The organism is Sphingomonas molluscorum (assembly GCF_039522995.1).
In the GTDB taxonomy this organism is placed as follows: domain Bacteria; phylum Pseudomonadota; class Alphaproteobacteria; order Sphingomonadales; family Sphingomonadaceae; genus Sphingomonas; species Sphingomonas molluscorum.
The window spans coordinates 1-55,810 of record NZ_BAAAEL010000010.1 but is presented as its reverse complement, the minus strand read 5'-3'; the positions used below and the strand labels follow the sequence as shown (position 1 = coordinate 55,810).

The window sequence follows — 55,810 nt, the reverse complement described above, 5'->3', positions numbered from 1 at the left end:
ATCACCGCCGGGAAGAAGGTGACGTAGGGAAAGCCGCTGGGCAGGAACGGGTCGGCGAACCAGCGCAGGACAAAGGCGCCCGCGACCAGGATCAGCGTGATCGATACGCCCAGCACCGGCCGATCGCTGGCGAGCGGCAAGCGTTCCAGGAAATGGCTTCCCGCCTTCGGCATTACGCGTGCTGCTCCCCCGCCGCACCCAGGGCGGCTGCGCTCCATGGCACGGCCGCAGGGCACAAGCAATTGGAAGGGCTGCAAGAAAAAGGGGCTCGCGTTGCCGCGAGCCCCTCTTCTTCGATCGGTTTTTAGCGACCGATCAATTGTCGGTGATGAACGACGGCAGGCCGATGTCGCCGCCGTCCTCGCCGCCCTTGTTCTCGCCTTCGCTGCGCTCCCGGCGCGGGCCGCGCTCGCGACGGCGCTCGCCGCCACGCTCGCCGCCCTCGCGGCGGGGACCGCGATCGCCACGGTCACCACGGTCACCACGGTCGCCGCGCGGGCCACGGTCGCTGCGCTCGCCGCGCGGCTCGCGTGCCGGACGGGTGTCCTCCAGCTCGGCGCCGGTCTCCTGGTCGACGACGCGCATCGACAGGCGGACCTTGCCGCGCTGGTCGACCTCGAGCACCTTGACCTTCACTTCCTGGCCCTCGGTGACGACGTCGCCCGGCTTTTCGACGCGCTCGTTCTTCATCTCGGACACGTGGACGAGGCCGTCCTTGCCGCCCATGAAGTTCACGAACGCACCGAAGTCGACGATGTTGACGACCTTGCCGGTGTAGATCTTGCCGACCTCGGCCTCTTCGACGATGCCCTTGATCCAGTTGATCGCGGCTTCGATCTGCGCGGTGTCGGACGAGCTGACCTTGATCACGCCCTCATCGTCGATGTCGACCTTGGCGCCGGTGGTGGCGACGATCTCGCGGATCACCTTGCCGCCGGTGCCGATGACGTCACGGATCTTCGACTTGTCGATCGTGAAGGTCTCGATGCGGGGGGCATGAGCGGAGAGCTCGGTGCGGGTCTCGCCCAGCGCCTTGTTCATCTCGCCCAGGATGTGCGCACGGCCTTCCTTGGCCTGTGCCAGCGCGACCTTCATGATCTCCTCGGTGATGCCGGCGATCTTGATGTCCATCTGAAGGCTGGTGATGCCCTCGGACGTGCCGGCTACCTTGAAGTCCATGTCGCCCAGGTGATCTTCGTCACCCAGGATGTCGGAGATGACGGCGAAGTCCTTGCCCTCCAGGATCAGGCCCATCGCGATGCCCGACACCGGACGCTTGAGCGGCACGCCCGCGTCCATCATCGACAGCGAACCGCCGCACACCGTCGCCATCGACGAGGAGCCGTTGCTCTCGGTGATGTCCGACAGGACGCGGATCGTGTAGGGGAACTCTTCCTTCGACGGCAGCACCGGGTGCAGCGCGCGCCAGGCGAGCTTGCCGTGGCCGACTTCGCGACGACCCGGCGCACCGAAGCGGCCCACTTCACCGACCGAATAGGGCGGGAAGTTATAGTGCAGCATGAAGTGCTCGTAGTGGAGCCCGTTCAGGCCGTCGATCATCTGCTCGGCGTCCTTGGTGCCAAGCGTGGTCGAGCAGATCGCCTGCGTCTCGCCGCGGGTGAACAGCGCCGAGCCGTGGGTGCGCGGCAGGAAGTGTACCATCGCCTCGATCGGGCGCACCGTCTTGGTATCGCGGCCGTCGATGCGGCGGCCTTCCTTCAGGATCGCGGTGCGCACCACGTCCGCCTCGAGCTTCTTCACGAGCTTGAGGACGCCCAGATACTGCGCGGGATCGCTTTCCTTCAGGTCCGCGAACGCCTCGCGCGCCTTGGTACGAGCGTCGTTGATCGCGTTCTGGCGGTCCTGCTTGCCCGTCAGCTTGTAGGCGGCGGCCAGATCGGCGCCGATCAGGTCCTTCAGCTTCTTCTTCTGCTTGGACTGGTCGGCGACGGGGGTCAGCTCCCAGGGGTCCTTGGCAGCCTGCTCGGCCAGGTCGATGATCGCCTCGACGATCTTCTTCGATTCCTGGTGCGCGAACACGACGGCGCCCAGCATGACCTCTTCCGAAAGCTCCTTGGCTTCGGATTCGACCATCATCACCGCGTCGTGGGTGGCGGCGACGACCAGGTCGAGCTCGCCCGCCTTGGTCTGCTCCAGCGTCGGGTTGAGGATATACTCGCCGTCCTGGTAGCCGACGCGCGCCGCGCCGATCGGGCCCATGAACGGCACGCCCGAGATGGTGAGCGCAGCGGACGCCGCGATCATCGCGACGATGTCCGGCTCGTTCTCGCCGTCATAGCTCAGCACCTGAGCGATGACGTTGATCTCGTTGTAAAAGCCTTCCGGGAATAGCGGGCGGATCGGGCGATCGATCAGGCGGCTGGTCAGCGTTTCCTTCTCGGTCGCACCGCGCTCACGCTTGAAGAAGCCGCCGGGGATGCGACCCGCGGCCGAATACTTCTCCTGATAGTGGACGGTCAGCGGGAAGAAGTCCTGGCCTTCCTTCACCGAGCGCGCGGCGGTCACCGCGCACAGCACCACCGTCTCGCCGAGGGTCGCGATCACCGCGCCGTCGGCCTGGCGGGCGACGCGGCCCGTCTCGAGCGTCAGGGTCTTGCCGCCCCACTCGATGCTGGTCTTCTTGATATCGAACATGTCGTTTCCTTCACTCCGGCGGCCCGATGCCGTCCGGGGCAGCTTGCGGGCACCGCCCGCAGGGATGAGCCGTTTGGGGCTCGGGGCCAAGTCGCCGGATTGCGCTCGGCCCTGCTTGCTCCTTCGTGTTCCGCTTCAGCAGAGAGACGTCGGAGGAATTTCGTGGGTGCCGCCGAAGGCGACGGCGCCCTTGTGCCATATCCCCGGCAATGTGGGGATAAGAAAACGGCGCCCCGCGGGGCGCCGTTCCTTACTTGCGAAGACCCAGCTTCGCGATCAGCGCGGTGTAGCGCTCGGCATCCTTCTTGCGAAGGTAGTCGAGCAGCGAACGGCGCTTGTTGACCAGCATCAGCAGACCGCGGCGCGAATGGTTGTCCTTCGCGTGGGTCTTGAAGTGCTCGGTCAGGTTGGAAATCCGCTCGGTCAGGATCGCGACCTGGACCTCGGGGCTGCCGGTGTCACCGCTCTCGCGGGCGTGTTCGTTGATCAGCGCTTCCTTGCGCTCCGGGGTGATCGACATCGTCGTCCTTTCTATTCGAGGTTGAAGCCGCGAACGACACGGGCGACCCCGTGCTGGACCTCGACCAGGGCGACCGGAACCTCGTCCAGCGTCGCAAAGGTCTGACCATCGTCAGCGGCGATCCCGACCAACTGCTGCCCCTGGCGGAGCCGCCCTGCCTGGTCGGGGGTGAGGGAAAAAGCCGGGATGTCGTCCAGCCCTGCCCTCAACGGCAGAAGCGCTTGTGCAAGCGCGTGGCCCTTACCGAGTTCCACCAATTTGTCCAGCGAAATGGCCGCGTCCAGCCCGAACGGCCCCGCCTTCACCCGCCGCAGCATCGTCACATGGCCGACGCTGCCGAGCGCCAGCGCGATGTCGCGCGCCAGGCTGCGGATATAGGTGCCCTTCGACACATGGGCGGTGAGGGTTGCCTCCTCCAGCGCGCCATCGCCCGCCGCGGCGATCGTCAGCGCGTGGATGGTGACGTCGCGGCTCTTGAGCACGACCTCCTCCCCCGCCCGCGCAAGATCATAGGCACGCTGGCCATCGACCTTGAGCGCCGAGTACGCGGGCGGCACCTGTGCAATCGGGCCGGTGAACTGCGCCAGCACCGCCTCCAGGGCGGCGCGGGTGGGGCGCACGTCGGACTCCGCGATCACCGCCCCTTCGCGATCGAGCGTGTCGGTCTGCGCCCCGAACTGCACGGAGAAGTCGTAGACCTTGTCGCTGTCGAGCATCCGCCCGGCGAGCTTGGTCGCCTCCCCCAGCGCGATCGGCAGCACGCCGGTCGCCAGCGGATCGAGCGTGCCGCCGTGGCCGACCTTGAACCGGCCGTAGCCGCCGTCGCGCAGCGCGCGCTTGACCGCGCTCACCCCTTGCGTGGAGCCGAGCCCCAGCGGCTTGTCGAGCAATATCCAGCCGTGCATCTCAGCCCCCCAGCCCGACGAGCCGCAGCAGCGCGTCGGCCAGGCCGAACACGATCGGCGACACCACGCGCTCGACCACGTTCAGCTGCGGCGACAGCATCGGCAGCACCAGCAGCAGGAGCAGCAGCACCGGCATGCCGAAGCGCCCGAGCTGCGCGTAGCGATAGGCGAGCGGGCGCGGCAGCAGCCCCTCCACCACGTGCCCGCCGTCGAACGGCGGCACCGGCATCAGGTTGAACACCGCCAGGAAGAGGTTGATCAGCAAGAAGTTGAGGAGATTGCTGACGACGAACCGGCTGACGATCCCCGCCTCCTCGCCGGTGACCGTCGCCACAACGGCGATCAGCAGCGCGGCGGTGAGCGCCAGCAGCAGGTTGATGCCCGGCCCGGCAAGCGCCACCAGCACCATGTGCCAGCGCGGGTTGCGCAGGCGCCCCGCATCCACCGGCACCGGCTTTGCCCAACCGAACACCGGCGCGCCCGAGACGGCGAGCACCAGCGGCAGCGCGACCGTGCCGATCGGGTCGGCGTGGCGAATCGGGTTGAACGTCAGCCGCCGCTGCTCGGCCGCGGTCGGATCCCCCAGCCAATTGGCGACCACGCCATGCGCGACCTCGTGGAAGACGATGGCGATCACCAGCGGCACGAGCCACACGGCGATGGTCCAGGCGGTTTGTGCAATGTCCATGATGGGTGTGTCAGTGGCGATGCGCGGGGGCTGCCGCAAGTCCGAGCCTTATTCCTTTCCCGTTCGTCTCGAGCAGCCGTCGAGCTTGTCGAGACGGCCTGTCGAGAGACCGGGCGCCGCCCTCTCGATACGGGCTCTCGACAAGCTCGATCCCTACTCAAGGCAAACGGGGAGGCGTGCCGATCGCGCCTACCCGCGCATCGCCTCGCAGAAATGCTTGCGGCACAGTGCGAGATAGCGGTCATTGCCGCCGATCTCCGTCTGCGCCCCCTCGCGCACCGCACGGCCCGCCGCGTCGACGCGCAGGTTCATGGTCGCCTTGCGCCCACACACGCACACCGACTTGATCTCCACCAGCGCATCCGCGATCGCGAGCAGCCGTGCCGAGCCTGGGAACAGCACGCCCTGGAAATCGGTGCGCAGGCCATAGGCGAGCACCGGCACGTTCAGCTCGTCGGCAACCCGCGCGAGCTGGTCCACCTGCTCCGCCGAGAGGAACTGCGCCTCGTCCACCAGCACGCAGCCGACCGGCGCCGGCTCGGCGGCGACGGCGGCGTAGAGATCGGTTGCGGCATCGAACATCGCGGCCGGCGCCGACAGGCCGATGCGGGACCCGATCGTCCCCGCGCCCGCCCGGTCGTCTAGCGCCGCGGTGAACAGCAGCGTGGTGAGCCCCCGCTCCCGATAGTTGAAGTCGGCCTGCAGCAGCGTGGTCGACTTCCCGGCATTCATGGACGCGTAGTAGAAATAGAGCTTGGCCATCAGGCGAGGGTCTCGATGGGAAGAGGGGGCGTGTCGATCCGGGCGATCCCCCGGTCGAAGGTAACAAAGCGGTCGGCGACGCCGCGCGCCGCCACCAGATGCACCGCATCCGCCCAGTCGGCACCGGCGCGATAGCGTTCGATCGCCCAGGCCAGGCCCTCCCGGTCGGCCACGTGGACCGTCTCCAGCATCAGCAGCGTCGCCATCGCATCGGCGACGGTGGCATGGTCCAGCCGCAGGCGCTTGCCGAGCACCCAACCCAGTTCGATCCACACCGTGTGCGAGACCCACACCGGCTCGCGGACGATCGCCTCCGCAAGCCGCGCCTGGTGGGGCTCGTCCTGCAGGATCAATCGGGCGAGAATGTTGGTGTCGACCGCCCTCACGCGGGGTCGTCATCCGCGTCGGGAGACCAGTTCAGGGCCTCCACCGGAACTGGCGGTCCCTCGTGGCGGTACAGCGTACGCAGACGAGCGATGCCCTGTTCGACGGTTAGCTGGCCGCCCGGGCGGCGGGGACGCAGGATGATAGCATCGGTCGACTCGACGATGTCGAGCTCGGTGCCGGGTGCCCAGCCGAGCCGATCGCGCGTGGCCTTCGGCACCACGACCTGCCCTTTTTCCGAAATCCGCGTGTGCGCACCCATGTTGGTAAGATGCGTCTTACCGGCCGGAACGTCAATCGTCGCCGCCGGGCTCCTCGCGCAAATCCTGCGCGACCTTGGGCGCACGCAGCAGCGCGTCGATGTGGCTCGCTTCCTCGAAGCTGTCGTCGGCCAGGAACTTGAGCTTGGCGGCGTACTTCATCTTCACGCGGTGGGCGACCTCGCGCTGCAGGTACGCGGTGTTGGTGCGCAGCGCCTTCAGCACCGCCTCCTCGTCCTTGCCGAGCAGCGGCTTCACGAACACGGTCGCGTGGCGCAGGTCCGGGGACATGCGCACCTCGGTCACGGACACCATGTGCTTGGCCAGCGTCTCGTCATGAACGTCGCCGCGCTGCAGGATCTCGGACAGCACGTGGCGCACCTGCTCGCCCACGCGGAGCGTGCGGACGGAGCGTTCCTGCGGTTCGTTCTTCATGGTGCAATCTTAGAAAAAAGGGTGTCACCCCGGCTCGCCGCCGGGGTGACACGGATACTCAGAGCGTGCGCTCGCGCAGCTCGACCTCAAAGGTTTCAAGGAAGTCGCCGGCCTTGATGTCGGTGAAGTTCTGCGTGAACGTCACACCGCATTCCAGGCCTGCACGAACTTCGGCGACATCGTCCTTGAACCGGCGGAGCGAGGCGATCTCGCCCTGGTAGATGATGACGTCGTTGCGCGTGATGCGCGCCTTGAGCGCCTTGCGAATGACCCCTTCGACCACCAGCAGACCGGCGGCCTTGCCCGTCTTGCCCGCGGAGAAGACTTCGCGGATCTCGGCGCGGCCCACGACCGTCTCGAACGCCTCGGGACCGAGCTCGCCCGCCATGCCGGCGCGGATCTCGTCCACCAGGTCGTAGATGACGTCGTGATACTTCAGCGCCACCTTGTTCCGCTCGGCGATCTCGCGCGCCTTGCTGTTCGGGCGGACGTTGAAGCCGATGATCGGCGCGCCCGAGGCACCCGCCAGCGTCACATCGCTCTCGGTGATGCCGCCGACGCCCGAGTGCAGGATGCGCACCCGGATCTCGTCGGTCGAAATCTTGTTGAGCGAACCCACGATCGCCTCGACCGTACCCTGGGTATCGGCCTTGACCACCAGCGGATACTCGATCGCCTGCTTGTCCTTGAGCGCGGAGAACATGCTCTCCAAGCTCGCGGGCGCATTGGTGGTGCGCTTCTGCTGGATCACGCCAGCGCGATATTCCGCGACTTCGCGGGCACGCGCCTCGTTCTCCACCACCTGCAGCAGGTCGCCGGCCATCGGCACGCCAGACAGGCCCAGCACCTCGACCGGCATCGCCGGACCCGCCTGCTTCACCTGACGGCCCTTGTCGTCGATCAGCGCGCGGACCTTGCCGCTCTCGGCACCGACGACGAACACGTCGCCGACCTTGAGCGTGCCGCGGTTGACCAGGATCGTCGCGACCGGGCCGCGGCCCTTGTCGAGCTTCGCCTCGATCACCGCACCCTCGGCCTGGCGGTCGGGGTTGGCGCGCAGCTCGAGCAGTTCGGCCTGCAGCTGGATCTTCTCGATCAGCGTGTCGAGACCGATCTTCTTGAGCGCGGAGACTTCGACGTCCTGCGTCTCGCCGCCCATTTCCTCGACCTGGACGTTGTGCTCGAGCAGACGCTCGCGCACCCGCTGCGGGTTCGCCTCGTGCTTGTCGATCTTGTTGATCGCCACGATCATCGGCTTGCCCGATGCCTTGGTGTGGTTGATCGCCTCGATCGTCTGCGGCATCAGCCCGTCGTCGGCCGCCACCACCAAGACGACGATATCGGTGACGTCGGCACCGCGCGCGCGCATCTCGGTGAAGGCCTCGTGGCCCGGCGTGTCGAGGAAGGTGATCTTCGACTTGTCCTTCAGCGTCACCTGATACGCACCGATGTGCTGGGTGATGCCACCGGCCTCGCCGCGCACCACGTCGGTGCCGCGCAGCGCGTCGAGCAGCGAGGTCTTGCCGTGGTCGACATGGCCCATGATCGTCACCACCGGCGGACGCGGCTTCAGCGCCTCGGGTGCGTCCTCGGTCGTGTCGAGCGCCAGGTCGATGTCGGCGTCGGACACGCGGACGATGTTGTGGCCGAACTCGGTCACCAGCAGCTCGGCCGTATCCTGGTCGATGGTCTGCGTCATGGTGACGGGCATGCCCATCTTGAACAGCGCCTTCACCAGGTCGGCGCCCTTCTCGGCCATGCGGTTGGCGAGTTCCTGGACGGTGATCGCCTCCGGCACCTGCACGTCGCGGACCTGCTTGGCCTGCGGCTCGCGCGGGCCGCCGTAATGGCGCTTTTCCTTTTCGCGGGCGCGCTTCAGCGCCGCGAGCGAGCGCGCACGCGCGCCGTCGCCATCACCAAGCGCACGCGTGACGGTGAGCTTGCCCGACTGGCGGCGATCGTCACCCTTGCGGTCGCGCGACGGTGCAGGCCGGCTCGGCGCATCGTTGCGACGCGGCGGGAGGGCGGCGCCCGTACGGTTCGCAGGCGAGGCGTTGTTCGAAGCGGGCGAGGCGCTCGGCGTCGGCGTGGGAGCCGGTGCGGGCTTGGGCTCGGGCTTCGGGATCTCGGGACGCTGCACGGGCGTGAAGCGACGCGGCGCGGGCAGCGACGAGTCGAACTGCACCGTCACGGGCTGCGTCGGCTGCGGCGGACGCTGCGGTGCCGCCGGGCGACGCGGTGCCTGGGCGGCAGGGGCCGCCGGCTTCGGCGCGGCAGCGGCGGGCGCAGCCGGCTTCGGCGCTTCGGCCGCGGGGGCTGGTGCGGGCGTCGGCGCAGGGGTGGGAGTCGGAGCGGCAGGTGCCACGGCGACCGGCTCGGAAACCTCGGGCGCTGCCGGAGCCGGTGCGGGCGCGGCTTCGACCTTGGGCTCGGGCGTCGGCTCCACGGCCGGGGCGGCCGGCTCGGCAGGCGCCGCTGCCGGCGCTTCTGCCGCGCGACGGCTTTCCTCGGCGCGACGCTGCTCCTGCTCCTGCGCTTCCTGGCGCAGGCGCTCGTCACGACGGCGGCCCTCTTCGAGCGCGGTCATGCGGGCCTCTTCGGCCTCACGCAGCAGCTTCGCCTGGATCTCGTGGCGAGACAGGCCGGCGTTCGTCGCAACCGGGTTCGGCGCGGGCGCACGCGGCGCTGCCGGGGCGGGTGCCGGCGCAGCCGCGGGTGCGGCCTCCGGTGCCGCGACAGGAGCACCCTGCTGCTGCTCTTCGCCCGGGCGGCCGAGCACGCGGCGGCGCTTGACCTCCACGACCACGGTGTTGGAGCGGCCATGGCTGAAGCTCTGCTTCACCTTGCCCGTCTCCACCGTGCGCTTCAGCCCCAGCGGTGCCCGCGCGCCCAGCTTCGGCTTGTCGTTGTCCGTCTCGCTCATGCGTTACCTGAATTCCTGCTTCGTCGTCGTCTGTGCGGCGGCCGAGGTTCCGGCAGCCGATGCGCCCTGCGATTCGGTTTCGCAAGACACGGAGGAGGGTACGGGTCCGATAAAGTGCAGCCATCGGGCGATCGCTTCGCCGACCCGACTGGCCGCTGGTCTGTCGGTCACGCCGACATGTACCACATTTTCGCGCCCCAGCGCCAAGGACAATATGGTACGCCCGACGGGCAATTCCAATCCCCTGACGCCACTGCCTTCGCGATCGGACCCGACGCGCCATGCCTGGGCGAGCTTGCCCGCCCCGTCGGCACCCGCGTCGGAGGCGTGGTAGAGTGCGTGAAGCTGGCCGCTGCGCGCCGCCTTCACGATCCGCTCGCCACCCGTAACCAGCTTGCCCGAACGCGCCTCCAGCCCGAGCCGTTCGAGCGCGGCGCGTTGCAGCGCCTGTTCGATGCGGTCGGAGAGGTCGTCGGGAATCGTGATCGCCTGCGTCTTGAAGGCGCGCGACAGCGCACCCTTCAGCCGGCCCTTGGCGATCGCCGCGTCGAGCGTGGCGCGATCGACGCCGATCCAGGCGCCGCGACCGGGTGCCTTGGCATGGACGTCGGGCAGCACCTCGCCGTCCGGAGACAGCGCGAGGCGCACGAGCGCGCCCCGCTCACCCGTCTCGCGGGTGAGGATGCAGCTGCGCTCCGGCCCCTCGCGCGGTTCGCGCGGAGGCCGGGGCGTGGCGGGATTACGCTGTCCGCGGTGCCCGGAGGCGCGCGGGGTTACCGAAGCGGCATCATTGCGAGGGTTCCGCATGCGCGTCCTCCCTCGCTTGGGGCGTGCCGGCATCGCGGTCCGCGATCAGCTGGCCGCCCGCACCATAATTCTCAGTCGAGAGCTCGGTGATGTTGATCTGGACGGCGGCCGGGTTCTTGCCCAGCCGCTCGACCAGCGAACGCGTGACGTCGGCGACAATCGCCGCCTTCTGCTCGCGCGAGGCGGCGCCGGCCAGGCGAATGTCGACGAACGGCATCAGGCCTCGGCCTCCTCGCCGGTGGACGCTTCGGCCGGAGCCTCGCCCGCTTCCTCGTCATCGAACCAGTGCGCACGCGCGGCCATGATGATCTCGTTGCCCTGCTCGTCCGACAGCCCGTACTCGGCCAGGATGCCGCCCTTGGGCTCGCTGCGCTTGGCCGCATCGTCGTTGCGACGGCGCGGCTCGGCGCGCTTCTTCTCGACCAGCTCGTCGGTGGCGAGATCGGCCAGGTCGTCGAGCGTCTTGATGCCCGCCTTGCCGAGCGTGACCAGCATCGCCTCGGTCAGGTACGGCATCTCGGCCAGCGCGTCGTCGACGCCCAGGGCACGGCGTGCCTCGCGGTTCGCTTCCTCGCGACGCTCCAGCGCTTCCTGCGCGCGGTTCTGGAGCTCGGCGGCGAGGTCCTCGTCGAAGCCCTCGATCGCGGCAAGCTCGTCCACCTCGACATAGGCGACTTCTTCCAGCTCGCCGAAGCCCTCGGCGACCAGCAGCTGCGCCAGCGTCTCGTCGACGTCGAGCTCGCGCTCGAACATCGCGGACCGCTCGACGAATTCCTTCTGGCGCTTCTCCGAAGCATCCGCCTCGGTCAGGATGTCGATCGCCTTGGCGGTCAGCTGGCTGGCCAGGCGCACATTCTGGCCGCGGCGGCCAATCGCGAGGCTCAGCTGATCGTCAGGGACGACCACCTCGATGCGATCCTCTTCCTCGTCGATCACGACGCGGCTGACGTTTGCCGGCTGCAGCGCGTTGACGACAAAGGTCGCGGTGTCTTCCGACCAGGGGATGATGTCGATCTTCTCGCCCTGCATTTCCTGGACGACGGCCTGGACGCGGCTGCCCTTCATGCCGACGCACGCGCCGACCGGGTCGATCGAGCTGTCGCGGCTGATGACGCCGATCTTGGCGCGCGAGCCCGGGTCGCGGGCGGCCGCCTTGATCTCGATGATGCCGTCGTAGATCTCGGGCACTTCCTGCGCGAACAGCTTCTTCATGAAGTCCGGGTGCGCACGGCTCAGGAAAATCTGCGGTCCGCGGTTTTCGCGGCGGACGTTCAGGATCAGCGAGCGGGTGCGGTCGCCGACGCGCACCGCTTCGCGCGGGATCTGCTGGTCGCGGCGGATCACGCCCTCGGCGCGACCCAGGTCGACCACGACGTGGCCGAACTCGACGCGCTTGACGACGCCGGTGATGATCTCACCCACGCGGTCCTTGAACTCTTCGTACTGGCGCTCGCGCTCTGCGTCGCGGACCTTCTGGAAGATCACCTGCTTGGCGGCCTGCGCCGCGATGCGGCCGAATTCGATCGGGGGCAGCGGATCGACGATATAGTCGCCGACGACCGCGCCCTTCTGCAGCTTCTGCGCCTGGGCGACGTCGACCTGCTTGAAATAGTCGTCGACGGCCTCGACCACCTCGACCACGCGCCACAGGCGCAGGTCGCCGGTGTTGGGGTCGAGCTTGGCGCGGATGTCGTTCTCGGCGCCATAGCGCGCACGGGCGGCGCGCTGGATCGCGTCCTCCATCGCCTCGATGACGATGCCCTTGTCGATCAGCTTCTCGCGCGCGACCGAATCGGCGATCGCGATCAGTTCGGCGCGGTTGGCGGTAACGGCAGTGGCCATGGGCTTACCCTTCTACTTCGATGATGTCGTCCGCCCCGCTCGCGTCGAGCGGCTGGGTGGCGGCGAGGAGCTTGTCGGTGATGGTGAGCTTGGCGTCGGCGACGGCGGCGAACGGCACCGTCATCGCGCGGAACTTGCGCACGTCGATCGTGATCTGGTCGCCCTCGACGCCGACGAGGTCGCCGGTGAGCTGCTTGCGCCCCTCGATCGGCTCAGCCAGCGTGATGCGCGCTTCCTGCCCTGCCCAGTCGGCAAAGTCCTGAAGCCGCGTCAACGGACGGTCGATGCCGGGCGACGACACTTCCAGCCGGTACGCGCCCTCGATCGGGTCGCGGCCCTCCGCCTCCAGCGCGTCGAACACGTCGGACAGGCGACGCGACAGCGTGGCGCAGTCGTCGATGGTCAGCTGGCGGGTGTCGGGGCGCTCGGCCATGACCTGCAGCGTCGGATCCGACTTGCCGCCGAACATCTTCACGCGCACCAGCGCCAGCCCCAGGGCCTTGGCCTCGGGCTCGATCAGCCGGTTGAGTTCGGCGATGTCCGCCAATCCACGCTCCAGTTCGTTGCGGCCGGCCAAGCGCCGGTCCTTAGAGTCGGTTCGAACCAAGGTACGCCCCGCCGCCGCCGGACCCGTGGGGTCCGACCTCGCCAAGGTTTCCAATGTCGAGAACAGCCGCGATATAGGGCGTTCGCCGGATCAGGACAAGCGCGAAACGCGCGCAGGGTCTGCGCAACGCCGCACCGCTGCCTGCGTTGAGGCAGCAACAGGGAGACGTTCATGCATCGCACCATCGCCTGCGCCACCGCCGCCATCCTACTCGCCGCCTGCGGCGCGCCCAACGATCCTGCCATCGCCAACGGCAGCGCGCCCCAGGCGAGCAGCGCCCCCGCTGCTACGGACGGTCGCCCCTTCGCAGTGACGCCGGTCACCACCCTCGACTCCCCCTGGGCGATGACCTTCCTGCCCGACGGGCGGATGTTGGTGACGGAGAAGGCAGGCCGGATGCTGCTGGTGCAGCAGTCAACAGGCGGCAACCCCATCATTTGGCCGATTGCAGGCATTCCTGCCGTCGACAGCGAAGGCCAGGGCGCCCTGATGGACGTGGTTGCGGCGCCGGATTTCGCGCGCAGCAAGCTCGTCTATTTCTCGGGCTCCGTCACCGGTCCCGGCGGCAAGGGCGTGAAGCTGTGGCGTGGTCGACTTGTGCATGATGCCGAGCAGGGCGCGCGGCTGGAGGGTGTCACGGAACTGTTCGCCGCCACCCCCTTCGTTTCCGGCAACGGCCATTACTCGGGCCGTATCGCCTTCGCACCGGACGGCCAGCACCTGTTCTTCACCAACGGCGAGCGCCAGAAGTTCGATCCCGCACAGGATCCCAAGGCGACGCTCGGCAAGGTGCTGCGCCTGACGCTCGACGGCAAGCCGGCGGGCGACCCCGGCCTCACCGGACGCGGCTTCCACCCCGCGGTCTGGTCCTACGGCCACCGCAACCTGCTCGGCCTCGCCTTCGATGCCCAGGGCAATCTGTGGGAGCAGGAGATGGGGCCGAAGGGCGGCGACGAGGTCAACCTGATCCTGCCCGGCCGCAACTATGGCTGGCCGAAGGTCTCGAACGGCAGCCACTATGACGGCCGCGACATTCCCGACCACAAGCCCGGCGACGGTTTCGAGCCGCCCAAGGTGTCGTGGAACCCGGTGATCTCGCCGGGCGGGCTCCTGGTCTATACGGGGGCGATGTTCCCCGAGTGGCAGGGCGACCTGTTCATCGGCGGCCTGTCGAGCGAGGCGCTGGTCCGCGTCGGCGTGAACGGCACCAATGCCAGCAAGGGCGACCAGTGGCCGATGGGCAAGCGCATCCGCGACGTGGAGCAGGGCCCGGACGGCGCGATCTGGCTGATCGAGGACGGCGAAGGCGGCCGCCTGCTGAAGCTGACCAAGGGGTGAGGCGGGAGTGAGACGGGAGGAGGAGTTTCCTCGCGCCTCCTCCTCACCCCGTTCGTGCCGAGTAGAGACCGAGTAGCTGCGTCAGCAGCGTATCGAGGGCTCGTATCGAGGTGCCGCCCCGGGCGACCGCCTTTCGATACGCGGCTAACGCCGCTACTCAGGGCAAACGGGTTCAGGGGATGCCGGTGACGGAGGGGATCACCCCAGCGCGACCGGCCCCGCGTCGCCCAGCCGGTGCGTGCACAACTGCGCCTCGGGCGTGTCGTCCGCGGTCAGCGCCGCCACCGTCACCCAGCCCTCTGCCCTGAGCGCAGCGCCGGTCTCCGCCGGCGTGCCGAACGGCAGGAACAGCCGCCGCCGCGCATCCGCGCCCACGCCCGCGTCGAGCAGCACGTCGGCATAGAGCGAAAAGCCGACCGCCGGCTCCGCACTGCCGTCCTCGCCCACCACGGCATAGCTGCCGCCGCGGCCGATCTCCGCGCTGAGGCCGCGCGCGAACAGCGAGAAGCCGACCCAGCTCTGGTATTCAAAGCCATGCCGCTCGGTCGGGTCGAGCGTCAGCGCCGCGCGGCCGCGGATCGCCTCGGCGATCGCCTCCAGACCGTCGAGCCGGCTGCTCAGACTCCCCGCAACATCGCTTGCGCGCAGCCGCGCCAGCGCCTGGTCGAACGGCCCCGCCGCCTCGATCAGCGGCAGATAGGCGGGATCGATCGCCGCAACCGCGCCGGCATCCTTGCCATCCAGCGCCTCGCGCAACGCAAGCAGTTGCTCGGGCGCAAGCGTATCGCCCGCGAGCGCGTCGAGCAGGTCCGGCAGGGTGAAATCCACCGACACGTCGGTGAGCCCCGCGGCGGCCAGTGCCTCCACGGCCACGCTCACCACCTCACGCACCGCCGCCACGCTGTCGAGGCCGATCAGCTCCGCCCCGATCTGGCGCAGCGCGCGGCGCTGGGCGAGGTCGGAGGCGCGCAGCCGCAGCACCGGCCCGGCATAGCACAGCCGCACCGGGCGCGGGTGGTGGCCCATGCGGGTGGCGGCGATGCGCCCGACCTGCGCGGTCATGTCGGGGCGGATCGCCAGCGTCTTCTGCGACACCGGATCGACGAAGCGCACCGCATCCTGCGCGCGTGCCGCCTTCAGCCGGCGGCCGAGCGCATCCTCGAACTCGGCGAGCGGCGGATCGACCTGCTCATAGCCATAGCTGCGCGCGGCCGACAGCACGCGCCCTTCGAACCGCGCCACCGCATCGGCGGCGGGCGGCAGGCGGTCGTGGAACCCTTCGGGCAAGAGGCCGGTCATCGGAGAACATCCTGTTGGGCGGCCGGGATCGACGCGCCGTCTCATGGCCGGCAGCTAGGGGATGTGCCCGCGCGCGACAAGCTGGCTGGCAGCGGTAGCGCTCCACAACCTGTACCCCGGCGAAGGCCGGGGCCCAGTTGCGGAGCGCTCGGGGCTTTGGCGCGGACCTTAGCCGCCATTCCAACTGGGCCCCGGCCTCCGCCGGGGCACTTGCTGGTGCGCTTCCTTAGAACGCCAGCGACATCGCCGTGCGCACGCCCGGCAGCGCGCGAACCTGGGCGGCGAGTTCCGGCGTCACCGGCTCGTCGACCGACAGCAGCAGGATCGCCTCGCCCCCGGCATTGCGGCGGCCGAGGTGGAAGGTGCCGATGTTGACCCCTGCCTCGCCCAGCGTGGTGCCGAGGCGGCCGATGAAGCCCGGCGCGTCCTCGTTGACGATGTAGAGCATGTGCCCGGCCAGATCGGCCTCGACCTTGATGCCGAACAGCTCGACCAGGCGCGGCGCCTGATTGCCGAACAGCGTGCCCGCCACCGAGCGATCGCCCGCTTCGGTGCGCACCGTCACGCGCACCAGCGTGTGATAGTCGCCCTCGCGCTCGTTGCGCACTTCGCGCACTTCCAGCCCGCGCTCCTTGGCCAGGAACGGCGCGTTGACCATGTTCACCGTGTCCGAATGGACGCGCATCAGCCCGGCGAGCACCGCGCCGGTGATCGGCTTCTGGTTGAGCTCGGCGGCCGCACCCTCGACCTCGATCGAAATCGAGCTGAGCGCGCCGTGCGCCAGCTGGCCGACCAGGCTGCCCAGCTTCTCCGCAAGCGCCATGTACGGCTTGAGCTTGGGCGCTTCCTCGGCCGACAGCGACGGCATGTTGAGCGCGTTGGTGACGCCGCCCGACACCAGGAAATCGGCCATCTGCTCGGCGACCTGGATCGCGACGTTGACCTGCGCCTCGGTGGTGGATGCGCCCAGGTGCGGAGTGGAGACGAAGTTCGGCGTCCCGAACAGCGGCGAGTCCTTTGCCGGCTCGGTCACGAACACGTCGAGGGCCGCACCGCCGATATGCCCCGAGTCGAGCCCCGCCTTCAGTGCCGCCTCGTCGATCAGGCCGCCGCGCGCGCAGTTGATGATGCGCACGCCCTTCTTGGTCTTGGCGAGATTCTCCGCCGACAGGATGTTGCGGGTCTGGTCGGTCAGCGGCGTGTGCAGCGTGATGAAGTCGGCCCGCGCGAGCAGCGTGTCGAGATCGACCTTCTCCACGCCCATCTCGATCGCGCGCTCCGGGGTGAGGAACGGGTCGAACGCAACGACCTTCATCTTCAGGCCGCGCGCACGGTCCGCGACGATCGAGCCGATGTTGCCCGCACCGATCAGGCCCAGCGTCTTGGCGGTGAGCTCGACGCCCATGAAGCGGTTCTTTTCCCACTTGCCGGCCTGGGTCGAGGCGTCGGCCTCGGGCAGCTGGCGGGCGAGCGCGAACATCAGCGCAATCGCGTGCTCGGCGGTCGTGATCGAGTTGCCGAACGGGGTGTTCATCACGACCACGCCACGGGCCGAGGCGGCGGGGATGTCGACGTTGTCGACGCCGATGCCGGCGCGCCCGACCACCTTCAGGTTGGTCGCGGCGTCCAGGATTTCCTTGGTTACCTTGGTCGAGGAGCGGATGGCGAGCCCGTCATACTGGCCGATGATGGCCTTCAGCTCTTCGGGCGTCTTGCCGGTGATCTCGTCCACCTCGACTCCGCGCTCGCGGAAGATCTGGGCGGCCTTGGGATCCATTTTGTCGGAGATGAGGACTTTGGGCATGGAGGTTTCCTGTCGCATGCAGTGCTCCTGCGAAGGCAGGAGCCTAGTTTTTGAAACGAGACGCGTGTGGCCCTGGGCTCCTCCTTTCGCAGGAGCACGTCAGAGCGCGCAGGATCAGGCGGGCTTGACCTGTTCCCAGGCCCAGTCGAGCCAGGGGCCGAGCGCCTCGATGTCGGCGGTGTCGACGGTCGCGCCGCACCAGATGCGCAGGCCCGCCGGGGCATCGCGATAGCCGGCGATGTCGAACGCCGCGCCCTCCGCTTCCAGCAGCGACGCCATCTTCTTGACCATCGCCGCCTGGGCGTCGGCATCCGCATCGGTGACGAGCTTCAGGCAGACGCTGGTGTTCGATCGGATCGCCGGGTCCGCCGGCAGATGGTCGAGCCAGTCGCGCGCCTCGACGATGCGGCCGAGCGCCGTCGCATTGGCCGTGGAGCGCGCGATCAGGCCGTTTAGCCCGCCGGCGTGCTGCGCCCATTCCATCGCAAAGATCGCGTCTTCGACCGCCAGCATCGACGGCGTGTTGATCGTCTCGCCCTTGAAGATGCCTTCGATCAGCTTGCCGCCCTTGGTCATGCGGAAGATCTTGGGCAGCGGCCAGGCCGGCGTGTAGCTCTCCAGCCGCTCGACCGCGCGCGGGCCCAGGATCAGCACGCCATGCGCGCCTTCCCCGCCCAGCACCTTCTGCCATGAGAAGGTGACCACATCGAGCTTGTCCCACGGCAGGTCCATCGCGAACACGGCCGAGGTCGCGTCGGCGATCGTCAGGCCGCCGCGGTCGTCGGCGATCCAGTCGCCGTTCGGCACGCGCACGCCCGAGGTGGTGCCGTTCCAGGTGAAGATCACATCATGCTCGGGGCTGACCTGGGTCAGGTCGACGATCTCGCCATAGGGCGCCTTGAGCACGGTCGGCTCGATCTTGAGCTGCTTGACCGCGTCGGTCACCCAGCCCTCGCCAAAGCTTTCCCAGGCGAGCAGCGTCACCGGCCGCGCGCCGAGCAGCGACCACATCGCCATCTCGACCGCGCCGGTGTCGGAGCCCGGAACGATACCGATGCGGTGGGTGTCGGGGACCTGGAGGAGTTCGCGGGTCAGGTCGATCGCGCGCTGCAACCGCGCCTTGCCGAGCTTCGAGCGGTGCGAGCGGCCGAGAACCTCGGTGGCGAGCTTCTCAGGCGACCAGCCCGGCGGCTTGGCGCAGGGACCAGAGGAAAAATGGGGGCGCGCCGGCTTGGTGGCGGGCTTCGCGGGTGCGGCAGGCGCACCGGTGGCGGGAACCGAAATCGTATCCGTCAAAATAGTCTCTCCTCACAGAGAGCACGCGCTGCGTTGGGACAGCGTGGCCCGCCGACGGCCCTAACGGCGTGGCGGAGCATGTCAACGCGTTACGCGAATTGGGTAGCTCGGAAAGGCGGCAGGACGAGGCGTCTGCGCCTTCGACCGGGTGGCGCTGGAGTCGCCACCTCCGCTACACCCGTGCCCATGCACTTGGTTTCGCGTCGGCTCACGGCCCTGCTGCTGCCCTTTCTACTGACGGCCTGCATTTTCGGCGGGGGGCGGGAGGAGCGGCGTCCGGCGCCGCGGCCACGCGGCAGCGGTCCGGTGACGCTGACCGGCCAGACTCCGCCCGGCACCCAGCAATGCTTCGCCGACCTGTCGCGCGCCGGCGTCCGGTTCAGCCCCCTGCCCGACCGCGACTATGGCGGGGGTTGCCTGGTGCTGGGCGCGGTGCAGCTCATCGACTTCGGCACGCCCACCGCGGGCCTGAAGGCGATCCGCTGTCCCACCGCGCGCGCCTTTGTCGGCTGGGTGCAGTACGGCGTCGGCCCCGCCGCCCGCCAGATCCTGGGCAGCGACGTGGTGCGGATCGAAAGCTATGGCAGCTACGTCTGCCGCGGCATCGTCGGACAGGGCGCTGCCGGATCGGCCAAGCTGTCGCAGCACGGCCTCGCCAACGCGATCGATATCGGCGGCTTCGTGCTCGCCGACGGCCGCCGCATCAGCATCGAACAGGGCTGGCGCTCCGGCGACCCGGCGGTGCAGCAGTTCCTGCAGGTGGTGCACCGCTCCGCCTGCCGCCGCTTCAAGACGGTGCTCGGGCCGGACTATAACGCCGCCCACTACAACCACCTTCATTTCGACATGGGCGGACGCGGAGATTTCTGCCGCTAGCTTGCGTGCGCGCCCAGCCGCTCTAGATTGGTCCGCTTTCGCCAAGCACGCGGCCCGCCCGCCTTGGCTGTTGCAGGAAGTGTCATGACCGATACCCGAGTTCCGTCGCGCGTATTTCGCGACGCCAAGCACGAGGCCGAAAGCGCCCGCACCCAGATCTCGACGCCGCAGACGGAGCACCCGTCCTACCGCCTCGCCTTCCAGGACATGGACTTCCTGCTCCGCGAGGATCTGCGCCCGGTCCGCTTCCAGCTGGAGCTGCTGAAGCCCGAGCTGGTGTTCGACGCGGCGAACATCGCCTCCACCTTCGTGATCTACGGCTCCGCCCGCATTCCCGAGCCGAGCAAGGCCGGCGCGCTCCTGGAACTCGCGCAGGACGATCGCGCCAAGCGCATCGCCGAGCGGCTGATCGCCAAGTCCAAATATTATGACGTCGCCCGCGAGCTCGCCGGCCTCGCCAGCAACTTCCCGCAGTCGGAAGACGGCAAGCGTCACTTCGTGGTGTGCTCGGGCGGTGGCCCCTCGATCATGGAAGCCGCCAACCGCGGTGCGAGCGAGGCGGGCGCCGAGTCGGTCGGCCTCAACATCGTGCTGCCGCACGAACAGGCGCCCAACCCCTATGTCACGCCGTCGCTGTCGATGCAGTTCCACTATTTCGCGCTGCGCAAGATGCACTTCCTGCTGCGCGCGCGGGCGGTGGCAGTGTTCCCGGGCGGCTTTGGCACCTTTGACGAGAGCTTCGAGCTGCTGACGCTGATCCAGACGGGCAAGGTCGAGCCGATCCCCGTGCTCTTCTACGGCCGCGAGTTCTGGGAGCGCGTCGTCAACCTGGAGGCGCTGTGCGACGAGGGCGTGATCTCGCCGCGCGACCTGGACCTCATCACCTTCTGCGAAACCGCCGAGGAAGGCTGGAAGGCGGTCGAGGAATTCTATCGCGCCCGCGGCGACGAACTGCCGAAGTAAGCGCGCTCCACCTTCCCTGCTCCTACGAAAGCAGGAGCAGGGATAGGATGGCTGTGGCGCCCCTGATAGGATGACTCCGACCCCGACCGTTCGTGCTGAGTAGGGGCTGAGCTTGTCGAAGCCCCGTATCGAAGCAGGCCTGGCATCCTTCGATACGCCATTTCGACTGCGCTCAATGGCTACTCAGGACAAACGGGTTGGTACGACGACGCGGAGCCCTAGAAATCCACCGCCACGCCCTTCAGCTCCCAGTCGCCGTAGCGCACCGGGTTGTTGCCCAGCGGATCGGCGGCCGGCGGCGCGATCGGTTCCGGCGTCGGCACCGGCGGACTCTTGGAAAGATGCTCGGGTGGCTTCACGTGGGGCGGTCGCTGGCCCATGGGACTCTCCGATAATGATGCAGCCCCCACATCGGCGGCGAAAGGCTTGGGATCAAGTGAAGCACAGCAACCACGGCATGCGGCAGCGGCCGCACGGACGGCATCGCTGATGGCGCGCCCCCAGCTCGCCCCCGAACCGCCCGGCGTCCCCGCCCGGCGCGCCGCGCTTCGCCTGCTCGACGCCGTGCTGCGTCGCGGCCTCGCCCTGGAAGCGGCACTCGACCGCGCCACCACCGGGCTCGACCGACGCGAGGATCGCGGCTTGGTCCACGCGATCGTCAGCGAGGCGCTGCGCCGGCTGCCCGACCTGGACGCGCTGATCGACTCTGCTACGGCCCGCCCGCTGCCCGAAGATGCGAAAGCGCGCTTTGCGCTCCGCATCGCGCTGGTCCAGGCGCTCGCGCTCGGCACGCCGCCGCACGCCGCGATCGCAACCGTGCTGCCGCTGGTCGACGGCGGCCCGCGCAAGCTGGTCCACGGCGTATTCGGCACGCTGATGCGCCGGAACGCGACCCTGCCTGAGCTCCCGGAACTGCCCGCCGCCGCCTGGCTGCGCTGGCAGGCGGCCTGGGGCGAGGACGTGGCGGAAGCCGCGCGCGTCGCCATCGCCTCCCCGCCGCCGGTCGATCTCAGCCTGCGCGGCGACACCACGGCGGCCGAGGGCATGGCGCTGCTGCCGCGCCACCTGCGCGTGCCCGCGTTCGCGACCGTCCCCGAACTTCCCGGCTTTGCCGAAGGGGAATGGTGGGTGCAGGATCTCGCCGCCTCGCTGCCCGCGCGGTTGATCGGCGCCGGCCCCGGCACCGCGCTCGATCTGTGCGCCGCCCCGGGCGGCAAGACGCTGCAGCTCGCCGCCGCCGGCTGGGACGTGACCGCGCTCGACGTGTCGGAGAAGCGGCTCGCCCGCCTGTCCGAGAACCTCGAGCGCACCGGCCTCTCGGCAAAGGTGATCGCCGCCGACGCCCTCAAATGGAAACCGAGGGAGGCGGTCGACGCGCTGCTGCTGGACGCGCCGTGCAGTGCCACCGGCATCTTCCGCCGGCACCCCGACGTGCTCCATCGCGTGCGGCCGGCGGTGATCGCCGAGGCCGCCGAACTGCAGGCCCGCCTGCTCGCCCGTGCCGCCGACTGGGTGAAGCCGGGCGGCCGCCTGGTCTACGCCACCTGCTCGCTGGAGCGCGAGGAGGGCGAGGCGCAGGTCGAGCGCTTCCTGGCCGAGCGTGCCGACTATCGCCTGGTGCCGGCCGCGCCCGAATTGCTGCCGGAGGGCATCGCGCCCTCGCCGCAAGGCTGGGTGCGGACGCTACCGGGGATGCTCGCCGAACAGGGCGGCCTCGACGGCTTCTTCATCGCGCGGCTCGATCGGGTGGGTTGAAACCCTTCCCGTTTGTTTCGAGGAGCCGTCGAGCTTGTCGAGACGGCGTCTCGAGAAATCGACTGCGGCTCTCTCGACACGGGCTCTCGACAAGCTCGATCCCTGCTCGAGACAAACGGGTCGGGGAGCGACAGCCCGCCCTCGGAAATCGCCGACCGCTCCCGACACCCGGTTGCGGCAGGGGTGTGCCATGCTAGAGGTCGGCCGATCATGAGCAGACCCGTCCGCATTGCCCCCTCGATCCTGTCCGCCGACTTCGCCCGCCTGGGCGAGGAGGTGCGTGCGATCGACGCGGCCGGTGCCGACTGGATCCATGTCGACGTGATGGACGGGCATTTCGTGCCCAACCTCACCATCGGCCCGATGGTGGTGAAGGCGCTGCGCCAGCACAGCGCCAAGCCGTTCGACGTGCACCTGATGATCGCGCCTGCCGATCCGCTGCTCCAACCCTTTGCCGAGGCCGGCGCCGACATCATCTCCGTCCACCCGGAGGCGGGTCCCCACCTCCACCGCTCGCTCCAGGCGATCAAGGCGCTCGGCAAGCGTGCGGGCGTGGTGCTGAACCCGGCGACGCCGGTGGAGTCGGTCGACCATGTGCTCGACCTCGTCGACCTCATCATGGTGATGAGCGTGAACCCGGGCTTCGGCGGACAGAAGTTCATCACGAGTCAGCTCGCCAAGATCGCCGCGCTGCGCCAGCGCATCGACGCCAGCGGCCGCGACATCGACCTGGAGGTCGACGGCGGCATCGACCGCACCACCGCGCCGCTTGCGGTGGAAGCAGGCGCCAACGTGCTGGTCGCCGGCACCGCCACCTTCGCCGGCGGCCCTGCCGCCTATGCCGACAACATCCGGGCTCTGAGAGGCGCGTGACGGATCCGCTTCCCGAAACCACCGGGCCCGACGGGATCGAAGCGGGCAAGCGGCTCATCCGCCAGAGCGGCGGCAAGGGGCTGTCGCTGGCCGAACGACTATCGGAACGGCTCGAGCGGCTAACCTGGCGCACCCCGTTCCACGCGCTGCGCCTGCGCGGCAAGCATCCGCTCAAGCTGATTGCGGTTGCCGACGATCCCTTCTTCGGCGATCTGGAGCGTGGCTATGCCCTGCTCGACGGCATGGTGCTGTTCCGGGGCGAAGCCGTCCCGATCAACGCGCTGTCGCTGGCGCGCCCGACCTTCTCCGCGCCCTTTGCCGATTATCTCCATAGCTTCGCCTGGCTGCGCGACCTGTCGAGCGTTGCGACCCGTGCCACCGCCGCCCCGATCGCCGAGGCGATCATGCGCCACTGGCTCGCCGCGCACGAGACCAAGGTATCCAATCCCGCCTGGCGCGCCGACCTCTGGGGCCGGCGCCTGCTGTTCTGGACCGCGCACGCGCCGCTGATCCTGTCGAGCACCGACCTCGTCTATCGGTCCAAGGTACTGCACGCGCTCGCGCGCGGCGCCCGCCACCTCGACAACACCGCTGCCAAGGTCGCAGCCGGCGTGCCGCGCGTCGCCGCCTGGTGCGGCGTGGTCGCCGCCGGCCTGATGATCCCGGGCGGCGATCCGCGCCGCGTGTTCGGAGAGGCCGGGCTTGCCCGCGCGCTCGCGGCCGCAGTGTTCGAGGACGGCGGGTCGCTCGGTCGCTCGCCCGCGGACCAGCTCGACCTGATCCAGCTGCTCACCATGCTGCGAGAGACCTATGCCGCGCGGCGGATGGAGGCACCCGACGTGCTGGGGGACACCCTCACCCGGCTGGTCGCGGCGCTGCTTGGCGTCTGCCACTCCGATGGCGGACTCGGCAGCTGGCAGGGATCGGCCCCCATCTCGGGCGAGCGCATCGAGCAGATCGTCGAGGCGACCGGCGTGCGCACGCGCCCGCTGCGCCAGGCTCGCGAGTGGGGCTACCAGCGTCTGTCGGCCGGCAAGACCGTGGTGGTGCTCGACGCCGCCCCGCCGCCTGCGAACCGCCAGGCGACCGGCGGCTGTGCCTCCACCCTCGCCTTCGAGCTTTCGGACGCAGGTCATCGCATCGTCGTCAACTGCGGCGGCGCCAACGGCGCGCTGCTGACGCTGCCGCCCACGCTTGCGCCGGCGCTGCGCACCACCGCCGCGCACTCGACCCTGGTGCTCGGCGACTCCAACTCCACCGCCATCCACGCGGACGGCGCCCTCGGGCGCGGCGTGGGCGAGGTCGAGCTCAGCCGCCAGGAAACCGACGAACTCAGCCGCGTCGAGGCGAGCCACGACGGCTATGTCCGTCGCCTGGGCCTGATCCATCGCCGCCTCATCACCCTGTCCACCGACGGCCGCGACCTGGTGGGGGAGGATACGCTGCTCCCCGCCTCCACGCGCGGCGGCAGCAGCGGCAAGCACGGCGACGTCGGCTTCACCATCCGCTTCCACCTGGGCCTGGGCGTCGAGGTCGCGACCACCGCCGACGGTCTTGCCGCCTTTCTCCGCCTGCCGGACGGGCGCTCGGTGTGGCAGTTCCGCTGCCGCGGCGCCGCGCTCGCTGTCGAGGACAGCCTGTGGATCGATGGCGAGGGCATTCCGCATGGCACGCAGCAGCTGGTGCTGACGGGCATCGCGCCGCCCGGCGGTGCCGGCATCGGTTGGCGCTTCCACCGCGCGCGATAGGCCCAGGAGTCTCGTCCACTTCTCCGTTCGTTTCGAGTAGCCGTCGAGCTTGTCGAGACGGCGTATCGAGAAATCGGTTGTTGTGGCTCTCTCGATAGGGGCTCTCGACAAGCTCGATCGAGACAAACGGGGAGGGTTCATCCGACCCGAACCTCACCTCTTCCCCTTGCCTCCCCCGCGAATCGGGGCAAAGGAGCCGGCCATGAACGTCACCGTCACGCGCGCGCTGCTCTCGGTCTCCGACAAGAGCGGCATCCTCGACCTCGCCCGGGCGCTCGACCGCCATGGCGTGGAACTGGTCTCCACCGGCGGCACCGCCAAGGCGATCCGCGAGGCGGGGCTTCCCGTCCGCGACATCTCCGACCTCACGGGCTTCCCGGAGATGATGGACGGCCGGGTGAAGACGCTGCACCCGGTGGTGCACGGCGGACTGCTCGCGGTGCGCGACAACCCCGAGCATGTCGCCTCCATGACCGAGCACGGCATCGGCCCGATCGATCTGGTGGTGGTCAACCTCTACCCCTTCGCCCAGACGGTGGCGAAGGGCGCAGACCGCGACGAGATCATCGAGAACATCGACATCGGCGGCCCCTCGATGGTCCGCTCCGCCGCGAAGAACCATTCCCACGTCGCGATCGTCACCGATCCTGCCGACTATGCGGCGCTGGTCGAGGAACTCGACGCCAACGCCGGCGCCACGAGCCTCGACACCCGCCGCCGCTTCGCCGCCAAGGCCTATGCCGCCACCGCCGCCTATGACTCGGCGATCGCGGGCTGGTTCGCGAGCGTCGACCAGGGCGAGACGCTGCCCCAGACGCTGCCGCTCGCCTTCACCCGCGCCGACACGCTGCGCTACGGCGAAAACCCGCACCAGACCGCGGCGCTCTACCTGCCCAACACCGGCGCCACCCGCGGCATCGCCCAGGGCCAGCAGCTCCAGGGCAAGGAGCTGAGCTACAACAACTACAACGACGCCGACGCTGCGCTCGAACTCGTCTCCGAGTTCCGCGATGGCCCGCCGACCGTAGTCATCGTCAAGCACGCCAACCCCTGCGGCGTCGCCACCGGCGACACGCTGCTGGAGGCCTATCAGGCGGCCCTCGCCTGCGACAGCGTCTCGGCATTCGGCGGCATCATCGCGCTCAACCGCCCGCTCGACGGCGAAACCGCCCGCGCGATCAGCGGCATCTTCACCGAAGTGGTGTGCGCGCCCGACGCCGACGAGGAAGCGCGCGCTGTCTTCGCCGCCAAGAAGAACCTGCGCCTGATCGTCACGGGCGAGCTGCCCGATCCGGCACGCGGCGGCCTTGCGATCAAGTCGATCGCCGGTGGCCTGCTGGTCCAGTCGCGCGACAACGGCCTGCTGGCGGCTGAGGAACTGAAGGTGGTCACCAAGCGCGCGCCGACCGAGCAGGAGCTCGCCGACTGCCGCTTCGCCTGGACCGTCGCCAAGCACGTCAAGTCGAACGCGATCGTCTATGCCAAGGACGGCAGCACCGCCGGCGTCGGCGCCGGCCAGATGAATCGGCTGGAATCTGCGCGCATCGCGGCGTGGAAGGCCAAGGACGCTGCCGACAAGGCCGGCTGGGTCGAGCCGCGCACGATCGGCTCTGCAGTCGCCTCCGACGCCTTCTTCCCCTTCGCCGACGGCTTGCTCGCGGCGGTCGAGGCGGGCGCCACCGCGGTGATCCAGCCAGGCGGTTCGATCCGCGACGCGGAGGTGATCGCCGCCGCGGACGAGGCCGGCCTCGCGATGGTTTTCACCGGCATGCGCCACTTCCGCCACTGAGGCTGGACGGCACAACCGACGCGAAAAGGGGCGCTCGCGAGCGCCCCTTTTTTATGCCCGTCACCCGAGCTTCCCGGGTCATCCGCCGAAGGACAGCGGGAGAGACGCGCCTAGCTCTTGTGCTTCTCGGTCGGAATGGTCGCCGTCATCGGCGCCTTGTGGAGCAGCGCGCGATCGGCGGGGCCGAACGCCCAGCGCCACAGCACGAAGCCGTAGGTGAGCAGGATCGCCGGGATGCCGAACAGCATCTCCGCCCACTCCAGCCGCGGCGGCAGCAGCATGATGACCGAGCCCACCGCGCATGCCGCCGCGATCGCCAGCACGAACGGCCGTCGGATCTCCGCCACCCGATAGCCCAGGATGCGCGCCAGCAGCCGCGACTTCAGCCACGAGCCGCAGGCGAGCGACACGGCGAGCGCGACCGCCGGCCCTGCCGCCTGCCACGGCTGGGGAAAGCCCAGCCACCGCATCAGCAGCACCAGCGCGAAGCTCAGCAGCACCTGGAAGGTGAGGAGGCCGATCGAGAGCATCAGGTTGCGGTGGCGCGCCACGTATACGAGCGCCGCTTCGGATACCGCGCCGGTCGCGGCGAGCACCTCCGCCACCAGCAGGAAGGACAGCGCCCCGGCACCGCTCACGAACTGCGGCCCGACGATGCCCATCACGCCTTCCGCCGGGATCGATCCGGCGAGCGCTAGCGCCGCCTGTGCGGCCATGATCCAGAAGCCGACCTGCAGCACCTGGCGCGCGACCGCGGCCATGTCGCCTTCGGCCAGGCTCTTGGTGATGACCGGCCCCAGCACCGGATCGAAGCTGGTCTTTAGCTTCTGCGGCAGCGAGGAGACCTGCTGCGCCATGTAATAGATGCCCACGATCGCCGGGGGGAACAGCACGCCCAGGATGAAGCGGTCGACATTGCGCGACCCCCATTCGAGCGCGTCGGCGCCGGCCAGCGGCATGTTGCGCCGCGCGAGCGCCAGCATCGGCCGCAGCTGGGGCGTCCAGCCCCGCGGCAGACCATAGCTGCGGACGAAGGGCACGAGCGAGGCCACCAGCGCCGCGGCCATCGACAGCACATAGGAGAGGATCAGCCCGTCGCGCGTGGAGACATAGGACAGCGCCCATGCCGCGATGGAGATCGTCCAGGGCTCCACCACCGCCCGCGCCGTCACCGCCGCCTTGACGTTCAGCCGATAGGCAAGCGCCGCCAGGCTCACGTCCGACCAGGCGATCGCGAACACGATCAGCGGCAGCAGCCGTTCGAAGCCTAGGATGTGGCTGTTGGGATACATGATCTGCGGAAAGACGAAGAGCACCGCGCTCGCCGCCACCGAGACGACGAACGCGACGACCATCGCATCCCACACGACATGCACGTGCGGCCGATCGGTGGAGGACAGCGCCTGGGCCAGCCCACGCTTCAGGCCCAGCGTCGCCAGCAGCGCCGCCAATTCCACGACCAGCACGGCTAGCGCGAACCGCCCCACCGTCTCGGGGCCATAGACGCGGCCGGCGATGAACAGGAACGGCAAACGCGCGAGCAGGCGCAGGACGAAGCCGAACACATTGGTCCGGCCGCCCTTGGCGAGTGCCGCGATGTCATCGTCGGGGGAGGAAGTCGTAAGGCCGTCTGCGCGGTTCATCCGCGCCCCATAAGCAAGCCGGGCGGCACGCATAAGCCCTTGATGCAAAATGCTCGCGCCCTGCGGCTTTCGGGTGACGGTAGGCTCGGGCGGTGCGCGCCGCCACCCGCCGTCCTGCCGTCATCTGCGGCAGGACGGCAGCCCCGGATCAGTGCGCCGCGCCCCAGCTTGGGCCGACGCCGATCTCGACCGCGAGCGGCACGGTCAGCGTGACCACCGGCTCGGCGGCCGTCGCCATGACGCGCTCGATCACGGCGCGCGCCGCCTCGGCATCGCCTTCGGGCAGTTCGAACACCAGTTCGTCGTGCACCTGCATCAGCATGCGCACGTTCGGCAGCCCCGCCTCGGCGAGCGCCGGCTCCATCCGCGCCATCGCCCGCTTGATGATGTCGGCGCTCGTCCCCTGGATCGGCGCGTTGATCGCCGCGCGCTCCGAACCGGCCCGCTCGGCCTGGTTCTTGGACTTGATGCGCGGGAAATGCGTCTTGCGCCCGAACAGCGTGGTCGTGAAGCCGCGCTCCTTCACGCCCTCCAGCGTCTCGGCGATGTAGCGGTTGATGCCGGGGAAGCGCTCGAAATAGCGGTCGATCATCGCCTGCGCCTCGTCTGCCGACACGTCCAACCGGCCGGCCAGGCCCCAGCGCGAGATGCCGTAGAGGATCGCGAAGTTGATCGTCTTGGCGCGCGCGCGGGTGTCGCGGTTGACCTCGCCGAACAGCTCGGTCGCAGTCAGCGAGTGAATGTCGTCGCCGCGTTCGAACGCCTCGCGCAGCTGCGGCACGTCCGCGATGTGCGCCGCCAGCCGCAGTTCGATCTGCGAATAGTCGGCCGCCAGGATGACGTTGCCCGGCTCCGCCACGAACGCGTCGCGGATCTGGCGTCCGGTTTCGGTGCGGATCGGGATGTTCTGCAGATTGGGGTCGGTCGAGGATAGCCGCCCGGTCTGCGCACCCGTCAGCGAGTAGCTGGTGTGGACGCGGCCCGTTGCGGGGTTGATCTGCGCCTGCAACGCATCGGTATAGGTGTTCTTGAGCTTGGTGAGCTGCCGCCACTCGAGCACCTTGCCCGCGATCTCGGCGCCCTGCGGCTGGTCCTTGTCGGCCGCGAGCCGCTCCATCTCGTTGACGTCGGTCGAATAGACCCCCGACTTGCCCTTGCGCCCGCCCTTCAGGCCAAGGCGATCGAACAGCACGTCGCCCAGCTGCTTGGGGCTGCCGATGGTGAAGGGCCCGCCGGCGAGCGCGTGGATTTCGGTCTCCAGCCCCGCGATCTGGCCGGAAAACTCCTCCGACAGCTTGGCCAGCGCCCCGGCGTCGACCTTGACCCCGCGGCACTCCATGTCGGCGAGCACCTGCACCAGCGGCCGGTCGACCATCTCGTACACGCGCGTCGCGGACTCATACGGCAACCGCGGCTTGAACCGCCGCCACAGCCGCAGCGTCACGTCCGCATCCTCGGCGGCGTAGCGGGTCGCGGTCTTCAGATCGATCTCGTGGAAGCCGCGCTGGTTCTTTCCCGTGCCGACCACCTCCTTGTAGGCGATGCAGCTGTGCGACAGGTGCGTCGCCGCCAGCTCGTCCATGCCATGCCCATGCCGCCCGGCGTCCAGGTCGAAGCTCATGACGATCGTGTCATCATAAGGCGCGACGCGGATGCCGCCCTCGCCGCAGCGGGCGAGCACGATCATGTCGTACTTGAGGTTGTGGCCGATCTTGAGGACCGTCGGGTCCTCCAGCAGCGGCTTGAGCTTGGCGAGCGCCACCGCGCGGTCGAGCTGTTGCGGCACTTCGGCGAGCAGGTCCTGCCCGCCATGGCCGAGCGGAATGTAGCAGGCGAGGTTGGGGTGCAGCGCAAGGCTGATGCCCACCAGCTCCGCACGGGTCGCGTCCAGTCCGGTCGTCTCGGTGTCGATCGCCACCCAGCCCTGGTGGCGCGCCACCTGGATCCAGCGGTCGAGCGCGTCCTCGTCCACCACCGTCTCGTACGCGTCATGGTCGCACGGCGCGTCCGCATCGTCGTCGACCGGCGCGACCGGCGCTTCCGCGGGCGGATCTGCCACCGCCGACAGGCGATTGAGCAGCGTGCGGAACCCGTGATGCTCCAGGAATGCACGCAGCGGTGCGTCCGGGATGCCCTGCAGCTCCAGCCCGTCGAGCGGCTCCGGCAGCGGCACGTCGCAGGCGAGCGTCACCAGCTTGCGCGACAGGCGCGCCGCCTCGGCATGCTCGACCAGATTGTCGCGCATCTTCGACTTCTTCATCGAATCGGTCGCGGCGAGCACCGATTCGACGTCGCCATATTCGGTGATGAGCTCGGCCGCGCGCTTGGGGCCGATGCCGGGTACGCCGGGCACGTTGTCGACGCTGTCCCCCATCAGCGCCAGCACCTCGCCCAGCTGGGAAGGCGGCACGCCGAACTTCTCCACCACATGGCTGGCGTCCAGGCGGCGGTTGTTCATGGTGTCGAGCATGTCGAGGCCCGGCTCGATCAGCTGCATCAGGTCCTTGTCGGAACTGACGATCGTCACCTGCCACCCTTGCGCCAGCGCCGCCTTGGCATAGCTGGCGATCAGGTCGTCGGCCTCCCAGCCCTCCTCCTCGATGCACGGCAGCGAAAAGGCCCGCGTCGCATCGCGGATCATCGGGAACTGCGGCTTCAGGTCCTCCGGCGGCGGCGGCCGATGGGCCTTGTACTGGTCGTACATTTCGTTGCGGAAGGTGCTCGACGACTTGTCGAGGATCACCGCCATGTGGGTCGGCCCCTCCGCCTTGTGGAGCTCGTCCGCCAGCTTCCACAGCATGGTGGTATAGCCATAGACGGCCCCCACCGGCTCGCCATGCTTGTTGGTGAGCGGCGGCAGCCGGTGATAGGCGCGGAAGATGTAGCCGGAGCCGTCGACGAGGTAGAGATGGGGCATGGCCGCCGAGATAGCAGCGCGGCCGGCCAGTTACGAGGGGGGCATGGCGGCCGGCGGGGCGCACCCCGGGCACGGCACGTCGGGCTGGATCAGCTGCGGTTGGCGACCAGCGCGTGGACGACCTGCTGGATCAGCTGCTGGCGGTCCCGCATCGGCGCCCGCGTGTCGCCGATCAGTACTGCCACCGCATAGCTGCGGCCGTCGGGTGCCGTCAGGATGCCGACGTCGTTGAAGCCGGCGTTGCGCGACATCAGGTCCTGGCCGGTGCCGGTCTTGTGCGCCAGCGTCCAGCCGGGGGGCAGTGCCGCGTGCAGGCGCGCCCGCCCGGTCCGCGATGCCGCCATGGTGTCGAGCAAATAGCGGGTGGAGTTGGGCGAGAGCAGCTTACCCTGCTTCAGCCGCATCAGCGCCTCGGCGATCGCGGTCGCGCCGGCGCCGTCGGGCGGATTGGCGACATAGGCGTTGAAGGCGGCGATCCGGACGCTCTGCGGCAGCGCGCTGCGCGCCTGGTTGAAGCCGCCGCCGAGCGAATATTCCTGCCGCCAGGTGAGCCCGGCGGTCTTGCTCTGCAGCAGCCGCTCGCCCGGGCCGAAGCGAATATTCTGGATGCCGCGCCGCGCCAGGAACGCCCGCACCGCATTCGGCCCGCCGACATAGGTCAGCAGCCGATCGTTGGCGGTGTTGTCGCTCATGGTGAGCGCGCGGCGCATCAGCTCGCGGACAGTAGTATGGTAGCCGTCGCCCTTCACCAGCGACGCGATCGGCTGGTGGAACAGGGTCAGGTCCTCGCGCCGGACGACCACCGGGTCGTCGAGCGTCAGCTTGCCTTGGTCGAGCAGGTCGAGCGCGGTCATCGCGACCCACAGCTTGCTCACGCTCTGCTGCGGCATCGGCCGGCTGCCGTTGTAGGCGACGGTCCAGCCGGAATCGATGCTGGTGACGGCGGCGGCCGCGGTGCCGTTGAAATTGGCGAGCAGCGTCGTGATCGCGCGCGTCAGGTCGGCCGGTGCCTGCGGAAGCGGCGGGGGCGGCGGCGGGACGGGCACTGCGACCCGGTAGCTGGAGGTGGCGGAGCCCGGTGGGGGCAGCAGCGATGCCGGCTGCTGGCGGGCTTCATGAACGGCACAGCCCATCAGCACGAACGGCGCCGATCCCAGCAGGATCAGGGCCCGTTGCGTAGCGGTGAACTGCTGTCCGGACGTCACGTTTCTCTGGGCCCCTCGCACCCTTCTACCATGCTGTCACAACCCGCGGGGTCGCAAGCGCTGCCGTGGAAGCCTTGCGGCGAACGACCCTTCAGCAGCGATGAATGGTGAAGATTTGCGAAAGGGCGCCGGATTCCAAGAGCTTCGTCGGCGCGGGGGTTCAGGGCACCAGCACCGTGTCGACCGCCTCCGGCAGCGTCTCGGGATAGTCGAGCGTATAGTGCAGCCCGCGGCTTTCCTTGCGATGCAAGGCACAGCGCACGATCAGCTCGGCGGACTGGAGCAGGTTGCGCAGCTCGATCAGGTCCGGCGTGACGCGGAAGTGCCCGTAATAGTCGTTCACTTCCTCGGTCAGCATCGCGATGCGGTGCTGCGCGCGCTCCAGCCGCTTGGTGGTGCGCACGATGCCGACGTAATTCCACATGAACCGGCGGATCTCGGTCCAGTTCTGCTTGATGACGACTTCCTCGTCCGAATCCGCGACCCGGCTTTCGTCCCAGGGGCGGATCGGCGGCGGCGGCGCGAGTTCGTCCCAATGGGTCGCGATATGCTGGGCCGCCGCCTCACCGAACACGAAGCATTCGAGCAGCGAGTTGGACGCCAGGCGATTGGCGCCGTGCAGCCCGCTCTCGGTGCATTCCCCCGCCGCATAGAGGCCCGGCAGGTCGGTGCGCCCGTCCAGGTCCACCACGATCCCACCGCAGGTATAATGCTGTGCCGGCACCACCGGGATCGGCTGGCGCGTCATGTCGATGCCGAGGCCGAGCAGCTTGTCATGGATGTTGGGGAAGTGCCCGCGCACGAAGTCCGCCGGCATATGGCTGATGTCGAGATGGACGTAGTCGAGGCCGAAGCGCTTGATCTCCGCATCGATCGCGCGCGCCACCACGTCGCGCGGCGCGAGCTCGGCGCGCGGGTCAAGGTCGGGCATGAAGCGGTGGCCGGTGCGGGGGTTCAACAACCGCCCGCCCTCGCCGCGCACGGCCTCGGTAATCAGGAAGTTCTTGACCTCCAGATTGTAGAGGCAGGTCGGGTGGAACTGCATCATCTCCATGTTGGAGACGCGGCATCCCGCGCGCCACGCCATGGCGATGCCGTCGCCCGTCGCCCCGCCCGGCGCGGTGGAGAAGAGATAGGTCCGCCCCGCCCCCCCGGTCGCCAGGATCGTCGCACGGGCGGTGAACAGCGCCACGCGTCCCGTGCCCCGGTCGAGCGCATAGGCGCCCCACACCCGGCCCGCGCCCGAATAGCGCAGCTCGTGCCGGCTGGTGGCGAGGTCGACGGCGACCATGTCGGGCACCAGCGTGATGTTGGGATGCGCCTGCGCGGCGGCGATCAGCGCCTCCTGCACCGCGCGGCCCGTGGCGTCGTCGACATGGACGATGCGCCGGTGCGAGTGCCCGCCCTCACGCGTCAGGTGCCAGCGCTCGTCGCCGTCGCCGCCGTTGAACGGGACCCCCAGCTCCGCCAGCCGCTCGATCGCCGCCGGTGCGTTCTCGACAACAAACTCCACCGTGGCGCGGTCGTTGAGCCCCGCGCCCGCCACCATCGTGTCCTCGATGTGGTTCTCGAAGGTATCGCCCGGCTCCAGCACCGCGGCGATCCCGCCCTGCGCCCAGGCAGTGGAGCCCTCGTCCAGCCGCCCCTTGGCGAGCACCGTCACCTGGAACCGCTCCGCCAGGTTGAGCGCGGCGGTTAGCCCGGCCGCGCCCGAGCCGACGATCAGGACGTCGCTTTGGCGGGGATCACTCACCCGTGGGCGCGCGTCAGGTTGAGGAACACGTCCTCCAGGTCGGCTTCCTTGGTGGAGACGTCGACGATTCCGTACCCGTCGCGAGTCACCGCGGCGAGCACCTCGCCCGCATTGGCCACGTCCTTGCGATAGGTGATCGCCAGCACCCGGTCGCTCTTGCGCTCGACCTTGCTGAAGCAGCTCGCCTCCGGCAGCGCGGCGAGATCACGGTCGACCGTCACCTCGACCAGCTTCTCCTGCGCCATCCCCACCAGCGCGCGGGTCGGCTCGTTGGCGATGAGGCGACCGTGGTTGATGATCGCGATGCGATCGCACAGCTCCTCGGCCTCTTCGAGATAATGGGTGGTCAGCACCACCGTCACCCCGGCGTCGTTGAGCTGCCGGACATAGGCCCACAGCTGCTGGCGAAGCTCGATGTCGACGCCCGCGGTCGGCTCGTCGAGCACCAGCACGGGCGGCGAGTGCACCATCGCCTTGGCGACCATCAGCCGCCGCTTCATGCCGCCCGACAGGCTGCGGGCATAGGCGTCGGCCTTGTCCTCCAGATGCACCGCGCGCAGCAGCTCCATCGTCCGCCGCTGCGCCTTCGGGACGCCGTACAGGCCCGCCTGGTTTTCCAGCGTCTCGGACGGCGTGAAAAAGGGATCGAAGGTGATCTCCTGGTTCACGATCCCGATCGAGGCCTTCGCGTTGCGCGGATGCCGGTCGATGTCGAAGCCCCAGATCTCGGCCGTGCCGCTGGTCTTGCGCACCAGCCCGGCCAGCGTGTTGATCAGCGTCGACTTGCCCGCGCCATTCGGCCCCAGCAGCCCGAAGATCTCGCCGCGCGGCACGTCCAAGGTGACGCCGTCGAGCGCGCGCTTACCGCCCGCATAGGTTTTGCAAAGCTCTCGGATGCTGATCGCGGCCTGGGTCATGGCGCAAGCGGATAGGCCCCGCGGCACGAATCGCCAATCCCCGGCGTTGCGAAACGGCGTTCGGGCACGCTCCAGCATTGTCGAGCGCCGGGCGCCTTGCTATCGCCTCTCCCATGATTCCGCCGTCCGAAGTCCTCCGCGTCACCACCCCCCGCGTCGCTTGCGACGGTGCCGGGGAGATCGCCCCTGCGCTCGGCCACCCGCGCGTGTGGCTGCAGATCGACGAGCATGGCTATGTCGATTGCGGCTATTGCGACCGCCGCTTCGTGCTGATCGGCGGCCCCGCGGACGGCGTCGACCAGTCGACGCTCCCCGACATCGCGTCTGGCGCCAGCCTCTAGGTCTCCTATATCGGAGGACATGACCGCCTCCGATCCCCGCGCCTTCCTCTATCGCGACGGCTTCGACCCCGCCGCTGCCACCCGTCTCGCCGCGCGCACGCTCGCGCAGGCCGATGATGGGGAGCTCTACCTGCAATATCGCCGGGCAGAGGCGTTCGGCTTCGACGACGGTCGGCTGAAGACCGCCAGCTACGACACCGCCTCCGGCTTCGGCCTGCGCGGCGTGTCGGGCGAAACCACCGCCTTCGCCCACGCCAACGAGATCAGCGAAGCCGCGATCCTGCGCGCGGGCGAGACCATGGCGCTGATCGACCCTGCCAAGGGTGCCAAGGCGCCGCCGCCGCGCGGCAACAACCGCCATCTCTACACCGCCGCCGACCCGCTCGACTTGGTGCCCTTCGCCGACAAGGTGAATCTCTGCCAGACGATCGACGCCGCCGCCCGCGCACGCGACCCGCGGGTCGTGCAGGCGAGCGTGAGCCTCAGCGGCTCGTGGAGCGTGGTCGAAATCGTCCGCCCGGACGGCTTCGTCGCCACCGACGTGCGTCCGCTGGTGCGCCTCAACGTCTCGCTGGTGGTCGAGCAGAACGGCCGGCGCGAGACCGGCAGCTTCGGCATCGGCGGCCGCTATCTCTACGACGACCTGTTCCTGCCCGAGACCTGGAACCGCGCGATCGACACCGCGCTCGCCCAGGCGCTGGTCAATCTCGACGCGGTCGACGCGCCGGCCGGCGAGATGACGGTGCTGCTCGGGCCGGGCTGGCCCGGCGTGCTGCTGCACGAGGCGATCGGCCACGGCCTGGAAGGCGACTTCAACCGCAAGGGCACCAGCGCGTTTTCCGGCCGCATCGGCGAGCGCGTCGCCGCACCCGGCGTGACGGTGGTCGACGACGGCTCGATTGCCAGCCGCCGCGGCTCGCTGTCGATCGACGACGAGGGCACGCCGACCCAGGAGAACATCCTGATCGAGGACGGCATCCTCAAGGGCTATATCCACGATCGCCTGAATGCCCGGCTGATGGGCGTCGCCCCGACCGGCAACGGGCGGCGCGAGAGCTTCGCCCATGCCCCCATGCCCCGCATGACCAACACGTTCATGCGCGGCGGGCGCGACGATCCGGCCGAGCTGCTGTCGCGGGTGAAGAAGGGGATCTTCGCCAAGTCGTTCGGCGGCGGCCAGGTCGACATCGTCTCGGGCAAGTTCGTCTTCTCCTGCACCGAGGCGTACCGCATCGAGGACGGCAAGCTCGGCGCGCCGATCAAGGGCGCGACGCTGATCGGCGACGGCCCGACCGTGCTCACCAAGGTGACCGGTATCGGCAATGACTTCGCGCTCGACGAGGGCGTGGGCATGTGCGGCAAGGGCGGCCAGAGCGTCCCCGCGGGCGTTGGCCAGCCGACCCTGCTGGTCGAGGGGCTGACGGTCGGCGGCACCGCCGCCTGATGGCCCCCGTCTGATGACTCTCGTCGAACTCGGCCGCTTCGCCCGGATCGAGGCGCAGATCCTGGTCGGGCGGCTGGAGAGCGAGGGCATCCCCGCCGTCGCCTTCGATGGGGAGGCGAGCATCGCCGACGGCAGCTGGCTGCTGATCCCGACGCGGGTGATGGTCGATGAAGAGGATCTCGCCGCAGCCCGCGCGATCGTCGAACGTCCGGAATGACACGCCCCACTGCCTGATTTTTGGGCAGCTGCCTAAAGCTGCGTCGCACTTGCCTCGCATCTCAGCCGGCGTGGGCCACATCCCCCCCGAGGCGTAATCCTGCTTCCCACCCCGTTTGTCTCGAGTAGGGATCGAGCTTGTCGAGAGCCCGTATCGAGAGAGCCACCGCAACCGCCTCTCGATAGGCCGTCTCGACAAGCTCGATGGCTACGCGAGGCAAACGGGGAGGATTGAGATGTCGATCCGCTCCGGACCTCTCGCGCCCCTACCCCAACCACAACTGGCACGCTGCTTGCTAGGCCTCCCCTCGGGACCATAGCGAGGGGGCGCGATATGAAACTCGTCATCGCCATCATCAAGCCGTTCAAGCTCGATGACGTGCGGGAGGCGCTGACCGAAGTCGGAGTGGCGGGCATGACCGTCACCGAGGTCAAGGGCTTCGGCCGCCAGAAGGGCCAGACCGAAATCTACCGGGGCGCCGAGTACAGCACCAACATGGTGCCCAAGATCAAGATCGAGATCGTGTGCGCGTCCGACGTCGCGCCGCGGGTCGTCGAGGCGGTGCAGGCCTCGGCCAACACCGGCGCCATCGGCGACGGCAAGATCTTCGTGCTCGACGTCGGCCAGGCCGTGCGTATCCGCACCGGCGAGACCGACGAAACCGCGCTGTGATGAAGGGGGACATCATGAAGCTTCCGACTGGCCTGGCGATCGCCGCGGGCACGACTCTGTTTGCCGCGCTGCCCGCCTGGGCGCAGGACGCGGCCCTGCAGGCACCGGCAGCCGCCGCGCCTGCCGCGACCGTCGACAAGGGCGACACCGCCTGGATGATGATGTCGACCGTGCTGGTGCTGGCGATGATCCTGCCCGGCCTCGCGCTGTTCTACGGCGGCCTCGCCCGCGCCAAGAACATGCTGTCGGTGATGACGCAGATCGGCGCCGTCGCCTGCCTGGCGATGCTGATCTGGGTGATCTACGGCTACAGCCTCGCCTTCGGCCCGGAGAGCGCGCTGCCGAGCAAGTTCATCGCCGGCTTCGGCAAGGCGTTCCTGGCCGGGGTCACGCCCGCGTCGCAGGCGGCGACCTTCACGGCCGGCGTCGAGATCCCCGAATATGTGTTCATCTGCTTCCAGATGACCTTTGCCGCGATCACCATCGCGCTGGTGCTGGGTTCGGCGGTCGAGCGGATCAAGTTCTCCGCCGTCATGCTGTTCGCGCTGGTGTGGCTCACCATCGTCTATCTGCCGATCGCGCACATGGTGTGGGCGGCAGGCGGCTGGTTCTTCGACATGGGCGCGCTGGACTTCGCCGGCGGCACCGTGGTGCACATCAACGCCGGCGTCTCGGCGCTGGTGCTGGCGATCCTGCTCGGCAAGCGCATCGGCTATCCGACCGAGCGCATGGCCCCGCACAGCCTGACGCTGACGATGGTCGGCACCGGGCTCCTGTGGGTGGGCTGGTTCGGCTTCAACGCCGGCTCGGCGCTGGAGGCAAATGGCTCGGCGGCGCTTGCGATGATCAACACCTTTGTCGCCACCGCCTCGGCCGGGCTGTTCTGGATGCTGGCGGAGCGCTTCTCGGGGCACAAGGGATCGGCGCTGGGCTTCTGCTCAGGCATCATCGCCGGCCTGGTCGCGGTGACGCCTGCCGCCGGCAACTCGGGTCCGTTCGGCGCCATCGTGCTGGGCGCGGTCGCCTCGATCGTCTGCTACTTCGCGGTGACCTTCCTCAAGCCCAAGCTCGGCTACGACGACTCGCTGGACGCCTTCGGCATCCACGGGGTGGGCGGCATGGTCGGCGCGATCGGCACCGCCATCGTCTACGCGCCGTCGCTCGGAGGCCCCGGCGCTGCCGACTATGACATGGGCGCCAAGCTCGGCGTGCAGCTGCTCGCGGTGGTCGTCACCATCGCCTGGGCCGCGATCGGCACCACCATCGCCTTCTTCATCGCCAAGGCAGTGACCGGCGGCCGCGTCAGCCCCGAAGTCGAGATCGAGGGCCTCGACCTCGGCGAGCATGGCGAGCGCGCCTACAACTACTGAGATCGGCGGCGGGCACGGGCCCCCCCCCCCCGACGTTCCTCCTGCGGACGACCTCGGGCCGGTACGGAAACGTACCGGCCTTTTTTTGCGCGCGCGGTGGGCACAGGGAGAACGCGTGCTCCTGCGCAGGCAGGAGCCCAGGGTCACGGGCGCTGCCCCTCCTGGCTCTAGGCTCCTGCCTGCGCAGGAGCACATGCCGCAGGAGCTGCGGGAGGATGCACCCCTCGTCCGCACAAAAAGAAAGGGCGGCCCCAGCGGAGCCGCCCTTCTTCAGGCCTTCGACGTGGAGGGATCAGCCCTCGTAGTCGCCGCCGACGTTCTGGTTGCGCGGCGGAGCAGCCGCGGTGAGGCGCAGCGCCTCGGCCGATGCCGACAGCGAACCGATCTCGTCCGGCGCTTCCTCGTCGTCGATCTGCACCTTCTGCATGCCGGTGATGACCGCTTCCTTGAGGTGATCCGGCCGAACCGTCTCCTCGGCGATCTCGCGCAGCGCGACCACCGGGTTCTTGTCGCGGTCGCGATCGAGCGTCAGCTCGGCGCCGCCGGAAATCTGGCGCGCACGCTGGGCTGCCATCAGCACCAGGTCGAACCGGTTGGGGATCTTGTCGACGCAATCCTCGACGGTGACGCGCGCCATGGTCGCTTCCTCAAATAATGCACGGAGCAGGAAAGGCGTGGCGCCTATCCCGAACGCGCGCAATTGTCAATTTTTTCAGGCGCTCCGCCGGGGGAGTGCCCCGGCGGACCCGTCCCTAGTTCACTTGCACCACATTGTCGTCGCTGTTGCGGTCGATGTACTTGTTGTACGGGTCGACCCCGGCGAACGCCGGTCGCTTCGCCGTCACCAGCCGCAGCTGCTGCACGCCGCTGCGGACCGGCCGCCGCTCCATCACCAGCACGTCGCTGCGGTCGAACGATCCCAGCCCCGGGCGCGCGGTGAACAGCCCCACGTCGATCTGGTCGTCCAGTGTCGCCTGCGTCTCCTTGCCGCGGCCATCGGCGTAGGCCTTGCCGCCCTCGATCGTCAGCACCGTCTCAAACCGGCCATCGGGCAGCTTGCGGGTCTTGGCCTCCTTGAGCTTGAGGTCATAGAGGGTGATGCGGTCGAACAGGTCGTCCACCAGCTGCCGCTCGCCGGCGTTGCGCGCCAACCCGCGGAAGCCGTCGACCAGCTCCATCGAATTGGCATAGGGCGCGCCCTTGAACCGGTGGCGATCGAGCAGCCCGCGCAGCATCGCGTTCACCCGCTCCTCGCCCAGCCGGTCCTGCAGCAGGTACAGCGCCACCGCGCCCTTGCGGTAATGGATGTACCCCTGGTTCTCGACCCGATCGAGCGGCAGCTCCTCGATCGCCTCGCTGCCGCGCGAGCGCAGATAATTGTCGAGCTCGTACTTCAGGAAGCGGCGGATCTTATCCTCGCCGTACAGGTGCTTCATCACCATCAGCGCCGAATATTGTGCCATGGTCTCCACCAGCACGGTGCCGCCCTGCTGGTCCGCGCTGATCAGCTGGTGCGCCCAGTATTGGTGGCCCAGCTCGTGCGCGGTGACATAGGTGACATAGTCGATCTCGTCCGGATCGCGGGTATCGGCGATGAAGCCGATCTTCTCCGAATAGGGCACGGTGCCCGCAAACGCCTGGGCGAAGCTGTCATAGCCCGGGAACTCGATGATGCGGGCATAGGTGAACTGATAAGGCCCGAACGCCTTGTCGTAATAGCCGAGCGACAGCTTCATCGCCTGGAGCATTCGGTCGACGTTGAAGCCGTGGTTCGGCTGGTAATAGACCTCCAGCTGCACCGGCCCCTGCCGGTCCCGCCGCACCGCATAGTCGGCGGACTGGACCGAGAAGAAGGCCAGGATCGGCGCCGTCGAGACGAAGTGCGCGGTGCGCCGTCCGCCCTGGGTCGTGTCCGAAACCCGCCGGCCGGGCGCGATCGGCACCTGCGGCGCATCGGTGGTGACGGTGATGTCCGAATTCACCCAATCGGCATTGGCCAGATAGTTGCGCTGGCGGGCGGACACGTCCTCCAGCTTGGCCATGCGCAGCTCCGACGGGAGGCCATAGCGGCGGCGGGTCACGCGATCGGTCAACAGCCCTGCCCGGTTCATCCCCAGCTGCGGCGCGAAGTCGAAGTTGTTGAGGAAGCTGCCGTTGGCCACCAGCCGCGTATCCTCGCCGGTGGCGCGGAAGCCCCGCTGCGATCGTTCCGTGCGGAACTGCAGCGTGCCAGTGGCGCCGGGCGCCAACGGGCGGTCGAAGTGGTAGAGTCGGTATTGGAACTCCGCGTCGTTGCTGGCGAGTTGGGCGCCTGGAACCGTTACTGAGGCAAGCTTGGTGTCCGCGTCGGGCAGCCGCACGTGCAGCGTGTCCAGCGGGAGGCCGGTGTCGTTGACGAAGCGATAGACGCCGTCGACGGTCATCCGCCGCTCGGACGGGTGCAGGTCGATCGCCAGCCGAACGTCGGTGAGCGACGGCTGCAATATCGTCTCGTAGTGCAGGTACTTCTTTTCATACTCCGCCATCCGCTGCTCGTTGGCATCGCGGGTGCGGTATGGGTTGAGGACGTTGGTGTTGTAGAAGATGAAGGCGCCGACGCTCACGAACGCCACCAGCGCGACGCCGATGATGACACCCGGGACGCCCCGCAGGCGCGCAGGCACTCGCCGCAACCGCGGCAGCAGCCGGGTCTCGGTCCCGCGCCGCCACAGCAGGTGGGCGAGCGTCGCGAGGATCACCGCCGCGGCCCCCCAATAGAGGCGCACCCACCAGGCGGCGGCACCGCCGATCTGGTCGCCGTTCATGTCGGACAGCTGCGGCGTCGGCCCGCCGCCGTAGAGGTAGAGCGGATGCTCGAACCCCAAGTTGCTGAGCGTCAGCGTGGCCACGATGTAGACGACCATGATCGCCCAGCCGACGTATTTGTTCGGGCTGAGCGCCTGCACGAACACCGAAAGGATCGCCAGCAGCACCATGTCGACCGTCTGCGGCAGCAGGTACCAGCGCCAGTATTCGCCGAGCGACACCTCGCCGCCGCCGCGGATCAGCTGCACCAGGATCGCCGCCACCGCCGCCGCCAGCAGGGTGGTGAACAGCACCCCCGTCACCGCCAGCGCCTTGGGCACCATATAGGCCCAGTTGGGCAGCGGGGTCGCGTCGATGATCTCGTGAATCTTGCGGTCGCGGTCGCGCCAGACCAACTCGCCCGCATAATAGATGGCGATGATGATCGGGATCAGCCCGAATCCGCCGGTCAGCGTCTCGATCAGCGCAAAGGTGAGCGGTCGCGCGGGCGTGCCGTAGATCTCGCCCGCGAACAGCAGCGCGCCGACCGTGTTGAACAGGCCGACGACCAGCAGCACCAGGAACGCGGGGCTGCGGAACACCTGCGCCATCTCGAAGCGGCAACGGGTGAGCAGGCGCGCCCAGGTCGCCCCGTCTGGCTGGGGCGCAGGCAGCCGATCGACCAGCCGCGGCGCGGTCTGGCCCAGCTTCGCCTCGCGCCGCGCCTGCTTGCGCAGGCGGCGCTTGGAGATGCCGCGCTCGGCAAAGCGGAACCGCCCCACGGCAAAGCCCAGCGCCGCCAGGGCGACACCGATCCAGATCAGCCGGTTGGCAAGCAGCGCACCGTCCAGCGGCGGCAGGATCGCGTTGCGCTCCGCCGCGGTGAAATAGCGGGTCGCGTTGCTGATCGCGGCGACGCCGAAGGGTTCGACATAGGCCGCGACCTGCCGCCACTCGGGCTGCTGCCCGATCATGGTGCTCATCACGGCATAGAGGACCAGGAAGACGATGACGCCGACATAGCTGCCCATCATCGATCGCGTGACCGTCGCCACCGCAAAGAAGATCGCCGCGGTAAGGAACAGGTTCGGCAGCGCCACCACGAAATAGGCCCAGGCGAAGGCGGCGGGGATCGTCGGCCCCAGCCGCTCCGGATCGATCCAGGGCATCAGCGACCCGACCCAGATCGCCAGCGGAATCGCCAGGAACGCCACCGCCGCGGCCAGGAAGGCGCCGGTGAAGCGCCCCATCAGATACTGGAACCGGGTGACGCGCGTCGTGCGCACCATCGGGCCGAAGCCCGATTCATCGTCGCGCACCACCACGTTCGCAACGAACGCAGTCGTCACGAACATGAAGAACAGCGAAAAGATCGCGTGGACCTGGACGATGGCGAAGGGGCTGTTGGCGTGGACGTTGCCGCCCGCGCCGATCTGGATGTTCTCGCTCGCGACCGACCCGAAGGTCAGCAGGAAGAAGAGCGCCGCGACGACCCAGAACACCGGGCTGCCGAACTGGTAGCGGAGTTCGAACCCCGCGATCTTGCGAAACATGGGCGCCCTCCCCTCAGGCCGCGACAGCGGCGGCGGTGTCGATGGGGCGGCGGGTGCGGGCCAGGGTCGCGAAATACACGTCCTCCAGCCCGCCGCGCACCGGCTCGAAGCCGTTGCCGGGATCGACCTCGGACAGGATGTGGACGATGGTCCGCCCGGCGAACAGGCGGGTGGAGATCAGCTCGTAGCGCTCCCGCACCTCGGTCAACTCATCGCGCCGGATCGCCTTGGCCCAGACGGTGCCGCGCGCCTGCTCGATCAGTTCCAGGGGCGCCCCCTCCAACCGGATCTTGCCAGCCGCCAGCACCGCCATGCGCGGGCAGAGATCCGCCACGTCCTCGACGATGTGGGTGGAGAGGATCACGACCACATTCTCGCCGATCTCGGCAAGCAGGTTGAGGAAGCGGTTGCGCTCTTCCGGGTCGAGACCGGCGGTCGGCTCGTCGACGATGATGAGGCGGGGGTTGCCGATCAGCGCCTGGGCGATGCCGAAGCGCTGGCGCATGCCGCCCGAAAAGCCGGCGATCGCCTTCTTGCGGACGTTCCACAGGTTGACCTGGTTGAGCAGCGTCTCGACCGTCGCCTTCCGGTCCGCGGCCGAGGCGATGCCCTTCAGCACCGCCATGTGATCGAGCATGTCGTAGGCGGAGACGCGCGGATAGACGCCGAAGTCCTGCGGCAGATAGCCCAGCGTCTCGCGCAGCCGCTCCGGCTCCGCGATCACGTCGATGTCGCCAAAGGTGATGCTGCCGCTGGTCGGCGTCTGGAGCGTCGCGACGGTCCGCATCAGCGTCGACTTGCCCGCCCCATTCGGCCCCAGCAGCCCGAACATGCCCGTCGGTACCGACAAGGTCACGTCATCCAGCGCGCGCGTCCCGTTGCCATAGACGTGGCTGACGTTGCGTAGCTCCAGCATTCTCAATTCCCCTCACCCCGAGGAGAGGATGCTAGCGCGGTGTCCTACTTCACTAAAGCAGTTTTTTGGGCAGCCGTGTCAGGCAAAGACGGACTTCGGGATATGCGTGATCCGACACGCCAGATCCGCCTCCCCGGACGCGACCACATAGACCTCGCCATGCTCCGCGATGCCGGTGGTGAACACCACGTTGCGCACGTACATCTGGTCCTCCAGCGGCTGCGTCAGCGCCGGGTTCGCCTCCAGCAGCGGCGGGTGCTGGGTGGCGACGGTGCGGCTCGGATCGTCGGCGTCCAGGATCGTCCAATAGGTGCGATAGATGCCGACAATCTCGTGCGGCTCGACCCCATGCCACAGGCTCAGCCAGCCGCGCTCCGTCCGGATCGGCGGGGTGCCGCCGCCCATGCGCGCGGTGGCGACGGTGGCGGCGTGCGGGCGGATGCCGGGCTTGCGGCACGGCTTCCAGTGCAAGAGGTCGGGCGAGGTGGCGAGGTTGATCGACGGCCCGGCGCGCCACTCGCTGTCCGGCGGATAGGCGAAATACAGGTCGCCCAGCGGCCGGGTCTGCGCCCAGTAGCGTCCGTCGACCTGGCCCTCGAAGATCAGCATGTCCTTGTTCTGGTGGTCGAGCACCATGTCCTCGAACCGCCAGTCGAGCCCATTGTCCGAACTGTAGAGCGTGGTCGAATGCCGCTCGGGACTGACCGAGCAGGTCGTCATCCAGTAGCGATCATCGAGGCGGCTGATCCGCGCATCCTCGACGCCATAGCATTGCCAGCTGCCCTGCGGCGCCACCGCGCGATCATAGTGCACCGCGACCACCTCCAACCCGTCGGGCGAGAGCTCGACCGGCAGCAGCCAGGACAGCGAGGTCAGCGCCATCACCCGCCATTTGTTGCCCTGGAGCAGGAACTTGCGCGGATCGGCCGTGTCGGCGTGCTCGAGCGGCCAGCCGTCGAGCACGTAGCGGCCGGCGCTCCCCTCCTCGCCTTCCCAACGGATCGCATGGACGCGACCGTCGCGGATCGGCTTGCGCAGCGCCTCGGCCACTCGCACCATCATCAGCAGGTTGCCGCCCGGCAGCCGGGTCAGACCCGGATTGAACGCCCCCAGCACATAGGTTTCGGCGTCGAGGTGCCCCGCGAGCGGCGACCGCGAAAGGTCCACGTCGTCGGGGGTGAAGACCAGCTGGTCGACGTCGAAGTTCATTCGGCCGCCTGCGCGCGCGGCGTGATCACCACCTGCTGCACCACGGTGCGGCGCGGCTGCGTGAGCATATAGTGGACGCCCACCGCGATGTCCTCGGCGCGCAGCATGGTCTCCTCGCGGATCTGCTCGCGCTGCTTTTCGACCGGGACGTCGGGCAGCTGCATGTCGGACCCGGTCTTGCCCGGCTCCACCAGCCCGACCCGGATCCCCTTCGGTCCCAGCTCCCGCCGCAGCGCCTCGGAGAAGCCAGCGATGCCCGCCTTGATCCCGGCGTAGATGGTCGAGCCCGGGCCGAGCACATGCGCGCTCATCGATCCCACCAGCACCAGGTCACCCTCGCCTTCCAGGAGTTCGGCCGCGGCGTGCGAGCCCAGCAGATAGGCGGTGAAGTTGAGCGCGATCGCGTGCCGCAGCTCCGCCTCGCCCGTCTCCGATATGCCGGACGCGGCGACGGCGGCGTTCAGCACCACGGCGTCCAGCCCGCCCAGCCGCTCGCGCGCGATCTCCAGGAAGCCGCGGGCATGGTCCGGCTCCGCCAGGTCGAGCACCGCACCATCGCCCTCGCCCACCTCGCGGATGCGGGCGAGCGCATCGGCCAGATGGTCCGAATCATGCCCGCACACGAACACCTGCGCGCCTTCCGAGGCGAGCAGCACCGCGATCGCACGGCCGATGCCGGTGGTGCCGCCGGTGATCGCCACCCGCCTGCCGGCAAGCGATAGAACCTCGGTGTGGGCGTCTCGAATGTCGGTCATGCGGGCTCCTTGGCGCGTTGCCCGCAAACAAAGGATCGCGCCGCGCGAAGTTCCCGCGGCCGCGTCAGCCGATCCGGCGCACCGTCTCCGGATCGCGCTGGCCCGAGAAGAAGGCGTCCAGCACCGCCGCGAACACCGGCTCCTCCGGCGCGACCGCTGCGAACAGCGTCATCGACGACCGCAGCTTCACGGCATCGATCCCGCCCAGCATCGCCTCGGCCGATCGCCCGCGATGCGCGAGCAGCGCCGCCGCCGCTTCGCGCAGCCGGGCTCCCAGCAGCGGATGCGCGAGATAGGCTCGCGCCTCGGTCACATCCGAAATCGCATAGAAGCGCGCGGTCTCGCTGCGGCCGAGCCCGGCGATCTGCGGGAACACGAACCACATCCAGTGGCTGGTCTTGCGCCCCGCCTTCAGCTCGGCGAGCGCCTGCGTCCACACGCCCGCCTGCGCCTCCACGAAGCGGTCGAGTGCCGCCACCGCCTCAGCCCCTCGAGGCGGTCACGAGATAATCGAGCCGGGTGTCGTCCGAGATGGTGAACCCGCGCGACGCCGAGAAGGAAAGCCCGCGCACCTCGCCCACCGTCAGCCCTTCGGCCCGGAGCAGCGCGGTGAGCTCGTCCGGGGTCAGGAACTTGTCCCAATCGTGCGTCCCGCGCGGGATCGCGCCGACGCCCTCGGCCAAAGTGATCATCGCCAGCCGCGACAAGGGGGTCCGGTTGGGCGTCGACACCACCATCAACCCGCCCGGCGCCAGCGCCGCCGCGAGCCAGGCCACGAAGCCGGCAGGATCGGCGACATGCTCGATCACCTCCAGCGAGGTGACCAGGTCGAACTGCCGCCCCGCCACCGCCTCGACCCCGCCGGCGACGTACTCGATCGCCAAGCCCTGGCTCTCCGCATGCGCGCGTGCCGCACCGACATTCTCCGGCGCCGCGTCGACCCCCGTCACCGCCGCTCCGAGCCGGGCGAGCGGCTCGGCGAGCAGCCCGGCGCCGCAGCCGACGTCCAGCGCGGTTTTGCCCGCCAGCGGCGTAAATCCCTGCCCGTCGCCATCCCAATGCGCGTCGATCGCCTGGCGCAGGAAGCCCAATCGCGCCGGGTTCAGCCGGTGGAGCATCGCGGAGGATCCGTGCGGATTCCACCAGTCCGCAGCCAGCTTGCCGAAATGTGCGGCTTCCGCCGCCACCACGCTGCCGTTCGCTGCCCGCGCTTCGGGCGCCGCGTCGCTTGCCATAACCATGACGCCTCCCTATCAGCGCAACCCGACGTTCCCAAGGGGGTGAGGCGCTCGGTACATGGCACGCATCGTGATGAAGTTCGGCGGCACCTCCATGGCCGGGATCGAGCGCATCCGCAGCGTCGCCCAGCGCGTCAAACGCGAGTGGGAAGCCGGCAACCAGGTCGCCGTCGTCGTCTCCGCGATGGCCGGCGAGACCGACCGGCTCGTCAATTTCTGCCGCGAAGCCTCGTCGCTCTACGACCCGCGCGAATATGACGTGGTGGTCGCCTCGGGCGAGCAGGTGACGAGCGGGCTGCTCGCCATCGCGCTCCAGGCGATCGGCGTGCCCGCGCGCAGCTGGCTCGGCTGGCAGCTGCCGATCCACACCTCGGACGCCCATGCTTCCGCCCGCATCGGCGAGATCGACACCCAGGCGCTGCTCGCCGCCACGGCCGGTGGCGAGGTCGCGGTGATCCCGGGCTTCCAGGGGCTGGCCGACAATGGCCGGGTGACGACGCTCGGCCGTGGCGGATCGGATACCTCGGCGGTCGCAGTCGCGGCGGCGATGAAGGCGGACCGCTGCGACATCTACACCGACGTCGACGGCGTCTATACGACCGACCCGCGCATCGTGCCGCGCGCGCGCAAGCTCAAGCGCGTGACGTACGAAGAAATGCTGGAGCTCGCCAGCGTCGGCGCCAAGGTGCTGCAGACGCGCTCGGTCGGGCTCGCGATGAAGGAAGGGGTCCGCGTCCAGGTGCTCTCGTCGTTTGCCGATGCGGATGCGGCGGCGGAACCGGGCACGATGATCGTGGGCGAAGAGGAAGTGGACGAGATGGAACGCCAACTCATTACCGGCATCGCGCACGACAAGAACGAGGCCAAGATCACGCTGACCGAGGTTCCCGATCGCCCGGGTGCGGTGGCGGCCATCTTCGGCCCGCTCGCCGACACCGGCATCAACGTCGACATGATCGTGCAGAACGTGGCGCATTCGACTGGCTCGACCGACGTCACCTTCACGATCAACCAGGCCGAGCTTCCCCGGGTGCTCGACGTGCTGGATCGCGAAAAGGGCAAGATCGGCTACGACCGGCTGGTTCACGACACCCGCGTCGCCAAGATCTCGGTGGTCGGCGTCGGCATGCGCAGCCATGCGGGCGTGGCGTCCACCATGTTCAAGACGCTGGGCGACCGCGGCATCAACGTACAGGCAATCACCACGTCGGAGATCAAGGTCAGCGTGCTGATCGAGGAAGACTATACCGAGCTGGCGGTGCGCGTGCTCCACACCGCCTATGGCCTCGACGCGGAGGACACCGCCGCCTGATCGGGCGGCGGGCTCAATCCCCCAGCAGGTGCAGCGCAATCCGCCGCCGATGCGGCGCACGGCGGTGCTCGAACAGATAAATGCCCTGCCAGGTGCCGAGCACCGGGCGCCCGTTCGCGACCGGGATCGACAGCTGCACGCCGGTCAGCGCCGTGCGCAAGTGCGCGGGCATGTCGTCCGGCCCCTCGTCGTCGTGCACATAGGCGGTGCGATCCTCCGGCGCGATCCGCGCGAAATAAGCGAGCAGGTCGTCCCGCACCTCCGGCGCCGCATTCTCCTGCACCAGCAGCGACGCCGAGGTGTGCCGGCAGAACAGCGTCAGCAGCCCGGTCGTCATGCCCTGCTCGGCCACCCAGCCGCACACGTCGCGCGTCACCTCCACCAGCCCCTGCCCCCGCGTGGGCACCTCCAACTCGCCGATCGCCTGCCGCACTACGTTTCTCCTATTCCTCCCCCGGAGGGGGAGGGGGACCGGCGAAGCCGGTGGAGGGGTAATCTCCGCGAGCGGTGACGACAATGTGGCCGAGCGCGGCCTCCAAATCGCACAAGATCGTCTGCGCAGGGATACGCAAGACCCGAACGCCGCGTGTACGGAGCCAGTCGTCACGCGCCGCATCTTGCTCCGGCCGATCCCCACGCGCATGCCCCTCGCCATCGACTTCGACGACAAGGTTGAAGGCCGGACAGAAGAAATCGAGGACATAGATGCTGGCTGGATGCTGACGGCGAAACTGCAGGCCAGCCGGGCGGCAGCGAAGCGCCTGCCACAGGAGCACCTCGGGCAGGCTCATGCGTCGACGCAGTTGCCTGGCGAAATCCTGCGTTTTCTTCGGGCCGTGCAGCATGCGGAAACTACCCCTCCACCAGCCTGCGGCTGGTCCCCCTCCCCCGCCGGGGGAGGAATAGAGCATCCATGTCGCGGGTTTCCAATTGCAGATAACCAACTCAGCCTGCTGGTTTCGTCGCGGTTTCGTGTTCCACCTGCTTCGAAAGCGCTTTAGGGGCGCGCAATGACCACCACTTCTTCCGTCGGCGCCGAGCGCCTTGCCCGCCGCATGGCCCGCGGCGCCGCCTTCCTCGGCACCGAGACCGCGATCCTGTGCGGCGCCATGTCCTGGGTGTCCGAGCGCAACCTCGTTGCCGCCATCTCCAACGCCGGCGGCTTTGGCGTGATCGCGTGCGGCGCGATGACACCCGAGCTGCTCGACGCCGAGATCGCCGCCACCAAGGGTCTGACGAACAAGCCCTTCGGCGTGAACCTCATCACCATGCACCCGCAGCTGATGGATCTGATCGCGGTGTGCGCAAAGCACCAGGTCGGCCATGTCGTGCTCGCGGGCGGGCTTCCGCCGGCTGGCAGCCTCGACGCGATCAAGGCGTCGGGCGCCAAGGTCATCTGCTTCGCCCCCGCACTCGCGCTCGCCAAGAAGCTGATCCGCTCCGGCGTCGACGCGCTGGTGATCGAGGGCATGGAGGCCGGCGGCCACATCGGCCCGGTCTCCACCAGCGTGCTCGCGCAGGAAATGCTGCCCGAGATCGCCGAGGCGCTGCCCGTGTTCGTCGCCGGCGGCATCGGCCGCGGCGAGGCGATCGCCGGCTATCTCGACATGGGCGCCGCCGGCGTCCAGCTCGGCACGCGCTTCGCCTGCGCGACCGAGTCGATCGCGCACCCCAATTTCAAGAAGGCGTTCTTCCGCGCTTCCGCGCGCGACGCGGTTGCCAGCGTCCAGATCGACCCGCGCCTGCCGGTGATCCCAGTGCGCGCGCTCAAGAACGCCGGCGCGGAGCTGTTCACCGCCAAGCAGCGCGAAGTCGCCCGGTCGCTCGACGAAGGCGCGCTGGCGATGGCCGAGGCGCAGCTGCAGATCGAGCATTACTGGGCCGGCGCGCTGCGCCGTGCGGTGATCGACGGCGACGTCGAGCATGGCAGCGTGATGGCCGGTCAGTCGGTCGGCATGGTCAAGACCGAGGAGCCGGTCGCCGAGATCATCGCCACGCTGATGGAAGAAGCCGCCGCGGCGCTGGAGAAGCGGGCGGCGTAAGGGGCGCTTCCTCCCCCCTCCGAACCATACCCCGGCGGAGGCCGGGGTCCAGTTGGGAAGGCTTGGCGGATGAAGCGCCTGCATCGGCCGCTATCCCACCTGGGCCCCGGCCTCCGCCGGGGTACAAGTTAGTACGCCCGCGCGACCGCGAACTCGACCGCCTCGACCATCGCGTCCTTGGCCGCGCCGTCCGCGAACGGCGCCAGCGACTCGATCGCCCGCTGCCCGTAATGCCGCGCCCGTGCCATGGTGTCCTCGACCGCCCGGCTGCTGCGCACCAGCTCGACCGCATGGGCGAAGTCGGCGTCGGTCGCGCGCCGGCCCGAAACCGCGTCGCGCCAGAAGCCGCGCGCCGCCTCGTCCCCGCGCGCATAGGCGAGGATCACCGGCAGCGTCATCTTGCCCTCACGGAAGTCGTCGCCCGCGTCCTTGCCCATGGTGGAGGCGTCCGAGACATAGTCGATCGCATCGTCCACCAGCTGGAACGCGATCCCCAGGTTGCGGCCATAGGCGTCGAGCGCCAGCTCCTCCGCCTGCGGCCGGTCCGCGACCACGCCCGCGATGCGGCAGGCGGCGGCAAACAGCGCGGCGGTCTTGGCGCCGATGATGTCGAGGTAGCGGTCCTCGTGCAGGTCGACCCGGCGCACGGCGGTCAGCTGGTTGACCTCGCCTTCCGCGATCACCGCCGAGGCGTTCGACAGGATCTTGAGCGCGGCCAGGCTGTCCGCCTCCACCATCAGCTCGAACGAGCGGCTGAACAGGAAGTCGCCGACCAGGACGCTCGCCGGATTGCCCCAGATGATGTTGGCGGTGCGCTTGCCGCGGCGCAGGTCCGATCCGTCGACCACATCGTCGTGGAGCAGCGTCGCGGTGTGGATGAACTCCACCGCCGCTGCGAGCAGGTGGTGGCGCGTGCCGTGGTACCCCAGCAGCTGCGCGCTCGCGAGCGTCAGCATCGGGCGCATCCGCTTGCCACCGCCCGAGATCAGGTGGCCGGCCAGCTCCGGGATCAGCGGAATCTTGGAATGCATGCGATCGACGATCACCGCGTTGACGGCCGCCATGTCCTCGGCGACGAGCGTCATCATCGGATCGAGCGACGGGTCCTTCACGCGACCGGTCGGGGTGAGGCGGTGTACGGTGGCACTCATGCCACGCCGATGTGGCTGCAACGCGGGGCGAACGCAAGGCCGGCGGGCTTGCGTAACCCGGAAAGCGACGCGAAAAGCGCCCGCACGCGCCCGAGGGAAGGACTGGGATGACCGACGACACGCTGGCCCGCTATCGCCAGAGCATCGACAACATCGACGCCGCCCTGGTGTTCATGCTGGCGGAGCGCTTCAAGGTCACCCAGGCGGTCGGCCGCTACAAGGCGGAAAAGGACCTTCCCCCCGCCGATCCCGGCCGCGAGGAACGCCAGATCGCCCGGCTGCGCGCGCTTGCCCGCGATGCCGACCTCGATCCCGAATTCTCCGAGAAGTTCCTGCGCTTCATCATCGAGGAAGTGATCCGCCACCACACGCGGTTCCAGGCGAGCTGAACCATGGCGGACGACCGGATCGTCTTCGCCCCCGACGACGTCGACCTTTCCCGCTCGCCCCTTCGCCGCGGCATCGCCGAGCCGACCTTCGTGCTCGGCGCCTTCAACCCCGGCCTCACCCGCCTCGCCAACGGCAATCTGCTGCTGATGGTGCGCGTGGCCGAGGCGCTGGCCGAGCCGATCCGCGACGGCCACGTCCGCTCGATCCGCTGGACGCCCGCCGGCTACCGGCTCGACGCCTTCGACGCCGCGGGTGCCGACGTGGCCGACCCGCGCTTCTTCGTGCTGTCGGGCGGTGCCTATCCCTTCCTGGGGCTGACCTCGCTGTCGTGGCTGCTGCCCGTCGAGCTCGACCCGGAAGGAGAGCGCATCGTCGCAGTCCACTATGACCGCGCGATCGAGCCCGACGCCCGCCACGGCGAGTACGGCATCGAGGATCCGCGCATCGTCCGTATCGGCGATCGCTGGTGGATGACAGTCTGCGCGGTATCGGGCGGGCGGCTGTGCACCGCCATGTATGATTCCGCCGACGGGCTCGACTGGCGCTCGCGCGGGATGGTGCTCGACCACGGCAACAAGGACATGATCCCGTTCGAGGGGACGGTCGGCGATCGCCACCTCGCCCTCACCCGCCCCCTGTCGGACGCCTGGTTTGCGATGCCGCCCGACGACGCCGAAGCCGGCGGCCCATCGATCAATCTCGCGACCTCGCCCGACATGCTGCACTGGCGCCCGGTCGCCGACTTCGCGATCCGGCCGCTGAAGGCCGCGGCCGCTTCCAAGCTCGGGGGCGGCACCCCGCCGGTGCGCACGAAACGCGGCTGGATGCTGCTCTACCACGGCGTCGAGAAGCAGGGCGCAGTCGGCGTCTACCGCACCTATCGCGCGCTGCTCGACGGCGACGACCCCACCCGCATCCTCGAGCGCGAGGAGTCGGTGCCGGTGCTGGAAGCCGCGCCCGACCTCATCGCCCCCTTCGCGCACCAGGCCTATCTGCCCCAGCCGGTGGTGTTCACGACCGGCATCGTCGACGCTGGCGACAGCTGGCTCGTCGCCTCGGGCGAAGCCGACCTCGCCTGCCGCATGACGCGCATATCCAAGGCGCGGCTGGACTAGGCCCAACGGTTGCAGGCACCGGAAGCCGTGCTCCTGCGCAGGCAGGAGCCCAGGGCCGCAGGCGTCGCGCTCGATAACCCTGGGCTCCTGCCTGCGCAGGAGCACGGTGAAGCGCTCTAATCGGCCTTGCGATACGCCCCGCGCAAATTCTCCATCGGCACCAGCGCGCGGTCCTTCGCGATCGTCAGCTGCATCCGCGCAAAGATCGACTCCATGCCGTCCTCGGCCAGCATGCCCGGGTCGGCCACCAGCGTCAGCGTGTCGCCCGATCGCGTCCAGCTGCCCTCCACTGCTAGGTCGAGCGCGCCATAGGCCAGGAACCACCGGTAGCGGCCGTCGCCGCGCAGCAGCAGCTCCGATCCGACCTCCGTCATGCCCGAAAGATAATAATGCCCGGGCAGCCCCTGCGGCGCGGCCACGACCGCGGCCGGGACCATCAGCAATCCAGGGAACACCCAGCGTGTCATGCGCCTACTCCGCCGCCAGCAACGTCTCGGCGCCGCGCAGGTCCACCGACACCAGCCGGCTCACCCCCTGCTCGACCATCGTCACCCCGAACAGCCGGTGCATCCGGCTCATCGTCGCGGCGTTGTGCGTGACGATCAGATAACGCGTCTCGGTCTCTTGCGTCATCCGCTCGAGCAGATCGCAGAAGCGATCGATGTTCGCATCGTCGAGCGGCGCATCGACCTCGTCCAGCACGCAGATCGGCGCCGGGCTCGTCAGGAACAGCCCGAAGATCAGCGCCACCGCGGTCAGCGCCTGCTCGCCGCCCGACAAGAGCGTCAGTGACTGGAGCCGCTTGCCCGGCGGCTGCGCCAGAATCTCCAATCCCGCCTCCAGCGGATCGTCCGAGTCGACCAGCGCCAGATGCGCCTGCCCGCCGTTGAACAGCGTGCCGAACAGCCGCTGGAAATGCTCGTTGACCGCATGAAAGGCCGCGAGCAGCCGCTGCCGCCCCTCGCGATTGAGGATGCCGATCGATCCGCGCAGGCGATTCACCGCCAGCTCCAGCTCAGCGCGCTCGCGGTCGCCGCTCGCTCGCGCCGCATCCAGCTCCGCCAGTTCGCGATCCGCCACCAGATTGACCGGGCCGATGCGCTCACGCTCCGCGGTGAGCCGGTCGTGCGCCGCCGCCTCGGCCTCGGGCGTCGCCACCTCGGCGCTCTCGAACTCCAGCCGCTCCGGCAGCAAGGGCGGCGGACATTCGAAGCGTTCGCCCGACAGCCGTGCCGTCTCCACCCGCCGCTGATCGTGGTTCTCCGCACGCGCCGCCGCACCCGCGCGCGCCTCGCGCGCCGCAGCCAGCGCCTCGCCGATCGCCCGCAACGCCGCTTCCGCAGCCCGCAGCGCCTGTTCGGCGGCCTGTTCTTCGCGCTGGGCGGCATCCACCGCCTCGCGCGCGCCCAGCAAGGTCGCCGTCACACTGTCGATCTCCAGCGACAGCGCGTCCGGCCGCCCGGCGATCGCGTCGCGCTCGCGCGCGCTGTCGGCGGCGCGCTTGTCGAGATCGGCGATGCGCCGCACCGCCTCGCCCGCGCGCTGTTTCCAGCCCTTGGCCTCCGCCGCCGCCGCCGTAATCCGCGCCCGCGCTGCCGTCGCGGCCCGCTCGCGTTCGGCCGCCGCCGCCCGCGCGTCCGCCACGCCGCCGCGTCGCGCCTCCGCCTCGGCCGACAGCCGGGCGACCTCCGCCTGAGTCCCGCTTCCGTCCGGCAGCGCCGCCACGGCCGCTTCCGCGCGCGTCGCTTCGCCCGCCGCCTCTTCCAGATCGAGCGCCGCCCGGCGCTGGCGCGCGGCGAGGTCGGCGCGCTGCGACTCGGCGCGCTCGATCGCCGCCACCGCCCGGTCTTCCGCGCGCGCCGCCTCACGCGCGGCGGCTTCGTGCGATTCCACGCTGCGCCGCGCCTCGGTCGCCTGCGCCTTCGCCGCGCGTATCGCTGCTTCCGCGTCGGTGAGCGCCGCCGCCGCCTGCTCGACCGCCGCTGCAGCCTGCGGACGCACCGCCGCAATCGCGCGCAGCCGGTTCGCACGCTCCAGCCGCTCCGCCGCCGCCGCGCCACCCCCGGCCACCGCACGGAACCCGTCCCAGCGCCGGAGCGCCCCGTCGAGCGTCACCAGCCGCTGGCCGACCGCCAGTGCGATGCCGGTGTCGATCTCGCACACGAACACCTGGGCGAGCCTCCGCCCCAGCACCTCCGGCGCCACCACCTGCCCCGACAGCCGCGAAACACCCGGCGGGGGCGGCGGGTCGGCGGCGGTCCCCTCGGCCCCGCCCCAATAGCGCTCGTCCGCCGCATCAAGCCCAGCCTCGACATCGTCGCCCAGTGCCGCCGCCAG

51 protein-coding genes (1 of these 51 cut by a window edge) are annotated in these 55,810 nt (G+C 69.1%); 16 read left to right on the top strand and 35 right to left on the bottom strand.

The genetic code is table 11. The features are described 5' to 3' along the window. The 14 genes from ABDZ92_RS10730 to rimP all read right to left on the bottom strand — a co-directional run. Nucleotides 1–173 carry the 5' end (the start) of a sensor histidine kinase gene (locus tag ABDZ92_RS10730; RefSeq protein WP_125962124.1) on the bottom strand. Its footprint begins 835 nt before the window's first position, so the window shows 173 of its 1,008 coding nt (coding positions 1–173); the start codon lies at nucleotides 171–173; its stop codon lies off the left edge, out of view. Between the two features lie 142 nt (nucleotides 174–315). After that, nucleotides 316–2,655 (bottom strand): polyribonucleotide nucleotidyltransferase, encoded by a 2,340-nt coding sequence (pnp, locus tag ABDZ92_RS10725; RefSeq protein WP_125962123.1) that lies wholly within the window; start codon nucleotides 2,653–2,655, stop codon nucleotides 316–318. A gap of 250 nt (nucleotides 2,656–2,905) precedes the next feature. Beyond that, the gene (rpsO, locus tag ABDZ92_RS10720; protein WP_125962122.1) at nucleotides 2,906–3,175 is read right to left on the bottom strand and encodes a 30S ribosomal protein S15; all 270 of its coding nucleotides are present in this window, start codon (nucleotides 3,173–3,175) and stop codon (nucleotides 2,906–2,908) included. An 11-nt stretch (nucleotides 3,176–3,186) separates the two neighbouring features. Then, on the bottom strand, nucleotides 3,187–4,080 hold the full coding sequence (truB, locus tag ABDZ92_RS10715) for a tRNA pseudouridine(55) synthase TruB (RefSeq protein WP_125962121.1): 894 nt from the start codon (nucleotides 4,078–4,080) through the stop codon (nucleotides 3,187–3,189). A gap of 1 nt (nucleotide 4,081) precedes the next feature. Continuing rightward, nucleotides 4,082–4,768, bottom strand: coding sequence for a site-2 protease family protein (locus ABDZ92_RS10710; protein ID WP_125962143.1), 687 nt, complete (start codon nucleotides 4,766–4,768; stop codon nucleotides 4,082–4,084). Nucleotides 4,769–4,957: 189 nt separating this feature from the next. Beyond that, complete coding sequence (locus ABDZ92_RS10705) at nucleotides 4,958–5,530, bottom strand: thymidine kinase (protein WP_125962120.1); 573 nt, start codon at nucleotides 5,528–5,530, stop codon at nucleotides 4,958–4,960. Then, nucleotides 5,530–5,916: a type II toxin-antitoxin system VapC family toxin gene (locus ABDZ92_RS10700; protein ID WP_125962119.1), complete on the bottom strand. Its 387-nt coding sequence runs from the start codon at nucleotides 5,914–5,916 to the stop codon at nucleotides 5,530–5,532. Before ABDZ92_RS10700 ends, ABDZ92_RS10705 begins: the two co-directional genes overlap by 1 nt. Next, nucleotides 5,913–6,176, bottom strand: coding sequence for an AbrB/MazE/SpoVT family DNA-binding domain-containing protein (locus ABDZ92_RS10695; protein ID WP_125962118.1), 264 nt, complete (start codon nucleotides 6,174–6,176; stop codon nucleotides 5,913–5,915). The genes ABDZ92_RS10700 and ABDZ92_RS10695 overlap by 4 nt, the downstream gene beginning before the upstream one ends. A gap of 31 nt (nucleotides 6,177–6,207) precedes the next feature. After that, nucleotides 6,208–6,609: a 30S ribosome-binding factor RbfA gene (gene rbfA, locus ABDZ92_RS10690; protein WP_125962117.1), complete on the bottom strand. Its 402-nt coding sequence runs from the start codon at nucleotides 6,607–6,609 to the stop codon at nucleotides 6,208–6,210. 58 nt (nucleotides 6,610–6,667) lie between these two features. After that, nucleotides 6,668–9,532 (bottom strand): translation initiation factor IF-2, encoded by a 2,865-nt coding sequence (gene infB, locus ABDZ92_RS10685; RefSeq protein ID WP_272695177.1) that lies wholly within the window; start codon nucleotides 9,530–9,532, stop codon nucleotides 6,668–6,670. Between the two features lie 3 nt (nucleotides 9,533–9,535). Next, entirely contained in the window at nucleotides 9,536–10,339 is an 804-nt protein-coding gene (locus tag ABDZ92_RS10680; protein WP_125962115.1) for a DUF448 domain-containing protein, read from the bottom strand. After that, on the bottom strand, nucleotides 10,320–10,556 hold the full coding sequence (locus ABDZ92_RS10675) for a tautomerase family protein (protein WP_125962114.1): 237 nt from the start codon (nucleotides 10,554–10,556) through the stop codon (nucleotides 10,320–10,322). The genes ABDZ92_RS10680 and ABDZ92_RS10675 overlap by 20 nt, the downstream gene beginning before the upstream one ends. Continuing rightward, nucleotides 10,556–12,181, bottom strand: coding sequence for a transcription termination factor NusA (gene nusA / locus ABDZ92_RS10670; RefSeq protein WP_125962113.1), 1,626 nt, complete (start codon nucleotides 12,179–12,181; stop codon nucleotides 10,556–10,558). The genes ABDZ92_RS10675 and nusA overlap by 1 nt, the downstream gene beginning before the upstream one ends. Before the next feature lie 4 nt (nucleotides 12,182–12,185). Next, nucleotides 12,186–12,728, bottom strand: coding sequence for a ribosome maturation protein RimP (gene rimP / locus ABDZ92_RS10665; protein WP_125962142.1), 543 nt, complete (start codon nucleotides 12,726–12,728; stop codon nucleotides 12,186–12,188). Nucleotides 12,729–12,959: 231 nt separating this feature from the next. Between rimP and ABDZ92_RS10660 the strand changes: the two genes are divergently transcribed. Beyond that, nucleotides 12,960–14,126 (top strand): PQQ-dependent sugar dehydrogenase, encoded by a 1,167-nt coding sequence (locus ABDZ92_RS10660; RefSeq protein WP_125962112.1) that lies wholly within the window; start codon nucleotides 12,960–12,962, stop codon nucleotides 14,124–14,126. Between the two features lie 198 nt (nucleotides 14,127–14,324). Here ABDZ92_RS10660 and ABDZ92_RS10655 read toward each other — a convergent pair whose 3' ends face one another. From ABDZ92_RS10655 to ABDZ92_RS10645, 3 genes are all read right to left on the bottom strand, one after another. Further along, nucleotides 14,325–15,425, bottom strand: a complete 1,101-nt coding sequence (locus ABDZ92_RS10655) for an ATP phosphoribosyltransferase regulatory subunit (protein WP_125962111.1) — start codon at nucleotides 15,423–15,425, stop codon at nucleotides 14,325–14,327. Nucleotides 15,426–15,651: 226 nt separating this feature from the next. Further along, a complete protein-coding gene (gene serA / locus ABDZ92_RS10650; protein WP_125962110.1) occupies nucleotides 15,652–17,229 on the bottom strand; it encodes a phosphoglycerate dehydrogenase in 1,578 nt (525 codons plus the stop codon). A gap of 114 nt (nucleotides 17,230–17,343) precedes the next feature. Further along, nucleotides 17,344–18,525 (bottom strand): phosphoserine transaminase, encoded by a 1,182-nt coding sequence (locus tag ABDZ92_RS10645; RefSeq protein ID WP_125962109.1) that lies wholly within the window; start codon nucleotides 18,523–18,525, stop codon nucleotides 17,344–17,346. Between the two features lie 186 nt (nucleotides 18,526–18,711). On the opposite strand from ABDZ92_RS10645, the gene ABDZ92_RS10640 reads away from it, so the two are divergent. Further along, nucleotides 18,712–19,401, top strand: coding sequence for an extensin family protein (locus ABDZ92_RS10640; RefSeq protein ID WP_125962108.1), 690 nt, complete (start codon nucleotides 18,712–18,714; stop codon nucleotides 19,399–19,401). An 84-nt stretch (nucleotides 19,402–19,485) separates the two neighbouring features. Further along, nucleotides 19,486–20,364, top strand: coding sequence for an LOG family protein (locus ABDZ92_RS10635; RefSeq protein WP_125962107.1), 879 nt, complete (start codon nucleotides 19,486–19,488; stop codon nucleotides 20,362–20,364). 218 nt (nucleotides 20,365–20,582) lie between these two features. Here ABDZ92_RS10635 and ABDZ92_RS10630 read toward each other — a convergent pair whose 3' ends face one another. After that, nucleotides 20,583–20,744, bottom strand: coding sequence for a DUF1674 domain-containing protein (locus ABDZ92_RS10630; RefSeq protein WP_125962106.1), 162 nt, complete (start codon nucleotides 20,742–20,744; stop codon nucleotides 20,583–20,585). A 109-nt stretch (nucleotides 20,745–20,853) separates the two neighbouring features. On the opposite strand from ABDZ92_RS10630, the gene ABDZ92_RS10625 reads away from it, so the two are divergent. The 4 genes from ABDZ92_RS10625 (at nucleotide 20,854) to purH (ending at nucleotide 26,529) form a co-directional block, all read left to right on the top strand. Then, complete coding sequence (locus ABDZ92_RS10625) at nucleotides 20,854–22,119, top strand: RsmB/NOP family class I SAM-dependent RNA methyltransferase (protein ID WP_125962105.1); 1,266 nt, start codon at nucleotides 20,854–20,856, stop codon at nucleotides 22,117–22,119. Nucleotides 22,120–22,329: 210 nt separating this feature from the next. Beyond that, a complete protein-coding gene (gene rpe / locus ABDZ92_RS10620; protein ID WP_125962104.1) occupies nucleotides 22,330–22,992 on the top strand; it encodes a ribulose-phosphate 3-epimerase in 663 nt (220 codons plus the stop codon). After that, nucleotides 22,989–24,740 (top strand): heparinase II/III family protein, encoded by a 1,752-nt coding sequence (locus ABDZ92_RS10615; RefSeq protein WP_125962103.1) that lies wholly within the window; start codon nucleotides 22,989–22,991, stop codon nucleotides 24,738–24,740. Before rpe ends, ABDZ92_RS10615 begins: the two co-directional genes overlap by 4 nt. Nucleotides 24,741–24,942: 202 nt before the next feature. Continuing rightward, nucleotides 24,943–26,529 carry a bifunctional phosphoribosylaminoimidazolecarboxamide formyltransferase/IMP cyclohydrolase gene (purH, locus tag ABDZ92_RS10610; protein WP_272695179.1) on the top strand — a complete coding sequence of 529 codons (1,587 nt, stop codon included), beginning with the start codon at nucleotides 24,943–24,945 and terminating at the stop codon, nucleotides 26,527–26,529. A 110-nt stretch (nucleotides 26,530–26,639) separates the two neighbouring features. Here the strand turns inward: purH and ABDZ92_RS10605 are convergent, their stop codons facing one another. The 5 genes from ABDZ92_RS10605 to ABDZ92_RS10585 form a co-directional block, all read right to left on the bottom strand. Beyond that, complete coding sequence (locus ABDZ92_RS10605; protein ID WP_125960249.1) at nucleotides 26,640–28,172, bottom strand: lipopolysaccharide biosynthesis protein; 1,533 nt, start codon at nucleotides 28,170–28,172, stop codon at nucleotides 26,640–26,642. A 148-nt stretch (nucleotides 28,173–28,320) separates the two neighbouring features. Then, the gene (gene polA / locus ABDZ92_RS10600) at nucleotides 28,321–31,089 is read right to left on the bottom strand and encodes a DNA polymerase I (RefSeq protein WP_125960248.1); all 2,769 of its coding nucleotides are present in this window, start codon (nucleotides 31,087–31,089) and stop codon (nucleotides 28,321–28,323) included. Between the two features lie 89 nt (nucleotides 31,090–31,178). After that, a complete protein-coding gene (locus tag ABDZ92_RS10595; protein ID WP_125960260.1) occupies nucleotides 31,179–32,222 on the bottom strand; it encodes a serine hydrolase in 1,044 nt (347 codons plus the stop codon). Between the two features lie 232 nt (nucleotides 32,223–32,454). Then, nucleotides 32,455–34,047, bottom strand: a complete 1,593-nt coding sequence (gene nadB, locus ABDZ92_RS10590; RefSeq protein ID WP_125960247.1) for an L-aspartate oxidase — start codon at nucleotides 34,045–34,047, stop codon at nucleotides 32,455–32,457. After that, nucleotides 34,044–34,964 carry an ABC transporter ATP-binding protein gene (locus tag ABDZ92_RS10585; RefSeq protein ID WP_125960246.1) on the bottom strand — a complete coding sequence of 307 codons (921 nt, stop codon included), beginning with the start codon at nucleotides 34,962–34,964 and terminating at the stop codon, nucleotides 34,044–34,046. The genes nadB and ABDZ92_RS10585 overlap by 4 nt, the downstream gene beginning before the upstream one ends. 113 nt (nucleotides 34,965–35,077) lie before the next feature. Between ABDZ92_RS10585 and ABDZ92_RS10580 the strand changes: the two genes are divergently transcribed. The 5 genes from ABDZ92_RS10580 to ABDZ92_RS10560 all read left to right on the top strand — a co-directional run bounded on the left by ABDZ92_RS10580 (nucleotide 35,078) and on the right by ABDZ92_RS10560 (nucleotide 39,008). Continuing rightward, the gene (locus ABDZ92_RS10580) at nucleotides 35,078–35,305 is read left to right on the top strand and encodes a zinc-finger domain-containing protein (protein WP_125960245.1); all 228 of its coding nucleotides are present in this window, start codon (nucleotides 35,078–35,080) and stop codon (nucleotides 35,303–35,305) included. Between the two features lie 19 nt (nucleotides 35,306–35,324). Next, nucleotides 35,325–36,749: a metalloprotease TldD gene (tldD, locus tag ABDZ92_RS10575; protein WP_125960244.1), complete on the top strand. Its 1,425-nt coding sequence runs from the start codon at nucleotides 35,325–35,327 to the stop codon at nucleotides 36,747–36,749. Between the two features lie 13 nt (nucleotides 36,750–36,762). After that, nucleotides 36,763–36,966 (top strand): putative signal transducing protein, encoded by a 204-nt coding sequence (locus tag ABDZ92_RS10570; RefSeq protein ID WP_125960243.1) that lies wholly within the window; start codon nucleotides 36,763–36,765, stop codon nucleotides 36,964–36,966. 333 nt (nucleotides 36,967–37,299) lie between these two features. Then, complete coding sequence (locus ABDZ92_RS10565; protein WP_125960242.1) at nucleotides 37,300–37,638, top strand: P-II family nitrogen regulator; 339 nt, start codon at nucleotides 37,300–37,302, stop codon at nucleotides 37,636–37,638. Between the two features lie 14 nt (nucleotides 37,639–37,652). Then, the gene (locus tag ABDZ92_RS10560) at nucleotides 37,653–39,008 is read left to right on the top strand and encodes an ammonium transporter (RefSeq protein WP_125960241.1); all 1,356 of its coding nucleotides are present in this window, start codon (nucleotides 37,653–37,655) and stop codon (nucleotides 39,006–39,008) included. A 292-nt stretch (nucleotides 39,009–39,300) separates the two neighbouring features. On the opposite strand, the gene rpoZ is transcribed toward ABDZ92_RS10560, so the two are convergent. The 7 genes from rpoZ to ubiG all read right to left on the bottom strand — a co-directional run bounded on the left by rpoZ (nucleotide 39,301) and on the right by ubiG (nucleotide 47,460). Continuing rightward, on the bottom strand, nucleotides 39,301–39,645 hold the full coding sequence (rpoZ, locus tag ABDZ92_RS10555; RefSeq protein WP_125960240.1) for a DNA-directed RNA polymerase subunit omega: 345 nt from the start codon (nucleotides 39,643–39,645) through the stop codon (nucleotides 39,301–39,303). A gap of 115 nt (nucleotides 39,646–39,760) precedes the next feature. After that, on the bottom strand, nucleotides 39,761–43,345 hold the full coding sequence (locus tag ABDZ92_RS10550; RefSeq protein WP_125960239.1) for an ABC transporter permease/M1 family aminopeptidase: 3,585 nt from the start codon (nucleotides 43,343–43,345) through the stop codon (nucleotides 39,761–39,763). 13 nt (nucleotides 43,346–43,358) lie between these two features. After that, a complete protein-coding gene (locus ABDZ92_RS10545) occupies nucleotides 43,359–44,261 on the bottom strand; it encodes an ABC transporter ATP-binding protein (protein ID WP_125960238.1) in 903 nt (300 codons plus the stop codon). Between the two features lie 78 nt (nucleotides 44,262–44,339). Then, on the bottom strand, nucleotides 44,340–45,470 hold the full coding sequence (locus tag ABDZ92_RS10540) for a glycoside hydrolase family 130 protein (protein WP_125960237.1): 1,131 nt from the start codon (nucleotides 45,468–45,470) through the stop codon (nucleotides 44,340–44,342). Then, complete coding sequence (locus tag ABDZ92_RS10535) at nucleotides 45,467–46,225, bottom strand: SDR family oxidoreductase (RefSeq protein ID WP_125960236.1); 759 nt, start codon at nucleotides 46,223–46,225, stop codon at nucleotides 45,467–45,469. Before ABDZ92_RS10535 ends, ABDZ92_RS10540 begins: the two co-directional genes overlap by 4 nt. Before the next feature lie 64 nt (nucleotides 46,226–46,289). Continuing rightward, on the bottom strand, nucleotides 46,290–46,703 hold the full coding sequence (locus ABDZ92_RS10530; RefSeq protein ID WP_125960235.1) for a DUF1810 domain-containing protein: 414 nt from the start codon (nucleotides 46,701–46,703) through the stop codon (nucleotides 46,290–46,292). Nucleotides 46,704–46,707: 4 nt separating this feature from the next. Continuing rightward, nucleotides 46,708–47,460: a bifunctional 2-polyprenyl-6-hydroxyphenol methylase/3-demethylubiquinol 3-O-methyltransferase UbiG gene (gene ubiG, locus ABDZ92_RS10525; protein WP_125960259.1), complete on the bottom strand. Its 753-nt coding sequence runs from the start codon at nucleotides 47,458–47,460 to the stop codon at nucleotides 46,708–46,710. 61 nt (nucleotides 47,461–47,521) lie between these two features. Here ubiG and ABDZ92_RS10520 point away from each other — a divergent pair, with 61 nt between their 5' ends. Next, complete coding sequence (locus tag ABDZ92_RS10520) at nucleotides 47,522–48,775, top strand: aspartate kinase (RefSeq protein ID WP_125960234.1); 1,254 nt, start codon at nucleotides 47,522–47,524, stop codon at nucleotides 48,773–48,775. Nucleotides 48,776–48,788: 13 nt separating this feature from the next. Here the strand turns inward: ABDZ92_RS10520 and ABDZ92_RS10515 are convergent, their stop codons facing one another. Both ABDZ92_RS10515 and ABDZ92_RS10510 read right to left on the bottom strand, forming a co-directional pair. Continuing rightward, entirely contained in the window at nucleotides 48,789–49,208 is a 420-nt protein-coding gene (locus ABDZ92_RS10515) for a secondary thiamine-phosphate synthase enzyme YjbQ (RefSeq protein ID WP_125960233.1), read from the bottom strand. 10 nt (nucleotides 49,209–49,218) lie between these two features. Continuing rightward, nucleotides 49,219–49,620 carry an endonuclease domain-containing protein gene (locus ABDZ92_RS10510; RefSeq protein WP_125960232.1) on the bottom strand — a complete coding sequence of 134 codons (402 nt, stop codon included), beginning with the start codon at nucleotides 49,618–49,620 and terminating at the stop codon, nucleotides 49,219–49,221. Nucleotides 49,621–49,785: 165 nt separating this feature from the next. On the opposite strand from ABDZ92_RS10510, the gene ABDZ92_RS10505 reads away from it, so the two are divergent. Further along, nucleotides 49,786–50,817 carry an NAD(P)H-dependent flavin oxidoreductase gene (locus ABDZ92_RS10505; RefSeq protein WP_206432168.1) on the top strand — a complete coding sequence of 344 codons (1,032 nt, stop codon included), beginning with the start codon at nucleotides 49,786–49,788 and terminating at the stop codon, nucleotides 50,815–50,817. A gap of 128 nt (nucleotides 50,818–50,945) precedes the next feature. On the opposite strand, the gene ABDZ92_RS10500 is transcribed toward ABDZ92_RS10505, so the two are convergent. After that, nucleotides 50,946–51,968, bottom strand: coding sequence for a polyprenyl synthetase family protein (locus ABDZ92_RS10500; RefSeq protein ID WP_125960231.1), 1,023 nt, complete (start codon nucleotides 51,966–51,968; stop codon nucleotides 50,946–50,948). Between the two features lie 107 nt (nucleotides 51,969–52,075). Between ABDZ92_RS10500 and ABDZ92_RS10495 the strand changes: the two genes are divergently transcribed. Together ABDZ92_RS10495 and ABDZ92_RS10490 are read left to right on the top strand one after the other, a co-directional pair. Then, entirely contained in the window at nucleotides 52,076–52,357 is a 282-nt protein-coding gene (locus ABDZ92_RS10495) for a chorismate mutase (RefSeq protein ID WP_125960230.1), read from the top strand. 3 nt (nucleotides 52,358–52,360) lie between these two features. After that, nucleotides 52,361–53,473, top strand: a complete 1,113-nt coding sequence (locus ABDZ92_RS10490) for a glycoside hydrolase family 130 protein (RefSeq protein ID WP_125960229.1) — start codon at nucleotides 52,361–52,363, stop codon at nucleotides 53,471–53,473. A 116-nt stretch (nucleotides 53,474–53,589) separates the two neighbouring features. On the opposite strand, the gene ABDZ92_RS10485 is transcribed toward ABDZ92_RS10490, so the two are convergent. Both ABDZ92_RS10485 and ABDZ92_RS10480 read right to left on the bottom strand, forming a co-directional pair. Next, nucleotides 53,590–53,940: a hypothetical protein gene (locus ABDZ92_RS10485; protein WP_125960228.1), complete on the bottom strand. Its 351-nt coding sequence runs from the start codon at nucleotides 53,938–53,940 to the stop codon at nucleotides 53,590–53,592. Between the two features lie 4 nt (nucleotides 53,941–53,944). Further along, nucleotides 53,945–55,810 (bottom strand): coiled-coil domain-containing protein (locus ABDZ92_RS10480; RefSeq protein ID WP_486387561.1); only part of this gene is annotated, 1,866 nt, incomplete at its 5' end.

Excerpts from the sequence above, each read along its gene's own strand:
- ABDZ92_RS10695 (WP_125962118.1), bottom strand. The coding sequence starts at position 6,176 with ATGGGTGCGCACACGCGGATTTCGGAAAAAGGGCAGGTCGTGGTGCCG.
- rpe (WP_125962104.1), top strand. The coding sequence starts at position 22,330 with ATGAGCAGACCCGTCCGCATTGCCCCCTCGATCCTGTCCGCCGACTTC.
- ABDZ92_RS10560 (WP_125960241.1), top strand. The coding sequence starts at position 37,653 with ATGAAGCTTCCGACTGGCCTGGCGATCGCCGCGGGCACGACTCTGTTT.
- ABDZ92_RS10680 (WP_125962115.1), bottom strand. The coding sequence starts at position 10,339 with ATGCGGAACCCTCGCAATGATGCCGCTTCGGTAACCCCGCGCGCCTCC.
- ABDZ92_RS10640 (WP_125962108.1), top strand. The coding sequence starts at position 18,712 with ATGCACTTGGTTTCGCGTCGGCTCACGGCCCTGCTGCTGCCCTTTCTA.
- ABDZ92_RS10675 (WP_125962114.1), bottom strand. The coding sequence starts at position 10,556 with ATGCCGTTCGTCGACATTCGCCTGGCCGGCGCCGCCTCGCGCGAGCAG.
- ABDZ92_RS10580 (WP_125960245.1), top strand. The coding sequence starts at position 35,078 with ATGATTCCGCCGTCCGAAGTCCTCCGCGTCACCACCCCCCGCGTCGCT.
- ABDZ92_RS10605 (WP_125960249.1), bottom strand. The coding sequence starts at position 28,172 with ATGAACCGCGCAGACGGCCTTACGACTTCCTCCCCCGACGATGACATC.
- ABDZ92_RS10485 (WP_125960228.1), bottom strand. The coding sequence starts at position 53,940 with ATGACACGCTGGGTGTTCCCTGGATTGCTGATGGTCCCGGCCGCGGTC.
- ABDZ92_RS10570 (WP_125960243.1), top strand. The coding sequence starts at position 36,763 with ATGACTCTCGTCGAACTCGGCCGCTTCGCCCGGATCGAGGCGCAGATC.
- ABDZ92_RS10705 (WP_125962120.1), bottom strand. The coding sequence starts at position 5,530 with ATGGCCAAGCTCTATTTCTACTACGCGTCCATGAATGCCGGGAAGTCG.
- ABDZ92_RS10520 (WP_125960234.1), top strand. The coding sequence starts at position 47,522 with ATGGCACGCATCGTGATGAAGTTCGGCGGCACCTCCATGGCCGGGATC.
- truB (WP_125962121.1), bottom strand. The coding sequence starts at position 4,080 with ATGCACGGCTGGATATTGCTCGACAAGCCGCTGGGGCTCGGCTCCACG.
- ABDZ92_RS10495 (WP_125960230.1), top strand. The coding sequence starts at position 52,076 with ATGACCGACGACACGCTGGCCCGCTATCGCCAGAGCATCGACAACATC.
- infB (WP_272695177.1), bottom strand. The coding sequence starts at position 9,532 with ATGAGCGAGACGGACAACGACAAGCCGAAGCTGGGCGCGCGGGCACCG.
- ABDZ92_RS10625 (WP_125962105.1), top strand. The coding sequence starts at position 20,854 with ATGGCGCGCCCCCAGCTCGCCCCCGAACCGCCCGGCGTCCCCGCCCGG.
- rbfA (WP_125962117.1), bottom strand. The coding sequence starts at position 6,609 with ATGAAGAACGAACCGCAGGAACGCTCCGTCCGCACGCTCCGCGTGGGC.
- ABDZ92_RS10510 (WP_125960232.1), bottom strand. The coding sequence starts at position 49,620 with ATGCTGCACGGCCCGAAGAAAACGCAGGATTTCGCCAGGCAACTGCGT.
- ABDZ92_RS10595 (WP_125960260.1), bottom strand. The coding sequence starts at position 32,222 with ATGGGCTGTGCCGTTCATGAAGCCCGCCAGCAGCCGGCATCGCTGCTG.
- ABDZ92_RS10630 (WP_125962106.1), bottom strand. The coding sequence starts at position 20,744 with ATGGGCCAGCGACCGCCCCACGTGAAGCCACCCGAGCATCTTTCCAAG.
- purH (WP_272695179.1), top strand. The coding sequence starts at position 24,943 with ATGAACGTCACCGTCACGCGCGCGCTGCTCTCGGTCTCCGACAAGAGC.
- pnp (WP_125962123.1), bottom strand. The coding sequence starts at position 2,655 with ATGTTCGATATCAAGAAGACCAGCATCGAGTGGGGCGGCAAGACCCTG.
- rpsO (WP_125962122.1), bottom strand. The coding sequence starts at position 3,175 with ATGTCGATCACCCCGGAGCGCAAGGAAGCGCTGATCAACGAACACGCC.
- nusA (WP_125962113.1), bottom strand. The coding sequence starts at position 12,181 with ATGGCCACTGCCGTTACCGCCAACCGCGCCGAACTGATCGCGATCGCC.
- ABDZ92_RS10660 (WP_125962112.1), top strand. The coding sequence starts at position 12,960 with ATGCATCGCACCATCGCCTGCGCCACCGCCGCCATCCTACTCGCCGCC.
- ABDZ92_RS10710 (WP_125962143.1), bottom strand. The coding sequence starts at position 4,768 with ATGGACATTGCACAAACCGCCTGGACCATCGCCGTGTGGCTCGTGCCG.
- ABDZ92_RS10585 (WP_125960246.1), bottom strand. The coding sequence starts at position 34,964 with ATGACCCAGGCCGCGATCAGCATCCGAGAGCTTTGCAAAACCTATGCG.
- polA (WP_125960248.1), bottom strand. The coding sequence starts at position 31,089 with ATGCCCCATCTCTACCTCGTCGACGGCTCCGGCTACATCTTCCGCGCC.
- ABDZ92_RS10540 (WP_125960237.1), bottom strand. The coding sequence starts at position 45,470 with ATGAACTTCGACGTCGACCAGCTGGTCTTCACCCCCGACGACGTGGAC.
- ABDZ92_RS10565 (WP_125960242.1), top strand. The coding sequence starts at position 37,300 with ATGAAACTCGTCATCGCCATCATCAAGCCGTTCAAGCTCGATGACGTG.
- serA (WP_125962110.1), bottom strand. The coding sequence starts at position 17,229 with ATGCCCAAAGTCCTCATCTCCGACAAAATGGATCCCAAGGCCGCCCAG.
- ABDZ92_RS10550 (WP_125960239.1), bottom strand. The coding sequence starts at position 43,345 with ATGTTTCGCAAGATCGCGGGGTTCGAACTCCGCTACCAGTTCGGCAGC.
- ABDZ92_RS10500 (WP_125960231.1), bottom strand. The coding sequence starts at position 51,968 with ATGAGTGCCACCGTACACCGCCTCACCCCGACCGGTCGCGTGAAGGAC.
- tldD (WP_125960244.1), top strand. The coding sequence starts at position 35,325 with ATGACCGCCTCCGATCCCCGCGCCTTCCTCTATCGCGACGGCTTCGAC.
- ABDZ92_RS10535 (WP_125960236.1), bottom strand. The coding sequence starts at position 46,225 with ATGACCGACATTCGAGACGCCCACACCGAGGTTCTATCGCTTGCCGGC.
- ABDZ92_RS10490 (WP_125960229.1), top strand. The coding sequence starts at position 52,361 with ATGGCGGACGACCGGATCGTCTTCGCCCCCGACGACGTCGACCTTTCC.
- ABDZ92_RS10655 (WP_125962111.1), bottom strand. The coding sequence starts at position 15,425 with ATGACCGGCCTCTTGCCCGAAGGGTTCCACGACCGCCTGCCGCCCGCC.
- rpoZ (WP_125960240.1), bottom strand. The coding sequence starts at position 39,645 with ATGGCGCGCGTCACCGTCGAGGATTGCGTCGACAAGATCCCCAACCGG.
- ubiG (WP_125960259.1), bottom strand. The coding sequence starts at position 47,460 with ATGGCAAGCGACGCGGCGCCCGAAGCGCGGGCAGCGAACGGCAGCGTG.
- ABDZ92_RS10545 (WP_125960238.1), bottom strand. The coding sequence starts at position 44,261 with ATGCTGGAGCTACGCAACGTCAGCCACGTCTATGGCAACGGGACGCGC.
- ABDZ92_RS10505 (WP_206432168.1), top strand. The coding sequence starts at position 49,786 with ATGACCACCACTTCTTCCGTCGGCGCCGAGCGCCTTGCCCGCCGCATG.
- ABDZ92_RS10635 (WP_125962107.1), top strand. The coding sequence starts at position 19,486 with ATGACCGATACCCGAGTTCCGTCGCGCGTATTTCGCGACGCCAAGCAC.